The organism is Veillonella sp. LMAG:90, from assembly GCF_008679445.1.
GTDB lineage: Bacteria > Bacillota > Negativicutes > Veillonellales > Veillonellaceae > Veillonella_A.
Window position 1 is genome coordinate 875,001 of sequence record NZ_NAND01000001.1, and the last position, 57,671, is coordinate 932,671.

Consider the following 57,671-nt stretch of genomic DNA (forward strand, 5'->3'; position numbering starts at 1 on the left):
GTACTTGGCTGGAAGCGGCCTGGGAGGATAGGTAGTCGCTGATTGACTAAAAGGACACATCGAAAGGTGTGTCTTTTTTTGTTGTATTGACTACCTATCCGACCAGGCCTTGGCCTTGGGAAAAGTAGGGCAAACGATTTGAAGGAGCAAAGCGACGCACAAATCGTATTGCATCACTTTCTTTCGTACGCAGAGAGCATAATTTAAAGGAGTGAAACGACGCATAAATTATAGCGAATCGCGTAGTTCGGGGCGTAAGATTTTGCGTAGCAAAATCCACAGCATCCGAACGGGAAGCATATATAGCGTGACTGCGTACGAATGATAGGTAGTCGCTGATTAGAGCTGGACGTACTCAGGGTTACGAACTCCCTCCACCACAGCGAGCGAAGCAATGCGGTATGCCACTAAATCAATAGAGCATTAAGCCACTAGCCCCTAGCCCCCTAGCATCAAATGATAGTATTCCTACTACCGCAGCGAGCGAAGCAATGCGGTCACGCCCTAAATCAATAGAGCTTTCTTCCTCTAGCCTTCTTAGCACTAAAAAAGTCACTAAAATCAAGCAATGCGGCCACGCACTAAATCAATAGAGCATTAAGCCACTTCCGCCCTTAGCACCACATGATAGCCTATAACAGCCTCTATCGCTGCTATACGCCAACATCCTAAATCATATACAATCCCTTCAACACACCCTCCGGTGTGTTTTTTTATTTCCACTCATTGATTTATAGTATGCCATTTCACCTAATAAATACATCTGAAACTTCCGAAAATAAAAATAGATATCAATATACAGATGTGAGTTCAATCATTTTTACCAGTTCGTTAATATCCCCTTATTTTATGGGACTAACAACTACTTGCAATTTGTTAAAATTTAAATGTAAAAGAAATGTAAAATCTTATAAATTTATTTTATAAAACATTTACAAAACACATAATAATATGAACTTGTTAAATGTAATTATTTTTCATAATTGAAAAATATTATTCTTATCAAGTAGTAACTAAACCGCATAAAATATAAATTATTACAAAAATTCATCTAATTTCCATAAAAGTTATCTAATATATCCTACTTTTTCAATGCGTGTATATCAGAGATGATAGGTCTTCATTAAAAAATTAAAGTCTTGAAATTTAATCTAAATAGGACTATTATAGTTAAGAATTAAGGATTAATGAATTAATCATTAAAAAATGATTTTAGAATTTGCTTTGACTAAGTAGTACAATAGTAAGTTTATTAGGAGTGGTATTTATGTTACATCAAAAATTATGTATATCCAAAAAAGCAAAAAAAATTACGCCTAGGATTGCAGCTGCCGTTTTAGCGTTAATCAGTAGTTATTCCTTGGCATCAGCAGAAAGTCTTGATTTAACATCGGGCACAACTCACCCTAATAAATTTGCTACATCAGATGGTAAACTTACCACCACGATTGGGTTTGATAACTATGCTAGTAATGACGCAACTGTAATAGGCACAGGTAACAGAGCAACAACTTCCTCAGTATGGGATTCAGAAAATAATGTTGCCATAGTTGTTGGTGGTACGGCTGTTGGTAAACTAAACCAAGCTTTAGTGGGTGGCGTTGCCGTCGGTTATAATAACTATAGTAATTCAAAATCTACCGTAGTAGGTATTGATTCGCGTGCAGTAGGTGGTATTGCTATCGGTAATAATGCCAGCTCTTCCCGTTGGAATGTAAGTAATAAATTTGCTGATGTTACTCAGACGGAGTTTGCCATGGCCATCGGGAATGGAGCTTCGGCTATTGATGGTATAGCGATGGGGTACAATGCTCAGTCTTATCGAATTGGTACGGCTGTAGGTGATTTTTCTAATGCATTGTATGGTGGTACGGCTTTAGGTAGCGGTGCTACTACGGGTAGTGCAGCCTATGATCCCATTCGTGGTGGCGGTGTGGCGTTAGGACAATTTTCGAATGCAAATCGTGGGAATAGCTCTTATGGCTATGTTCCATTAAATGATGAATTGAACACAAAATTATCTACAAATCCTAATTCTATGGCTTCTGATATAGCCTTGGCAAACGCAACCGGTAATCAGACTGTTATTGATGGTGTAATTGCATTTTATGATAAATACAAGGATACATATACTGATTGGCAAAATTTACGTCAGGATTATGTTACAAAATTAAAGGCTTATGATGATCAAGTAGCTACAATGACAGCAAAAACCTATGCGACTGAAGCTGATCGTCAAGAGGATTTTAATACCCTTAAAAAATTAGAAAGTGCTAAAGACACAGCTATTACAGATTTACGAGCTTATGAAAAGGCAAATAACATTTCAGAATCTGATGTAACCGTCAAGGATTCTCTCTTATCCACCTATAAATCCACCTATAGTGCTGTTAGTGTAGGTTCAAATGGCAACACTCGTCAAATTATTAATGTTGCTGCCGGAACAGAAGACACAGATGCTGTTAACGTAGCACAGTTAAAAACTGTTGCCAATAAAGTAAGCACGATTGACACCGCAACTACAACTAATGGTGACAATATCACTAAATTACAAGCCGGTTTTAATGTGGCTGTAGGCGATAAGACTACTAAGATTGCACTTGGTGGTGATACCGCACCAACCATTACGTTTGCCGGTGATGCCAATGTTAATGCAACTATTGACGGTAATACAATCACGTACTCTCTCAACAAAGACGGCATTACTAATACATTAGGTGATACCTTTGTAAAAGTCGATGCCAGCAACTTGACAGGTGACACTAATATTAACAAATGGAAAACAGTATTAGGTATTACCGATGAAGATTTAAGCAAAGCCGGTGCTTGGGAACTAAAAGTTAATGGCAATAAAGCAAACGTTATCGGTAAAAATGGTATTGTAAACTTTGCCGATGGTACTAAAACTGCTGTTACCTACAATGCAGATAAAAATGCTGTAGTTGTAGATTTAAATAAAGATACAATTGTTCAAATCGATAATAATACTAAAAATATTGCTGAAAACACAACTAAGATTAATAATCTTAATACTCGTGTAGATAACATTGTTAACGGTAATGGCACTTTAAATATTGTCGGAGATGATACCACTGGTGTAGTAGTAGAACAAGTGGACCCTAAAGATGCAAGCAAAGGTCTTAAAGTAAGCCTCGGTGACACCATTAAGGCTGGTGATGTTTCCATTGGTACTAAAGACGGTGCCAGCACTATTACCGGTCTTACTAATACAACTTGGGATCCTACTAAAGTTCAAGCCGACCGTGCTGCTACCGAAGGTCAATTGAAAGACGCTTTAGGACAAGTTAACGGTTTAGTTACTCCAACTAAAATCACCGGCGATGGCAACATTCAAGTTAAAGAAAACGGTAAAAATGATTTCAGCCTTTCTTTGAACAAAGAGCTTAAAGTAGAAAACAGCATTTCCGTTGGTGGCAACACTTACATTACCAACGAAGGCATCAATGCCAATAATCAAGTTATTCAAAACGTTGGCGAATCTGATTTAGTTTCCGGTTCTCATAATGCAGCCACCGTTAATCAGGTTGTTACAGTTCGTGATGAATTACAAAAATCTATCGATAACGTGGCTTCTGAAACCATGAATAACAGCCAACAGATTTCCCGTTTGGGAACGGAAGTCAATAAAGTCGCTGCCGGTGCTGCTGCGTTAGCCGCTTTACATCCATTAGACTTTGATTCTAATGAAAAATTAACCTTTGCCGTTGGTATGGGTGCCTATAAGAGTGAAACAGCTGCGGCTATCGGTGCGTTCTATCGTCCGAACAACGACATCATGTTTAACTTTGCTACCGCTGTAGGTAACAACGACAACATGTATAATGCCGGTGTTTCCTTCAAATTCGGTGAATCTTCCCCATATAACAATATGAGCAAAACTGAAATGGCTAATAAATTAGAAGCGCAAGATAAGAATATTGCTTCTTTACAAGCCGACAACGACGAATTGAAAGCACGTTTGGCTAAATTGGAAGCAGCTATTGCTAAATAAGCTTAAGAATAATTGAATATATAACAGTTATATAATTTAGGACACGAGCGAATCTTGGCCGTGTCCTTTTTATATTTATAGAGTTATACCTTTTTACCCCAATTATCTCCCCATGTGCTATAATTGTTTATAACAAATTTGAGAAGAAGAGGTGTTTTACATGAAAGCAGAGATTACAGTTCGCCGTGGCGAACGTAAAGACATTCCGGAATTATTAGACATTTATAACTATGAAGTGGTACACGGCGTAGCAACCTTAGACCTTGAGCCTCGTACCATTGATGAATGGACTACTTGGTTTGAAAACCATAACATTAAAAACCATCCGCTTTTGGTGGCTGAAATTGACGGTAAGGTTTGCGGCTATGCAACACTGTCCGAATATCGCAGCAAAGAAGCTTATGCCAGCACGGTCGAATTATCTATCTACATCGACCCGAATTACCGCGGTAAAGGGGTAGCAAGTCGCTTGATGGGGGATATTTTGCAAATGGCCAAAGACGATGAATCCATACATCTCGTTGTATCCGTAATTACGGCGGGCAATGAGGCGAGTGTATCATTACATAATAAATTTAACTTTACTTTCTCCGGAACCGTGCCTGAAGTAGGCATCAAACAGGGCCGTTATCAAGATACGGAGACATATACATTACTGGTGTAATACTATAAGCGTTAAATGGAGGGCTTACGCATGAAAACTTACTCATTTCACTATGGCGATCAAATGATTGACTGCCGTTTGGATGAAAAACGTATTATTGGGGAATTACATATGGCGGAAACGCCGGTCATTGAAGATCCGGAAGCGGCCATCAAAGAGGCTTTGGCCCATCCCATTGATTCCAAACCGTTCAAAGAGCTTTTTAAAGCCGGTGAAACGGTGGCTATCATCGCCAATGATACGACCCGTATTGCCAATACCCATGTTTTCATGCCAATTATTCTGGATGAATTGAACGAAGTGGGGATTCCTGATGAAAATATTAAGATAGTTTTCGCTTTAGGGACACATCGTGATATGACAGAGGCTGAAATGATTAGTGAAGTGGGGATGGAAGCAGCCGGTCGTGTGGCTATGTACAACTCCAGCGCTAAGAAAAAGGAAGATTTCGTTCATGTTGGTACGACGTCTTTTGGTACCGACGTTTGGCTCAATCGTCATGTAGTCGAAGCAGACCATATTATCTGTACCGGTTCCGTGGTCCATCACTTCTTTGCCGGTTTCGGCGGCGGGCGTAAAGCCATTTTGCCGGGCGTAGCCTCTTATGAAACGATTCGTCAAAACCACAGCTTAATGCTCGATGATAAAGCAACACTTGGTCATTTGGAAGGGAACCCTATCTATGATGATCAAATGGAAGGCGTGGCCATGTGCCCACCTACCTTCTTACTGAACGTAGTATTGAATGGTGAAAAAGAATTTACCGGTGTATTTGCGGGGCACTATATTTCCGCTCATAAAGCAGCCTGTGACTTTGTGAATTCGCAAAACGGCGTTGTCATTGAACGTCAGGCGCCGATTGTTATTGCCTCAACCGGTGGTTATCCGAAGGATATTAATATTTATCAGTCCCAAAAGACCATGGATAATGCGGTTCGTGCCGTGGCACCGGGCGGTGTGGTAATCTTATTGGCTGAATGCCGCGAAGGTTCCGGTTCGCCGATTTTTGACCAAACCGTGAATGATTTTCATTCTATTCAGGCCATCGAAGATTCGGTGCGTCACGATTTCCAAATCGGTCGTCATAAAGCCTATGCCGTTACTCGTTTAATGAAAAAAGCCGACTTCTACCTGATGTCGAGCCTCGATGACGATTATGCTCGTAAAGCCTTTTTCACACCGGTTCACTCTTTAGAGGAAGCTTTGAAGCTCGCTGAGGCAAAGCTCGGTAACGATGCGGAAATCTTGCTTATGCCTCATGGCTCGTACACCGTGCCGATTTTAAAATAAGCAAAATCGACGCAGTATACGGATTTTTAAGAAAACTGAATACTCAATACAGCTGAATAAATAAGAGAAGCGCCCCTAAGTTTAAAAGATAGAAAAATTTAAATTTAGGGGTTGCATTTTTTCAGAACATGCTTTATACTAAACAAAGTAAATGCATGTGCATGCATTTAGAGGAGGTGAGTCGATGGCTTTCATGGATCAATGGTTAGCCGATATAAGACGAGTTAAAGATATAACCGATGCTTTGAGCAAAGAGTTGGAAGCGAGAACATCATTAACATTAAACGGGTATTACGTATTATACTTTTTGGCGCACAGCGAAGAAAAGAAAATGCGTTTGAATATATTGCAAGAATATATGGGGCTTAGCCAAAGTGCTATGTCGCGTATGATCGTTCGCATGGAAGGTAGCAATTGCGGCTCGATTCGACGAGTCGATTGCGATTGTGATAAACGAGGCGTTTATATTGCCATTACGGATTGTGGTTTGAAGAGACTGACAGAAGCGAAAACAGTGGTAGAAGAAGTACTGCAGCGTTATTATAAGTAAGGCTGTATGAGTACAACCGACCGATAAACGGCGGGCTATGAAGTTAAGTAGCTGTCAGTAATTCCAATCTAAGCAGTAATGAGACGTGATTACTGCTTAGGTTGTTTACATATATTTTTTTTACATAGATACATGCATGAGCATGCATATTGATAAAGGCATGCTTGTGGTGAAAATTCCAATAGGCAACACTATTGTTCAGATAGAGAAGAGATAATGACGTTTAAAAGCCGTCATAGTCAGCAAAAAGGAGATTGACCGATGAAACAGTTAACGGAACAAGTAAAATTAAGAAATGGTGTCGTATTAAAGAATCGTTTGGCGATTCCACCGATGACGACGCGTATGAGTTATTACGACGGCTCGGTAACGGGTGATGAAATTGCCTACTACGGCATGCGTACCGGTGGTGCGGGCCTATTCATTACGGGCGTAGCGAACATCCAAGAAAATGGTCTCGGCTGGACCGGTGAACTCGGTGTGTATGATGATAAATTCCTTCCGGGGCTTTCGAAATTAGCGGCTACCATGAAAGAAAACGGAACGAAAGCTATTCTTCAGATTTTCCATGCAGGCCGTATGTCTGATCATAAGACATTGGGCGGTGAACAACCGGTAGCGCCGAGTGCTTATGCGGCAGGCCGCGCAGGCTCCGAAGTGCCTCGTGAACTTACTAACGATGAAATTGAAGAAATCATTGAAAACTTCAAAGCCGCTACGGTTCGTGCCATGAAAGCCGGTTTTGACGGCGTTGAACTTCACGGGGCTAACCATTACTTGTTGCATCAGTTCTTTTCACCACATTCCAATCGTCGTACCGATAAATGGGGCGGCTCCATGGAAAAACGCTACACCTTCATTGAACGTGTTGTAGACGGTGTCCTTCAAGTGGTAAAAGAATCGGGTCATAAAGACTTCATCGTAGGCTATCGTTTCTCCCCGCGTGAAGAAACCGATCCGGGCTTCAACTTGGAAGAAACCTTGTGGCTCGTTGATAAATTGGCCGACAAAGAACTGGATTATCTCCACATTTCCTTAACGCGCTATGATCGTGCTACTGATATAGCAAAATATGCCGACAAATCTATGTTGCAGTATGTGTATGAAAAAATCAACGGTCGTTTACCGCTCATTTCCGTAGGCGATATTCACACTCGTGAAGACGTGGAAGCGGCCCTTAAATACTCCGACATTGCCGCCATCGGCACCGGCGTATTGATTGATCCTAAATGGTTCCACAAAATTTTGGCTAACCGTGACAGCGAAATTCGTCGCACCTTGAATCAACAAGATCGCGATTTGCTCATGATTGCTCCGGGGACTTATGCCTTCATGGAAATGAAGACCCCACATTTACTCATTAAATAAGACAATATAATTTATTGTCAAAACAGGCACAACGTTGCATTGAAAATAAAGACAGCCTTCGGCTTTTACATAGATAATCTGTTAATATAATATGGTACCTTCCCTGAGAGGGAAGTTTATATACATCAAAATCTGTTTACGATTTAATATTGCACAATACACCGTAAGACGGCGCGTATGGGTGAGAGGCCATGCGCGTCACTTGCGGTGTTTTTGTATTCCGGCGGCAGTAAGCCGGACCCTGTCTATTCGATTGTAAAAAATCTTTTTATGTATAAACAGATGATAAAACCTATCATATGGAGTATAATAAAAGGTAGATGTTTCGATATAGTAGCGGCATAGAAAAGGCTTTTTTTATCCGTCCATATTGTGACGAGCGGTCTTATTAATGCCTGGAAATAAAAGTACATTGATTATTTGATTCACAATAAAAGGAGTTTATATATGTTAAATTTTGTTGCCATTGACTTTGAAACAGCCAATAAATACGCCAACAGTGCCTGTTCGTTGGCTGTAGTGACTGTTGAAAATGGTCAGATTACTAAACGCGGCTACAGTCTTATCAAGCCGCCGTTCATGCAGTTTGATGAAGAATGTATTGCCATTCATGAGATTTTGCCAAAAGATGTAATGGATAAACCGACGTTTGATAAATTATGGCCTGCTATTTACGAAAATCACTTGAAAGGCAAATTAGTTATCGCTCATAATGCGAAGTTTGATATCGGTGTGTTACGTGCTACCCTCGATCACTATAATATTGAATGGCCGGAACTTGATTACACCTGTACGGTAAAAATCTCCAAACGGGTTTGGCCTGATTTGCAGAACCATAAATTGAATACGCTAGCTGCTTACTTAGGCTATGAATTCAAACATCACTATGCGTTGGATGATGCGGAAATTTGTGCGCAGGTAGCCATTGCAGCCGCTAAAAAGCGTGGGGTTCAATCTATGGACCAATTATTGGCGAACATCGGTCTCGCTAAGGAATCCTTTATTACGGATGATCGTCGTGAAAAAGTAAAAGAAGAAGCATCTGGCGAGCAGATGTCGTTCTTCTAAGAATAGTCAATTTTTTACAATATAAAGTTAATATGATGCGGGGTGGCGTATGAGCGGCAAAGCGGCAGTAATGAAATATACGGGACGAAAAATTTTAAAACATGTGGACCATACTTTATTGAAAGCGACGGCCGATTGGGCATCCATTCAGCAGTTAGTGGAAGAGGCAGTGGAGTTTGAAACTGCCTCCATTTGCATTCCTCCATCCTATGTGAAGCCCGTGTTTGAAAAATACGGCGAAGAAGTGACTATCTGCACGGTTATCGGGTTTCCTCTCGGTTACATGACAACCGCTGTCAAAGTGGCTGAAGCAAAAGCGGCCATAGCAGACGGTGCGTCCGAAGTGGATATGGTTATCAACCTTGGCATGGTTAAAAACGGTCATTACGCCAATGTAGTGGAAGAAATTAAGACCGTTAAAGAGGCCTGCGGCGACAAGGTGCTTAAGGTTATCATTGAAACCTGTTATTTGACGGAGGCTGAGAAAATCGCTCTTTGCCAAGCGGTAACGGATGGCGGTGCCGATTATATTAAAACCTCCACCGGTTTTGGCACAGCCGGGGCTACGCTTGATGACGTGCTGTTATTTAAAAAACATATCGGACCGAATGTTAAGATAAAAGCAGCCGGCGGCATTCGTTCCATCGAGGATATGATAGCCTATTTGGCGGCCGGTTGTGACCGTATTGGCGCCAGTGCGGCCGTAGGGCTTTTGGCCAATCGTTTAGACGAAACATTTTAAGCAGATGCAGCATTTCGGCATTAGTAGCTGCCATGTATAACAGTTGATAACATGAGACAGCTACTATGGTTTTCACGAAAACAGGTGATACTATGCATATGAATGAATTGATTATCAAAAAACGTAACGGCCTGGCTCATACAAAGGCAGAGTTGAAATATATTATCGATAATTATGTAAAAGGCGATATTCCCGATTATCAGATGAGTGCGTGGCTCATGGCGGTGTATTTCCAAGGCATGACCGATATGGAAACGGCGGATTTGACCATGATTATGGCTGAGTCGGGGGAACAGATTGACTTGAGTCCTATTCCGGGCATTAAGGTGGACAAGCACAGCACCGGCGGTGTGGGGGATAAAACGACGTTTATTATTGCCTCAATCGTGGCCGCTTGCGGTGTGCCCGTCGCTAAAATGTCGGGCCGTGGTCTCGGTCACACAGGCGGTACCATCGATAAATTGGAATCTATTCCGCACGTGAATGTGGCGCTAGATAAAGAAAACTTCTTTAATATTGTCAAAAAAGTAGGCGTAGCCGTTACGGGACAATCCGGTAATTTGGCGCCCGCCGATAAACTCATGTATGCCCTTCGTGATGTGACGGGCACGGTGGACAGCATACCCCTCATTGCATCGTCCGTGATGAGTAAGAAGCTAGCCGCCGGCAGCGACGCGATTCTCTTGGATGTTAAAGTGGGCAGTGGGGCTTTTATGAAAACGCTGGGTGATGCGGTGCGACTGGCGGAAACGATGGTGGCTATCGGTAATCATAACGGGCGTCAAACAGTGGCGCTGATTACCGACATGGATAGGCCTTTGGGTCAGGCCATCGGCAACGCCACCGAAATTGCGGAAGTGGTGGAAGTTCTGCGCGGTAAAGGTCCTGAAGATTTAATTCACGAGTCCATAACCCTCGCCGCCAATATGCTATATCTTGGGGGCAAAGGAACCTATGAAGACTGCGTAACTTTGGCGGAAGACACATTAAAGAGTGGTCGCGGTTTTGAAAAATTCGTCGAAATGGTTAAAGCTCAGGGTGGTGATGCATCGGTATTGACGGATGCGACGTTTGCGGAAGCGGCTTATAAAAAAGCGGTTATTGCGCCTAAATCGGGGTATATTACACACATGGATGCGGAAGCTTGCGGTCGAGCGGCCTTAGCCTTGGGGGCCGGCCGTTATACGAAGACGGATACACTCGATTACAAGGCGGGCATTTGGATGCTTAAAAAGACCGGTGATGCGGTTGAAGCGGGTGATACTATTGCGTATTTACAGAGCAGTTCTGAAAACACCTTGGTGGAAGGCGAAACGGGCTATTTAAACGCTTTGACGATTAAAGCCGCACCACCGGCCAAACGACCGTTGGTATTTGCCAGAGTTACAGCGGACGGTACGGAACGGTATGTATAGTTGGCTAATTCGGTGAATTATTGGTTTTGACATAATTTGCGAGTGAAATAATAATCGTCTGATTATAGGGGAGGCAATCATGGCCACTTGGCAACAAACATTAATTGAGGCGGCGAAAGAAGCGGCGCTCCATTCGTATAGTCCGTATTCCAATTTTGCGGTGGGGGCAGCTTTACTCAGTGAAGACGGGACCATTATAAGCGGCTGTAATGTAGAGAATGCGTCGTACGGCCTTACCATGTGCGCTGAACGAGGCGCCATTCAGACGGCAATTGCCAAAGGCTATACGACATTTAAGGCTATTGCCATTGTAGGTCTGAAAAGTAATCCGTGCATGCCTTGCGGCGCCTGTCGTCAGGTGATGTTAGAGTTCGATATTCCGCAGATTTTGCTGGAAGATGAAGCAGGACAGATTATAAGCTATACCATGGACGAAATGTTACCACATAGCTTCGGACCGAAAGATTTGGAGTGATGTGGTGAGCACTAAGTACTTTGTAAATGCGTCCTGTTCGGCGGCTGTGAATTTTACTTCGTAAAATTTTACGCCGCGAACTAAGAGATTCACACATGTTTATGCGTCGCTTACGCTCCTTTAAACATGGTTCACTACTTAAAAAAAGCCCGCTGAAGTGTTCAGATGAGAAGCACTTCAGCGGGCTTTTAGTTGTTAGTTGTATTTGTTGTTGTTTTTAAATTATCTTACGACTTAGAAAGCAGGTAAGATAGCGCCTTTGTATTTATCTTCGATGAATTTTTTAACTTCAGGAGATTGTAAGGCTTTCATTAATTTCTGGATTTCAGGACGATTTTCGTCGCCTTTACGTACCGCTACGATGTTAGCATATGGGGAATCTTTATCTTCTAAGTATAAAGCACCTTTAAGAGGATCAAGACCGGCTTCCAAAGCGTAGTTAGTGTTGATAACGGCAATAGCTACGTCATCCAAGCTGCGTGGCAATTGAGCGGCTTCGAGTTCTACGAATTCAAGATTCTTAGGGTTGGAAGCGATATCAGCTTTGGTAGCATAAATGTTGTTAGGATCTTTCAAAGTGATGAGACCGGCTTTTTGTAATAAGATAAGGGCACGGCCGCCATTACTTGGGTCATTCGGAATTGCTACTTTAGAGCCGTTAGGTAAAGCTGCATTTAAGTCTTTATCGGTAATCGTTTTGGAGTAAACGCCCATTGGTTCAACATGAACTTTACCGGCGGATACTAAATCCATTTTATGTTCGCTGATGAATTTTTCAAGATATGGCACGTGCTGGAAGAAGTTGGCATCCAACTCTTTGTCGTTAAGAGCCATATTAGGTTTTACATAATCGGTGAATTCTACAACTTTAAGTTCAATACCTTCTTTTTCCAATAACGGTTTAGCTTGTTCCAAAATTTCACCATGTGGAACCGGTGATGCACCAACCGTAATCACTGTTTTACCGGATGTACCGGCGGATGTGTTGTTGTCGCTGCCGCAACCGGCCAATAGTAAGGCACTCCCCAAAATAGCAGCGGCTGCTAACGAAAATAATTTTTTCATGTCTCTACCTCCTCAAAATAGAAAAACTGCACGAAATGTATCGGAATAAAAAAGGCGGCTCGGTAAAACCGAGTCGCCTACATTTACTTCGTATCTCTCGGTATATACCGCAGGATTTAGCACCATCGAATGGTTGCCGGATTTCACAGGGCCAGTCCCTCCATCACTCTCGATAACAGTCCGTATTTAATTCTTTCGTTAGTATACCATGAGGGGACAAAATTGTAAAGAGAAAAGAAGAACAAATTAGAATGCCGGTAAGATAGAGCCTTTGTATTTTTCTTCAATAAACTGTTTGGTGTCAGGAGAATGAAGAGCTTCTACCAATTTTTTAATTTCAGGGCGATTTTCATCACCGGGACGAACGGCAATTAAATTAGCATATGGCGAATCTTTGGAATCTAAGAACAACGCATCGGCTAATGGATTTAAATTAGCACCCAAGGCATAGTTGGCATTAATAGCGGCAATATCTACGTCATCAAGGGTTCTTGGTGTTTGAGCCGCTTCTACTTCAATAATGTCTAAGTTCTTAGGATTGGCAACAATATCCAATTTAGTGGAATAAATGTTATTAGGGTCTTTTAACGTAATGAGACCGGCTTGTTGTAATAACTGTAAAGCACGTCCTGTGTTGGTCGGGTCATTAGGAATCGCCACTTTACCACCGTTTGGCACGGCTTCTTGTAAGTTTTTGTCTTTGATTTTATTGGAGTATAAGCCCATCGGTTCGATATGCACGGCACCGGCAGACACAAATTTCATATTATGCTCTTCTTCAAACTTCTTCATGAACGGGATATGTTGATAGAAGTTCGCATCGATTTCTTTATCATTTAAGGCGAGGTTAGGTTTGATGTAGTCGCTAAATTCGATGATTTTAAGGTCTACCCCTTCTTTGGCCAATTTGTCTTTTACATGTTCCAGAATTTCAGCGTGTGGAACCGGTGAAGCACCTACGGTTAAGGTTACTTTTTTGTCAGAACCGGCCGCGGCATTGCCTTGATCAGTGCCACATCCCGCGAGTAGTAAGGCGCTGCCTAATACGAAGGTAGCAGCTACGGATAAAAATTTCTTCATGTTAAAACTCTCCTTTTGTCTCAAATACTATAATAAAAATAATATAACAATAATTGAAATTCATGGTTATCCTGTATCCCCAAATACAAAATAGTAAGCGATGGGTAATAAAAAAACGATGCCCTTGTATTCCCAAGTCATCGTTACTTTGTTGTTATCTCTCGGGACATGCCGCAGGATTTAGCACCATCGAATGGTTGCCGGATTTCATAGGGCCAGTCCCTCCATCACTCTTGATAATATCGCTATTGAATTTCTTGAGGCTGATTATAGCATGAGTAAATCACACTTGTAAAGTAGGAAATTTAAAATTTACTATTTTTTTGAAAAATACAGATGTTTTGTCATGCTGGCAAGGTTAATGAAAGCCCTGCCGTAAAGGCTTGAGTTAAGTCCCGCAGTTAAAATAACAGGGACAAACAAAAAGAGCAACAACGAGGAATTGTTGCTCTTTTTGCTTAAATTGTAGGTATTGAAAAGATTCTACGTACCAAAGCTTTTGAGGTTGATTGAGGTTAGGGTATTATAAAGCTTTTGGTAATGTGAAGAACCAAATCTGGCTTTGTTGTTCAGCCGGAGCGTTTTGTTTCAAGCTGATAGTTACATCATGAGGTGCTTTGTCTTCGTCATAAATCATAACTTGTTTGTCAGCATCGTAGGTGTAATCATCTACTTCAGCATCTGCTACCGCTTTGTCTTCTACGTTGATGTCTATACCGAAGTCGTTGTCGTTAACAACTACGATAGTTTTGCGGTCTGGCATGAGAGCTAGACCTTCGGCTTTTTCAATATCCCAGCCCTGAGCGCGTAAGTCGAGTACGAGCTCTTTCTTAGCCGGTACGATTTGACCGTCTAAAAGACCGAGTTCGAGGTTACCGTTGTTAGGAATGGCGGTAGCACCGTTAAGGTCTACTTTGTAGATAAGATTCTGCATTTTGCCGTTTTGTTTGCCTTGTTCGATCATGAGGAACTGGCCGTTGCCGATAGACGTAATATCGCCGATTTTGGCAGCGCCGGTGTTTTTATAACCGGTGTCTACAGGGTAAGCATACATAGTAGTAGCTTTCGTTGTAGGATCGAGTTCAACGATGCGGATATATTTAGCTGTTTTGGCTGTTTTGCCGTCGATGTTCATCGGGCTTTGGATAAAGGCGAATACATGGCCGTTTTCATCGACCGTAACGCCTTCACTGCCGCGATTTGGAACACGGTTAGCTAAAATGGTAGGAAGGCCCTGGCCGGGACCGTATTTTTCAAGGATATTGCCTTTTTTATCGACTTTGGCTACGAATGGACCGTATTCGTCACTAATCCAGAAGTTGCCGTCTTTGTCGAGGGAAATACCTTCCGTATCAAGACCGTTTACGTCAGTGCCCAAGTTATTCATGTTGAAGTCTAAAGCCACTTCGTTAGTGGAACCGGTGAGGCCGGATGGAACCGGTTTGCCGGAGATGGCTTTACCGTTTACTTTGAGCGGAATGGATTTGATGATGTCCGCACGATCTTTGGCGGGATCCACTTTGATGATACCGATGCTTGGTGTGAAATCAGGGGTAGGGAAGAACTTCCCGGACATTTTTTTACCGTTTTTCACATAGGTTGGAATGTCGCCGTTAGGACCGCGGTCGGTGATGGCATAGAATTCAATCGTGCCGTCTTTGTTGATGGATTTCAAAGCAAGGGCGGAGCCGTAACCGGGGTTGATTTTGTGGTTAAAAACAGTTTCGTTGCCGGCATAAGGCAACTGGAATTTGTCTGCGTTAACGATGTAGGACGTTGTTTGAACGCCGTCAGCCGCAAAGCCAAGGCCTCCCATAGTTGTAAGCGTCATACCTAGGGCGAGTAAGCATTTCCATTGTTTTTTCATTGTTATCATGCACCTCCAGAAAATTATGCAGTTCGCATATGTAAGCTGATTATATCAAGAGATTATCAATGAATGGTAATGGAAACGTAAGGAGTATGTAAAAAATAAGGAGTGGTTATATATAAAAAAGTTGATGTAAAGTAGAATGCGAGTAGACATAAAAAAAGCACTGCCTGACTAATCAGACAGCGCTTTTAGCTCTGGCGGAGAGAGAGGGATTTGAACCCTCGGTACGGTATCACCGCACACATGATTTCCAATCATGCTCCTTAAGCCGCTCGGACACCTCTCCACGTCGTGTAACGTACTTTAATAGTATAAGGGAAAGTAAATAACTTGTCAATCACGAAAATAAAAAATTACGAAGATTTTTGTACAGGGCTTAGGGTAGCATATTAGTTGTTAATGGAACATCCTATAAGAATTCACTCTGCTATGAGGAGTTAGGAATAGCTGTGAATTTTCAGTCGATAGTAAGCAAAGTAGACATCTTCTTTTGAAAAATCAAATAAATCTTTTAGTGTAACTTCCAGCACATTGGCGAGGGTAAGCAAGATATCAAGTGTTACACCTTCAATTTGATAGCCCCGTTCCAGTTTTGAAATATAACTGACACTGATTCCTGTTTCCTTGGCTAAATCTTTTTGCAACCAGCCTTTTTCTTCGCGCAAATAGGCAATTTTATACCCTAAACAATTGAATAGAGCATTGCCCCGCGGAATGCCATCGTCAGGCATTTCTACGTGCCTTGGCGAGACAAATAACGGTGCCAGAGCCAAGGCTTCCGCACGATTCTCCAAACCGAATCTCGCTTTGCGTGCCAATATTCTTCGCTCTGTTCGTCTTTGAAAGCGCATCACGCCTTCATCTTCGGCTATTTGTGAATTTGTAAATTCCGGTGTAACATACTTTTGTTCTTTATCTTTTGGACTCACCACATACGCCTCCCCGTTGTGGTATATTCTAAGCAGAACCCTATGGATAGTCGTTGCTACGCGGCTGATTCATAATTTAGTTTAAGGCTAGAATATAAACATCATTAAAAAATGTATAATTCATAATAATGTCTTTATCATACGCTTTAATTGTTTGTTTGTCTAACAGTTTTTGGTTCTAATGGCGGGATAATTATGCTTATTATGTCTATGTCAGTCGTGTTTTACCCTTAATACAATTCCGGACGTCTATCTCTAAACACATTAATCTTATTGCGAATTTCCTGAATCACACTCAAATCAATGGTGCCCACGGCAATTTCTTCATCCTTGCCGAGGTGGAGAATTTCTTCGCCCCACGGATCGAGGAGCAGGGAGTTACCGGCAGCTTCCACTTTGCCAATGAAGCCGGATGAGTTCACCGCACATAAAAACATCTGATTTTCAATGGCGCGGACGGTGTTCAAAAGCTCCCAATGATGAAGACGCAAGGTAGGCCATTCGGCAGGTACGAAGAATAGATCCACTCCTTCGAGGGTCGTTTTACGAATGATTTCCGGGAAGCGGATGTCATAGCAAATGACGCTGGAGCAAGGAATATCATCGAGGAAGAAGCGATGCGTATGGTCGCCGCCTTGGAAGTATTGATCTTCTTTGGCCGGCGAAAAGCCGTGGATTTTATCGAATTCGGAGATGACATTGCCCTTACGGTCTACCACATAGGTCGTGTTATACACCTTATCGTTGCGCAAGATGGCTACGGAGCCACCCACGATATTCACGTCATGTTTTTTTGCCAGTTCGCTGAGCATAGTTTGGGTGCGTTCCCCGTTTTTGTCGGCATCCTGAGGAAGCTTTTCGGTCATCTTAAACCCGGTGTTCCATGTTTCGGGGAGAACAATAATATCCGGCTTTTGCTGTGCGGCCGTTTCAATCAACTCCGTGGCGTGGGCGTAATTTTGTTCCACTTCGCCGGCGGCGATATTCATTTGCACAAGGGCAATTTTCTTTTTCACAAGAGAGGACTCCTTTCGTTTTTTCAAAAAATAAAACTTCATCTGAGTCTTTTGCTATAATGTTATATTTATTATTCGAATATACTTCAAGTATAGGAGTCGATTTGATTCGGTGTCAATAGGCATAGGACAATTCTTTATGATATAATATAGAGTGCATAAATGTTTTTAGAAGACAATTGAATAAGTAGGAGGCTTATAATGAAACGTTTCATAATAGTCTTGGGATTGATGTGGGGCCTTATGATGTTAATCGCCGGCTGTGCGGCGGATAGTAAAGAACCGGCTCCGGAAGCAGCTAAACCGGCTGCGGTTAAGACAGAAACGACGGTGGCTACAGCAGTGCCTAAAGGGATTCCGGTACTCATGTATCACAAAGTGGGACCCGATGAAGACAATGATGCGGTAATTCGCGAGGATTTATTCCGCGCCCAAATGAAATTATTGCACGATAAAGGGTTCAACCCGATTACGATGGAACAATTAAATGACTACGTCCGTAACGGTAAAGCGGTGCCGGTTAAACCGGTGGTACTCACCTTTGACGACGGCTATGCCGATACCTACAGCATCGTGTATCCGGTGCTCAAAGAATACGGCTTCGCCGCGACGGTATTTGTAAATCCCGGCGATGTGGGGACCCGTTTGACGTGGGAACAAATTAAAGAAATGCAAAAAGGCGGCGTTACCATTGCCAGTCACGGCTATGATCATGTGCGCATGAACGAACTTTCGAAGAGTGAACAGCTTGATAATATTGTCAAAGCTCAAAAAGCTCTTAAAGACCAATTGGGTATCGACAATAAGTGGTTCTGCTACCCTTATGGGCGCCAGGAAGAGTATACTCAAAAAGCGGCCGAAGATAACGGTATTTTGCTCGCTGTAACTATGAATCCGGGTTGGGTTCACCACGGTGATAATCCGTATGCCTTGCAGCGCATCTGGATAGGTAATGCAGTGGATTTGAAGCATTTTGAAGAGCGTATTACCACGGAGGATTACACCGATTTATAATAGATAGGAGTAAAGGATGAAACGATTTTTTAGCAGAGGGTGGGTAAAATTTATACTCGTCATGTTTATTTTTACCGCTGTCACATCACCGATTGTGGTGCTGTTTGGCCCTTTTGATAATCTGAAACGAACCGTTGTGGGGGCGATTATGCGTTCGCGTCATCCACAGTACATTACTTGGTTGTTTAATCAAGACGAAATCAACATGATTCTCGGGACGGTGGGCACCGTGCGGAGTCAGGATTTATTTAAATTTAAAGCACGTGAAGATACGACGCTCAAAATGCGCCGCATTGAGTCTACCCGTTATGTGGGTTACGTTCTTGAAATTCCGGATCCGCGTCGTGTTAAAGTAGCGACGGCTAAAAACATTCAGGAAAAAGGGGAAACCGTAAGTAATATTGCCAAGGATAATGATGCGGTAGCCGCTATTAATGCAGGCGGTTTCCACGATCCGAACGGTACCGGTACGGGCCGTTTGCCATATGGCTTTATTATGCAGGACGGCAATTATGTTATCGGTAAGGACGTAGGTCCCGATGAAGCGGTTGATTTTGTCGGTTTTACGAAGCAAGGCAACTTAATCGCCGGTACCTATACTAAGACGGAATTGGCTGACATGGATGCGGCTGAAGGGATTACCTTCGGACCGCCGCTTATTGTGGACGGCCAAAAGATGATTACCGACGGTGACGGCGGCTGGGGCATCGGCCCGCGTACGGCTATCGGTCAGAAAAAAGACGGCACGGTGATTTTCCTCGTTATCGACGGACGCCAACCGGGCTATTCCACGGGCGCCACTTTGCGTGACGTGCAGGATGTTCTTTACGAAGAAGGTTGCTATATTGCGGCGAACCTTGATGGCGGGTCCAGTACGACCTTGTATTATAACGGCAAAGTTGTTAATAAACCGGCCGATTTATTGGGCGAACGGATGATTCCGACGGCCTTTATTGTTGAATAGGAGGGGCTATGGCATCGTTTGGTAAAATAATGACAGCTTTTGCATTGGGCTTGGCCTTGCAGGGCGGCATCTATTACTACTTAGATCAAATTTACTTCGCCCCGACTACGGATTTTGAAGTAACGGCCAGTGATGGCCAAGAAAAAGACGGCAACTTCCCTGAAGTGGACGGGAATAAATATTATTCCGAAGGTCATAAGTATATGGCGGTAGTAACTCAGGATTCCGTTAAAGTGTACAAGTCCGGTGAAAAAACACCGACCAATATTGATTTAAAGGGCCGTTCGGTAAGCTATTTCGAATGGTTACCGGATCGCGATTTAGCGATTATGGGGCTTTACGGCGGGGCCTCCGATAATGTGGTGCTGGCCCGTTTTGACCCGGAAAGTCCGGAACATGAAGTGGATACCACCATGGAAGATTTGCCGGCAGACAGCAAAATCGTGGATGCTGCTTTCTCCACGGCTACCAACGTAGTATACATGAAGATTAAAGTGGCCGATAATGCGTACCGCATTTATCGTACCGACGCGAACTATGATACGCGCCGCGTTTACATGCAGGCGTCCAATATCGGGCGTATCGCCGTTTTCTATGACGAAGATATTTTCTTCTATGATAATGTGCGTACCGGTGACGTGTTTATGTTTGACGGCACGGAAGGGGGCTGGCGTGTTATTAATCCGCCGGGCCGCTATCGCTTGATCGGTGTGGATAAAGACAAAGATATTTACATTGCCAAGGTGGATGAGGATGATAAGGCCTTATCTGTCATGGAAGGACGCCTCGGCGTTGGATTTGAAACGGTAGATACTTTTGCTACGCAGCAGGATTTAAAAGATATTACGGTCGCATCGATTCAGAAGACGATTGAAGATAAACGGTCGTCCGGTACCGGTAGTGACAATAAAAAGTAATAAATAAGCATAAACAGACTTTTGGTGTTAATTATGAGGTTTATGCATAGGTAAGAGAAAAAGGTCTGCTACAGCAGGCCTTTTCTCGTTTTAATAGTGAAAGGAAGAGTATTATGGCTAAAAATAAAATTCAAAAAGGCTTGAGCGATGCTGATATGTTTAAGAATGTGAAGGAAGAAGAAACCTTTGAAACGGCTATGCTTAAAGGGGAAGCGGCGGCCCGTCGTCCGGCACCGCTTCGCAAATCGCCGGTCAATAGTCAGGAAGCCTTCTATCGTGAGTTTTTAACTGAGAAAGTGGAAACCCAAATCGGTAAGCTCTTATTAGATATTAAGATGGAATACTTTAAGGACGGTTATGGTAATTTCTTTATTCAAGTTAAAAAAGATGGCCGTAATATTGTGATTGAAACAGCTCCTAAAAAAAATAAATAATTAATATAAATATATATTTATGAGTAATCGGTATTGTAAATATGTTGACAAAGAAAGTCATTAGTAGTCTAATAGATATGTGAGACGAATACAGAGACTGCCCTGAGGTAGACAGCAGGTATTCGTCATAAGCGTAATTTTAGAGGATATGGATTGTTAACATCTGTAAAATGTGGAAGGTTTTATGGAGTGGCAGTGAACAATTCATCTCGACAGTGAAGGAGAAGGAGTTATGAAAGCGAAAAAAGTAAGAATCATGGAAACCGTCCTCCGCGATGGTCATCAGTCCATTTTGGCAACTCGTATGCGTACCAGCCAGATGTTGCCTGTATTGGAAAAATTGGATGCGGTAGGTTATGAAGCATTGGAATGTTGGGGCGGCGCAACATTTGACAGCTGCCTTCGTTTCTTGGACGAAGATCCATGGCAACGTCTTCGCACGTTAAAAGCTCATCTTAAAAATACTCCATTGCAGATGTTGTTACGTGGCCAGAACTTATTGGGCTACAAACACTATGCTGATGATGTAGTAGAAGCATTCGTTAAAAAAGCTAAAGAAAACGGTATCGATCGTATCCGTATTTTCGATGCTTTGAACGACCCTCGCAACATGGAAGCTGCTATTAAAGCAGGTAAAAAAGCAGGCGTTCATGTACAAGGTACTATGGTTTACACTATCAGCCCTGTACACACCAACCAGATGTTCGTTGATGTCGCCAAAGAATTGAAAGAAATGGGCATGGATTCTTTATGTATTAAAGATATGTCCGGTTTGTTGGCTCCATACGATGCACTATCCTTGATTCAGGATCTTAAAAAAGCATTGGGCGACGACATGATGATCGACTTACACAGTCACTTCACTTGCGGTCTTGCCAGCGCTACTTACTTAAAAGCAGTTGAAGCCGGTGTTGACGTAATCGATACAGCTTTAAGCCCATTCGGTCATGCAACTTCCCAGCCTGCAACTGAAAGTATCGTTGAAATGTTCCGCGGTACTGAATATGACACCGGTTTGGATTTAGCCGCTCTTCGTGAATTGGCTGAATACTTCCGTGGCGTTCGCAAAGAAATCGCTGATGAATTCGGTATTACTCCGGCTCATGAAGTATTACCTGAAGTTCGTCATTACCAGATTCCTGGCGGCATGTTGTCCAACACTCAGAACCAGCTTCGTGAAATGGGCATGGCTGACAAATTCTTTGATGTTATGAACGAAATGCCTAAAGTTCGTGCCGAACTCGGTTACCCTCCATTGGTAACTCCTACCAGCCAGATCGTTGGTACTATGGCTATGATGAACGTTAACTTTATGGCAAACGGAATGGAACGTTACACTATGACTCCTAGCGAAGTTAAAGACTTGGTACGCGGTAAATATGGTCGTTTACCGGCTCCTATCAGCGAAGATATTCGTAAGAAAATCATCGGCGACGAAGAACCTATTACTTGCCGTCCAGCTGACCTTATCCAACCTGAATTGGAAATGTATCGTCAGAAATTGGGTGAACTTGGTTACCAGAATTTCACTGATGAAGACGTATTGTCCTATGCTATGTTCCCAGAAGTAGCTTTACAGTTCTTCGAAAAACACAGCAAACAAGTTATTCTTAAAGAAATCGACCTTCCACGCGAATAATTTGTACCATTGAACTTAGCTGACTTTGGTCAGTAAAATAAATACCATGTTGCTTAAAGACCGTGCTGTTTGTACGGAACCTTGAGTAACAGAGTTATAGGACAAAAAGTGTGTGTAGAAAGTGCTACAAACCTAGATAGATACTGGGTTTGTAGCACTTTTATCTTTTTTTGACAAAGATAAAGGGTGGACAAATAGTGTGTGTAAAAACATGCGTGAACCCACATAACTACTGACTAAAATGGTATTATATCTTCCTAAATAAAAACATAAATAGGAGGATGATTAATATTAAACAAGTAGTTTGCCCTGATTGTGGTCGAAAATGTATAAAACACGGTATATTGAAATCCGGTTCTCAGCGATGGTTTTGTAAGCACTGTAAAGTCGCTTTCACTAATAAAATTAACACCGATAGTCATGATCTAAAGCTGTTTTTGAAATGGTTATTTAGTAAACAGTTGCAGCAGGATATGCCTGGAGGCGGGCGTACATTTAGACGTAAAACTGCTAAATTTTGGTCCATATGGTGCCTTCCTCCAAAGATTGAGGAAGTATATGATGTGCTTTACTTTGATGGCATATACCTAACGCGTAAGCTCTGTGTACTTATTTGTTGTAGTAAGGATCATGTGTTAGGCTGGTATGCATGTAGAGCTCCTCCGCGTGTTGTTATCTCAGATGGCGGTTCTGGATTTTCTAAGGCCTTAGCAAAGAGGTGGCCGACAAGTAACCATCAACGCTGCTTATTTCATGTTTTTGCACAAGTAAGAAGGTATACCACTTCTGCACCAAAAACAATAGCCGGCAAGGCTTTATATGAGCTAGCAAAGCGTTTATTTAAGATTCAATCGATAGATGATGCTTATACTTGGATTGATGGATTATTAGCTTGGAGAGAAGAGTTTGATGACTTCTTACGTGAAATGACAGTCGACGAAAATGGGAATAAAAGGGCTACTCATGAACGCCTCTTAAAAGCTGAGGCAGGACTTTTACGATTAATTAGAGATGACACTCTATTTACCTACCTGACATTTGTAGATATTACCGTACCTACAACGAACAATCGACTGGAAGGAGGCGTTAATGCGCAACTTAGGGGTATGTTACGAGATCATAGAGGGTTATCCTTAGAAAGACGATTAAAAGCGGTCTATTGGTGGTGTTACGAGCACTCACCTAGACCGCTTCCTGTTGCTGAAATATTAAAATGTATGCCTACAGATAAAACAATCGCTGCTACTTACCGTAGGATAATGCGGAATAACCGTGTTGATAATATCTTACCGCAATGGGGGGATGCCATTGTTTGGAATGAGTTCCATTTGTCCACGGAATTTCCAATTTATTGGGATTAACTAAAAAAGCCACACACACTTTTTGTCCTATAAGCCGAGTAACATGGTTATTTTAATTATGAAAACAGCTCTCCTTGTTGTGGTTAAGACCACGCCGGGAGAGCTGCTGTTATTTTACAACGCGCATCATGAAAATAGGAATTTCTTCGTATTGTAAACTCATATCTTGTTGTACATAGGGGCGTACATCGGGCACGAGACTGACTTCGTGAGCCCCCAGTTGTTTGCAGGTTTTTAGGTCCCACGCGGGGCGAGTCTCTTGACTGATGGTGAGACTGTTTTTAATGGCCGTACATTCATCGAGAATCTGACTGTCTACATTGGCATGAACGTGACCTTCATTGCGGGCAAAGGTAGTTTTGCCGTAGTCGGAATCGAAGTTGAGGATGACGCCCTTTGGTTTCAGGACGCGAAGCCATTCGGTGTAGGCTGCTTTCGGATCCGGTAAGGTCCAAGTGAGATTACGGCTTAAGACGGCATCAAAGGTACCGTTTTCATAACTGAGTTTAGTAGCGTCCATTTTTTCAAAGGTCGCCGTGCTGTGAAAGGTGGCGGCGTTTTGACGGGCGTGATTCACCATTTGCTGCGACATATCGATGCCCGTTACAGTATGACCGTGATGACAGAGCAAGAAAGTAAAAAAGCCGGTGCCTGTGCCTACATCAAGGATGCGAATCGGTCGCTCTAAGGGAATATGCTGAGCCAATAAGGCGTGCCACGCTTTGGCATTGGGGCTTTTTAGTTCCTGAAGGCGCAGCTCGTTAAAGGCATCGCTTCGTTTATCCCAGTAGGATTCAATTCGTTTTGTTATATCCATGACAGACTCCTGTTTATTAATCCTTATCGTGTTTCATAATGGCCGGAACTTAGGCCGGTCTTTACTATAGGCAAAAATATTTCTATAGAACAGTATAGAGGAAAATCAAGCGAGATATAAGCGGGGGTGGGGGTTATTTTTGAAAAAAGTATCCCCTAGGTGGGCTTTTCAAAGTGATGAATAGTAGGTACACTAATATGAAGAAGATGAATAATGGGTACTTTGGTACCGCTAAGTTCACTAGCTATGCTTTTAAAACCGACAGTATATTTTAACGCAGTAAAAAGAAGGATTCATGTAAGGAGGTGCCGTGATGTCAGAAGACAAAAAGAGGACTAAGCAATCTGGGCTTGCTTCACTTCATCGCCCCAATTCATCATGGCGCACAGGTATCAAATACGGTCAATCTATTTTGCAGGTAATCGGGGTGCTGTGGGTAGTAGCGACCCTTACCTTCGGCCTGATGCAACTCACTAACGATGATGTGGTAGATCAAGTTTTTTCGAGGCAGCAGAGCTTATCTATAGAGGCACAAGCTGAAAAAAGGGCTGAACTGGGCTTAACGGCGCCTATATGGTTGCAATATGGCCGCTGGCTTTGGGGCGTCTTACAGGGCGATTTCGGCCAATCTATGGTAACCGGGGAAGCGGTCAGTTCTTTGCTGTGGTCAAAACTGCCGGCTACGCTTCTTCTCATGGGAGCGGCTGTAGGGGTTACTCTGTTAATAGCTGTGCCGACAGGCCTTTGGACGGCACACCAAAAGGGCCGTATAGGCGATAAATTGGTGCGCAGCCTGACCTTATTCGGTAATACGATGCCTAATTTTTTTACCGCCTTATTATTGCTTTATGTGGTAGCCCTAAAACTAAACTGGTTACCGGTTATTGCCCGTCATAATGAACCAACGGCGCTTATTCTGCCGACAATCACCTTGGTTTGGTCCATGAGTGCCAAATATATTCAACAAATTCGGGCCCTAGCCTTAGATGAGCTGAGTAAACCCTATATTACGGGCCTTCGCACAAGCGGACTCAGTTGGTATATGATTTATTCACGTTATATTTTAAGGGCCATCGCCGGGCCAATAGTGGCGCTGGTGTCCTTATCCTGCGGTTCCTTGTTGGGCGGCGTAACCATTGTGGAGACTATTTTCATGTGGGATGGCGTCGGCAAAATGGCCTTTGATGCTATTACGGCCAGGGATTATCCGGTGCTACAGGCCTATGTGCTTTGGTTGGCAGCCCTTTATATTTTACTCAATTGGAGCGCGGATTTTTGGCAAACAAAGCTGAATCGCCATTATGCGAAGGAGCCCGATCATGAAATATAATTTGGACGGCAAGCAGGGCGTTAAGCAATTTGGTAAAATACAGTGGTTATTATGGGGCGGCCTTGGCGTGATGATTTTTATGTTTGTTGTGGCGCCGGTGTTATGGCCTTTTGACCCTTATGAGCAGGTTTTAAGCGAAGTATTGCAAGGGCCCGGCGCTTCCCACTGGTTGGGGACCGACCAATATGGACGGGATATGGTAGCCCGTATTCTGGCCGGAGGACGGGTTACGGTAGGGCTAACCCTTGTTATTACCGTGACGATTGCCGTAATGGGAACGTTGTTGGGCATTATGAGTGCGTATATGGGCGGTTTTATGAGCCGACTTATTACGCTTTTTATTAATGTGGCGCTGGCCGTGCCGTCACTTGTTTTTGCCTTAGCGATTGCCGCCGTATTGGGCGGCGGCATGGGCAATGCGGCGTTGGCCCTTATTTGTGTGGCCTGGCCGAAATATGCGCGGCTTGCGCGCAGTTTAACCCTACAGGTCAAAGCAGCACCGTATATCAAGATAGCGAGCTTGCAAGGGCAGACGAAGTGGGGTATTTTTTACTATCACATTATGCCGAAAATTGCGGGCCCTTTGGTGGTGACGGCAGTGCTCGATATCGGTGTGATTCTCATGGAACTGGCCGGGCTGTCCTTTTTGGGGTTAGGGGCTATGCCGCCTATGGCTGAATGGGGCAGTATGCTCAGTCTAAATCGGAGCTTATTGCAAACCGCGCCGTGGCTTCTTCTGGCGCCGGGTGGCGCTATCGTTGTGACGGTGGCGTATTTTCACTATGTCGGTGAAAACTTGCGGCAATATTTTGATAAAATATAAGGCTTAGGTGTATGATAGATTTTTGAGAAACATAAGGTTTGTGTGTTTAATCGTTTTTGACAAGCGGAAAGATTCCAGTTTGGTTATTAAACGGTACGGTGAGGTAATCGGGTATTTGTGCTTGGAGGTTTAGGATATGAATGAGAGCAGATGCGGTAAGCCGCATTTAAAAGGTTTAAGGCGCCTTATGGCGGTCATTGCCTGTGTCATTATGGCCGTGGTAATCAGTGGTTGCGGCAGTAGCAATACCGATGGGGGCGGTAAGGTGTTACATTACGGCACGACGGCCTATGGACCGGCTATGGAAAATGCCGGTTTAAATCCTCATGAGGCCTATCAAGGCTGGAGCGCCGTTCGATACGGTGTAGCGGAAACGTTGGTGCGTTTTAATGATGCCATGGAAGTAAAACCGTGGTTGGCCGATTCGTGGCAGTTTGTGGATGCGCATACGGTGAAGCTGCACATTCGGGATAAGGTGACTTTTTCCAACGGGAAGCCTTTAACGGCTGAGGCGGTGAAGGCTAATTTCGAAGAACTTCTAGCCGTGCATGACAGGGCGCCTAAGGATTTAGGCATTCAGTCGATGGTGGCTGACGGTCAAAATCTTACGATTCAATCGGCTAATCCGGCTACCGTGCTTTTGACCTATCTGGCGGATCCGTACAGTGCTATTATTGATGTGTCTGAAAAACCGAAAGACGGTTTATATGTGGGAACAGGTCCGTTTAAGGCAACGAATATTACGGAAAAATCGGTAAGCCTTGTGCGCAATGACTCGTATTGGGACGGTAAACCAAAGCTTGATGGTGTTGAAGTGGTACGTATCACGGAAGGCGATACCCTTACTATGGCGCTCCAAAAGGGCGATATTGATGCGGCTCAGGGATTACCTTATAACAGCTTGGAGTTATTTAAGGATGCTTCAGCTTATACTATCAGCTCGATGCCTACTTCGCGGGTTTATCAAGTGGCCTTTAATTTCAACAGCCCGGCTATGCAGGATAAAGCGGTCCGTGAAGCCATCGCCATGAGCATCGACAAAACACAGTTTGCTAAGGTGCTTTTGAAAGGGAATGGAGTAGCGGCAGTAGGTCCGTTCCCGGAAAATACGGCGCTCGGACATATGAAAGTAACGGCGCCAAACTTCAATATTGAAGCGGCTAAAAAAATACTGGCCGATGCCGGCTATCGTGATACGGACGGTGACGGTTATGTCGATAAAAACGGTCAGCCCTTGACCGTGCGCTGGCTTACGTATACGTCGCGCCAAGAGTTGCCGGTTTTGGCGGAAGCCGCGCAAGCTACGCTTAAACAGGTGGGCATTAAAGTCGAAGTCAATGCTACCGATGCGTATCGCAGTGTTTTAAAACAAGGGAATTTTGACGTATTTGCAAAGGCCTTTGTAACAGCGCCAACCGGTGAAGGCGCTTACTACTTTAAGACTAATGCCCTGGCCGGTGCGGTGGACAATGTGGGGGACTATAACAATCCTGCAATTCAGGATTTGATGGCACAACTGGATCAAACAACGGAGCCGGCTCAGCGCCAGGCGATTTTTCAAACAATGACACAGACCGTGCTTGATGATGCGGCGTTTATTTATGTGGCTCATCTTAAAATGAATCTTGTTATGAAGCATAAAGTAGTTAACTTTAAAGCGTCGCCGACCGATTATTATGAACTCAACAAAGATGTAGATATGTAAAAAATATAGACATGTAAGAAATGCAGATATGTAAAAAGGTGCAACTATAGAGATGACGGAAAGGGGGTGATGTGTTGACCGAGCCGATGATTTTATTAAAAAATTTACAAGTTGCCTATGGCGGCCAACCGGTCTTACAAGATGTAAATCTTACCGTAGCGGCCGGTGAAGCAACCGTTATTGTAGGCCCTTCGGGAGCAGGCAAAACGACTATATTGAAGACATTATTGGGTTTATTGCCAAAAAATGCCCGGATTACGTATGAAACGGCTTCTTTATGCGGCCTTTCTTGGCCTAAATCGGAACAAGCTTGGCACGATTTACGAGGCCGACGCATCACTTATGTAGCGCAAAGCGCCGTAAGCTCTTTTAGTCCTTTTTTTACAATTGAAGAGCAATGTCGTCATGTGGCAAAGGCGATTAATCTCGCTTGGGCCGAGGCCCTCAGTCGGATTGAAACCTTGAGCATCGCTCTTGATTTAGACCTCAACGTCTTATCTTTATATCCCGCTGAATTGTCCGGCGGTATGGCTCAACGGGTGGCGTTATTATTCGCCTTACTTCCCAAACCGGATATTCTAATTGCCGATGAGCCGGCTTCGAGCTTAGACATGGTTCGTCAACTGCAAGTAGTAGAGCTTTTGAAAAAAGTGCAGCAATCGGAAGGGTTGACTTTGGTGTTTGTTACCCACCAACAGGAATTGGCAAACTGTATCGGTGACAGCGTATATGAATTGAAGGAGGGGCGCCTGCAATGTTTGCAGGGCGGTCATTTGCCAAATTTGCAGGACGGTCGTTTGCCAAATTTGAAGGCTCCTGTGAACGATGGCTATCATTCAGCGTCTATTAGCGTGGAAGACATCACTACGACTGACAAAGCGCATCGTGCTGTGGCAGTAACAGACGTTGCGGCGGCGCCGCTTTTAGAAATTAAAAATCTCCAAGCCTGTTACGAGGCTGACAGTAACTCCGTATTACATGATGTGAGTTTAACGGTTCATCGTGGTGAATGGGTGGCCTTGGTTGGTCTCAGCGGGGCTGGCAAGAGCACTTTGTTTCGCTGCTTACTGGGCTGGCAGCCCACTTTAAACGGTGAGATTTTATATGATGAAAAGGAGCTCGCCAATTATTCGCCTGCTGAGTTGGGACAAATAGTCCAGCCGATTTGGCAAGATCCGCAAAGTTCTTTTAATCCGCGTCAAACAATCGGATGGAGCCTTGAAGAAGCTATCAAACATAAGCCGGTAAAGCCGGTGAAGCCGGAATCTTTGCAATCCTTAGGGGCACAAAATGTCAGGTTTTTATCGCAAGAATGCACTATTTTAGGCGCAGCCGACAGGGCCCGGTTTTCACCGGCCGCAAGTTCTGCTTCAGCCTGCGAAGATCAGGTGGCTACCCTCTTGGGCGCTGTGAATTTGCCAAGTTCATACAGCAAGCGCTATCCTCATATGTTAAGCGGCGGGGAATGTCAGCGAGCCACTTTGGCGCGGGCTATTGCCAATAATCCGTCCTTACTTTTGTGTGATGAAATGACATCTGCTTTGGATGGGCAAACACAAGCGGAAGTATTAGCCGTATTAAATGATTTAAAACAAAAAAATCAGCTCGCCGGTTTAGTCATTACCCATGACTTAACGGTAGCTGAATCTTTATGTGAACGCATATATTTATTGGCTGAAGGGGGCATTGTGGAATCGGGGACGGTGGCAGCTGTTTTAACCAATCCTCAATCCGAGTTGACCAAACAATTGGCAGAAGCGCGCACATTACTTAAACGGTAAATACTAAAGCTGCACTGCCATAATTAAAACTGCATTTCCATAGTTAAAACTGCAATACCATAGTTTTTACAATACCATAGTATTTTACAATAAGACATCTTGTGCAATATGTTATAATAAATCTATAACAGACGAAACAAGGTGGTGATTACGTGGCGCAAACGGAGCACGATAGATTACATGAATTAGGCATTGCCCACAGTCATGAGGCGATGTATGAACATATACACGGCCATGAACATTCTCATGAACACGCTCATACAGATGAAAACACTCATGGACATACGCATTCGCACACGCAGACTAAGGCGGTATTGAATCGTTTGTCACGTATTATCGGTCATTTGGAATCGGTAAAGCGGATGGTGGCGGATGGACGCGACTGCAGTGAAGTGTTGGTGCAACTGGCCGCGGTTGATTCGGCGGTGAAAAGTGTGAGCCGTGTTGTCATGAAGGACCACATTCAGCATTGTATCGTTGATGCGGTAAAAGATAATGATACGGAAACCCTTGATAAATTGAATGAAGCTATCGATCGGTTTATAAAGTAGCGAAAGCTATTTTTATAATAACTTTTGAATTTGATACTTGGCAGATTATTCACAAGGAGGTAGCAGTATGTCACGAGTTGTAATGCAGGCACATTTGAGAAATGAATTAACAAACGCTAAAAAGAGTCACACTGTATTTACTGATGTAGGCAAAGATGTGGGCGGTTTGGAAGAATCGTTTTCACCGGTTGAATTGTTAGCTGATACATTTGCTTCTTGTGCGCTATCCATTATGGGGCTTATCGGCGGTAAAATGGGCTATGATTTCGTTGGTGCCTATGCCGAAGTGGCCACCGAGGTGAGCTCCGAAGAATTTAGAGTTAAAGAAATTAAAATTGACTTCCATTTGCCGCAAGCGGTTAAAGAAGAAGACCGCAGTAAAATTGAAACCTTGCTTCATGAAAAATGTGTTGTTGGCCGTAGCTTGAATGATGATGTAATACAGACTGCTACGTTTAATTATGACGTGTAGGGTTGTTTGAACAGAATATTCGCTTAAGTTGTAGCTTGCCCTTGCTTGAAATTCAGGCAAGGGCTTTTTTTGTCCGCACGCCTTTGAAATCAAAAAATAAAAGACCGATAAGACTAGATAAACACTAATCCTATCGGTCTAAAGACCAACTCAAAATGTCCTATAAGTTTATAATCAATTATTTAATATGTTTGCTGCCGCGTTCAGTCATTGGCACATGATCTTTACAAAGTGGGCATTCTTCCGGCTGGTAGGTCGGTACGGTCAGGTTCAATAAAGCCTGCACTTTATCGTTTGGAATACCGAAGTCCGCTTTACCGCCGCTACGGTTAACCAAGAGGCCTACACCTACGATTTCGCCTTGAGAAGCTTTTACTACGTCTACAACTTCGCGAACGGAACCGCCGGTGGTTACGATATCTTCAACGATGAGTACGCGTGTGCCCGGTTCAATGCGGAACCCGCGACGTAAGGTCATAACGCCTTTTTCACGTTCGGTGAAAATAGCACGGGTGCCCAAAGCTTTACCTACTTCGTGAGCCAACAAGATACCACCCGTCATAGGTCCGATAACGAGTTCAACATTCTGAGCCTTGAAGCGTTCGGCCAATTCTTGGCAAAGACGTTCCGTATATTTCGGATGTTGCAATACGTTGAATTTTTCAACATACATAGGGCTGTGAAGTCCGGAGGTCAAAAGAAAATGGCCTTCTAAAATCGCTTTGGTGTCAATTAATAATTGTTTTACTTCTTGTTCTGTCATCATGGGTGAACAGCCTCCATTTCTTCAACAATTAAACGAACCGCTTCCTGCGGATTGTCGGCTTTGGTAATTGGTCGACCGATTACGAGTTTCGAGGCACCGTCGGTTAACGCACTCTTTGGCGTAGCGATGCGCTTCTGGTCGTTGGCGGCCGCAAAACTCGGACGAATGCCTGGCGTTACGATGAGGAAATCCTCGCCGCACACTTCGCGGATGGCCTTGGCTTCCAACGGGGAGGCTACGACGCCGTCCATGCCGGATTCCTTAGCAAGTTTGGCTAACCGGATTACCTGATCGCGAATCGGTAATTGACCGCCGATGGCAGTCCAAGCATCATCGTCAAAACTGGTGAGTACGGTTACGGCCAAGAGTTTAGGACGTTCTACCTGTAATTTCTCAGCTGCTTCGGTAGCTGCTTTGGCGGCTGCCGCCATCATAACGGGTCCGCCTTGGCTGTGCAAGGTGATGAGCTTGGCACCTAAGTGAGTAAGTGAAGTTACCCCCTGTGCTACTGTGTTTGGAATATCATGCAATTTCAAGTCGAGAAATACGGATTTTCCCTGTTCCTGCAAATACGTCACCGTTTCGGCACCGGCGGCATAAAATAATTCCATGCCCACTTTGTAATACGATACGGAGTCACCTAAGGTAGTCACCAAGTTTTTTAACTGTTCCATGGTGGCCACATCAAGGGCTACTATAAGTCTGTCGTCTGCCATCGTAAGCCTCCTTTGATAATATATTCAAATAATTTTTACACAAAAACGAGGTAAAGTCAATTCTAAATTATTTGTGCTTATCTATATTATACCTCTTTTTACTTGTAAAAAAGAGAGGATATCCAGTATTATAGATATATAAGGTAGTCATAGCAAAAAGTGATGATGTTTTCAAAAGAATGGAGTGATACTAGTGGCAGTAGGTAATCGAGTGTATTTAAAAAGACCGATGGTAAGTGATGAACTATTGAACGAATATCAGGGGATTCCGGCTGCGAATGTGGCGGATTGTATGGGGCGCCTCAGTGCATTGCATCCGCGTGTTTCTTTGAAATCTTCACCTAAACAACCGGTGACGGTAGGCCGTGCTTTGACGGTAAAAACGCGTGGCGGCGATAACTTAATGATTCATAAAGCTCTCAATATGGCGCAGCCCGGCGATGTTATTATGGTGTCCAATGACGGTGGCACGGAATATCGGGCGCTCATGGGTGAAGTCATGCTGGGCTATGCGATTTATAAACAAATTGCGGGCCTCGTAATTGACGGACCGATTCGCGACAGTGATGCGGTAGAGGCTATGAGCATGCCTGTTTACGCAAACGGTACCAATCCGGCAGGCCCTTACAAAGATGGCACCGGTGAAATCAACACGCCAATCGCTTGCGGCGGCATTTCCGTAAATCCGGGGGATATTGTCGTTATGGACCGCGACGGCGTTATCGTTGTGCCTTGGCAGGATGCGGAAGAGATTTTGGCAGGGGCTAAAAAAATACAAGCTAAAGATGCCGCTAATGTGCATGCAGCCTTGACCGGTGATGCGGACCGTCAATGGGTGGAAGACGCACTCAAAGAGCAGGGCACCGAAATTATTGACGACCAATATTAATTGTGGCTGAGAATAAAACTTGAAAAACTAAATAGTCATTAACCTTAGGGCGATGATTATAAAAAGCAACCGATGCTTACAGTGTTATGTAAGTTCGGTTGCTTTTTTGATTCAAGTTATATCAAGTTATACCAAGTTTTGAGGTTTGCCCGCTTCCCAGGCTTTGATATTTTCAATGACAATATCTGCTCTGGTTTCGAGTGCTTCTTTGCTGGCGAAAGCTACGTGCGGTGTGAGTACGGTATTTTTAGCATGACATAGCGGATGGTCGGCCGGAATAGGTGGTTCCGTTTCGAATACATCGATACCGGCGCCGGCGAGACGACCTTCGTTAAGGGCGGACGCTAAGGCTTCGCTATCTACCACGGGACCGCGGGCCGTGTTGATAAGCACGGCGGTTGGCTTCATGAGCTTAATCATGTCGGCATTTACAAGGCCTTTCGTTTCAGCTGTTAACGGTGTGTGCAAAGATACGAAATCGGCTTCGCGGAATAATTCTTCTTTGGTAACGAATTTAACGCCTTTATCGATGAGATCTTGTTTTTCACTGCGGTTATAGGCAATAACTTTGCAACCGAAAGCGAGGGCGATTTCAGCTACGCGGCGACCGATAGCACCGGTACCAACCACGCCGAAGGTTTTGCCAAAAAGTTCAAAACCTACCAAACCGGCTTTGGTGCCTTCGTGGCGTGCTTCGTGGTCACAAGGCACGATATTGCGAATTACAGAAATGGCAAGACCAAAAGCGAGCTCAGCTACGGCGTTGGTGGAGTAGCCGGCGGCGTTACATACGGTAATATTGCGTTCGCGGCAGGCGTCTAAATCTACATGATCCACGCCGGTGAAGGCGATAGAAATCATTTTAAGATTCGGGCATTGGCGAATGATGTCACCGGATAATTTCTGATTGGCCAAAATCAACACGTCCGCGTCTTTTACGCGATCCAATAATTTTGCTTGGTCTAATTCCTGCGTTTCAGGATAGAAGAACTCATGGCCGGCTGCTTTAAGTGGGGCACTGACTTCTTCGATTTTGGCGGCGGATACGCCTAATGGTTCCATTACGATGATTTTCATATTGTCACCTCGTTTAAATTAGTGAGTATGTATAGAGTTATCAGCTAACATATATTATTGTAGCTCTTATTAATTTTGATTATACGCCAAATAACCGGAGAATACAAACGTGCCGAAGCCATGGTGATTCACTCGGATATGAAAAATAATATTAAATTATGTTTGAGAATGCGTTGAAAAATGATGTATACCGGCAAATTCTCGTACATCATGTGAAATAAACTTGATATATTTTTTTTATAAAGAGAATTATTAACAATAATAAGAACCCTATTAACGCCATTTTGAACATTTTATATATAGTGGTACGCTAAATGTTTTTTTTGTTTGATTAATTGTAAAAAAAGCGTCAAATTTAAATAAAATATTTACAAATTATAAACATTTTATAAACTGCATATAATGATGTATGAACATTCTAAATAATGAAATTAATAATATATATATCATGTACGAAAAAGAGAACTCACAAGATATACGAAAAGTGAACTTACAAGCAGATACGGAGGTAATAGAGTGAAAATAATTAACAAAGTAAGCATAGTGCTGCTAATAGCCGTTTGGCCGTTAGCCTTACTTTTACCCGATTGGGCTTTTTGGGAAAATAATTGGATTGAAAATATAGAGGCGCTCATATTATTAGGGGGCTTTGTAATGACGGTTAAGTGGTCAATGTCAGGAGCTCGCTCTACGCGGTGGCTTTGGCTGAGTGCGGCGGTATTATTTTTAGTGGCACTGGGTCGTGAATTGAGTTGGGGTCGTGTTTTCTATCCGATGGCATGGACGGCCACCGGACCGGAATTTCCGGGAATACATGAAGTATGGTTTGGCGCCTACGTACCTTGGTTTTTAAGTGCCATGGCAATTTTGTTCTGTATTGCTGTGTGGCGAGGACGCTCTTTATTAGTTACTTTATATAAAGAGCATCTTAGTGATCGCACGCTTCTTAGCTACCTCGCTATTTTTATAGGGGGACTCGTATTAGGTGAAACATTATTTGAAAAAAATATGGTTTCCTTATGGTCTGCGTATCATCAAAACTTGGAAGAAATGGCGGAATTATGCAGCTATTGGTCGGCCATAGCGCTTGTTTTCAAGGTAAAAGAGTTGATTAGAACAGACGTAGAAGCTTGCGTGATTAAAGGCAAGACACTGTACTCATTGGCTCAGTTTACTTTGCATCGGTAAGACCGTTTCTTGCCTAAGGGGTTATTTGATGACATCGTATTGTAAATAGTTGAAAGTGCGTATCGAGTAGACACAAGTAGTAAACTAATGCAACAAAATTTATAAAAACAGCCTTTGTTCGAAGGCTGTTTTTTGATTTTTTAAATCCTCTAAAAAAGGCGGTATTATCATACTTTTTGCATAGTAATAATGCACAATGATAATCTAATTCCTATTTGAAAACAGGAGATTTAATTTGCTATACTACAAAGAGACATCACTCACAACCATACAATTTTGGTCGATGTCGGTTCCAACAGAGGTTGGATTATATTGAATACATAACTAGTATTATTTGTGTGAGGTGCAAAACTATGAGTTTCGAAAGTCGATTCCAACATATTGATCGTCGTGTTCCGATTTCAGAGAACAATCCTGCAATCATTCATGATTTAACTAAATGTAAAAACTGTACATTATGCCGTCGTGCTTGTGCTGACGTTATGGGTGTACTTGACTACTACGATTTAGAATCTACCGGTGATGAACCGATTTGTGTTCATTGCGGTCAGTGCGCAGCCGCTTGCCCATTCGATTCCATGAACGAACGTTCCGAACTGGACGAAGTAAAAGCAGCTATCGCCGATCCTGATAAAATCGTTGTTATCCAAACTGCACCGGCTGTACGTGTAGGTATCGGTGAAGAATTCGGTTATGAACCGGGTTCCGTTTTAGAAGGCAAAATGATTGGTGCATTGCGTCAACTTGGTGCCGACTATGTAGTAGATACCAACTTTGGTGCCGACTTAACTATTATGGAAGAAGCCAGCGAATTAATCGAACGCGTTGTAAACGGTCATGGTGAATTGCCACAGTTTACAAGCTGCTGCCCGGCATGGGTAAAATTCTGCGAAACTTACTATCCTGAATATTTACCAAACATTTCTACAACTCGCAGCTGTATCGCTATGGAAGCAGCTGTTATTAAAACATATTTCGCTAAGAAGATGAATATCGATCCTGAGAAAATCGTATCCGTGAGCGTGGCTCCTTGTACGGCTAAGAAATTCGAAATTCGTCGTCCTGAACAGAATAAATCCGCTGCATACTGGGAAAAAGAAGAGCTTCGTGATACCGATTACTGTATTACGACTCGTGAATTCGGTAAATGGATTCGTGAATCCGGTATCGACTTCACTCAGGTAGAAGAATCTCAGATGGATAAATACATCGGTGCTGAAACCGGTGGCTCCGTAATCTTCTGTAATACCGGCGGTGTTATGGAAGCAGCTGTTCGTAGTGCTTACAAATTCATTACCGGTGAAGAACCAACTCCTGAACGTTACACTAACTTGCAGGAAGTTCGCGGTATGGAAGGCGTTCGCGAAGCGGAAGTTGAAATTGGCGACAAAAAATTAAAATTAGCAGTTGTTCATGGTGGTAAAAATATCCGTACATTCTTGGACGACATGAAAGCTAATGGTAAAAAATACGATTTCGTTGAAATGATGGCTTGCCCTGGCGGTTGTATCGGTGGCGGCGGTCAGCCACGCGTTAAAATGCCGGTAGCTAACAAAGTTCGTGAAGCTCGTATCAAAGGTATCTATGATATGGATTCCAACATGAAACTTCGTTCCAGCTATGAAAACCCTGAAATCAAAGCAATTTACACTGAATTCTTTGATAAACCATTGGGCGAATTGTCCGAACAGTTGTTACACACTCATTTCACCGACCGCAGTAGCGATCTTGGTGTACGTAAAGATGTAACGCCTGAAACTTGCCCAACATCCCCTAAATTCAAGAAACCTGAATAAGAGGATAGGCTGAGAATTGAATAAACGTTTATTTCGATAACGAGATAAACGAATATTCCGATTAGCGAATCATAGAGCATCGAATGCTTGTGACAATCACAGTATTTGATGCTCTTTTTGTATAACTACAGTTGACATGTATCTCTGATTGAAGTATTATAATATACATCGAAAGGGTAATGTTTTACCCCCAGGTAGCTATAATTTTATAGAATCATCCAGAGCAGCTGAGGGATTTGGCCCGGTGATGCTGCGGCAACCTGCTTGATGCATATGCAAGAGGCAAGGTGCTAAGTCCAACGGGTAACCGGCAGATGATAAGACAGTAGGTCGTCATTTGTTGACGACTTTTTTTATTAGCTGCCACTTTTGAGAGGAGATTGAGAATATGAGTAATGCAAAGCAGACAATTGGGAAAGGTCCGTTCCGCTATGATGTTGTGGGGAGTTTTTTACGACCTGAATCTGTAAAAAAAGCGCGCCAAGAAGTAGAAGCGGGGACTCTTGGTAAAGCGGAACTTCGTAAGGTAGAAGATGAAGCCATTCGCGACTTAATCGATAAAGAAGTTAACGTAGGTCTTAAAGCTGTAACAGATGGTGAATTTCGCCGTGCGTACTGGCATTTAGATTTCTTGGAACAATTGGTGGGCGTTGAACGTATTAAAGCGGACCATTGGTCCGTAGCTTTTAAAGGCCATCAGCCTAAAGCGGCCACTCTTAAAATTGTAGGCGATATCGACTTCCCGGATAACCATCCGTTTTTGGAAGATTTTAAATTCGTAAAAGCCACGGCCGGTGATAGAGCGGTTGCTAAATTTACGATTCCGTCGCCATCCATGCTCCATTTGATTTGCTGTGTTCGCGAAGAACATTATGAACCTATTGCGCAGTATAAAAATGAAGAGGCTTTATTTGAAGCCATTGCCAAAGCCTATCGTAAGGCGATTAAGGCATTCTATGATGCCGGTTGTCGTTATCTTCAGTTGGATGACACTTCTTGGGGTGAATTCTGCGATGAAACAAAACGCAAAGAATATGCGGCCCGTGGTTTAGATTTAAATCATATTGCTAAAAAATATGTAGAAGTAATTAATTATGCCTTGGAAGGTAAACCGGACGATTTAGCTGTAACTATGCATATTTGCCGCGGTAACTTCCGTTCCACTTGGTTCTCATCGGGGGGCTATGAACCGGTGGCGGAAACACTGTTCGGTCATTGTAACATTGACGGTTTCTTCTTGGAATACGATTCCGACCGTGCCGGCGGGTTTTCACCGCTTCGTTTTATAAAAAATCAGAAGGTCGTATTAGGACTCGTTACTTCCAAGTTCCCTGAACTTGAAAAAGAAGAAGACCTATTGGCTCGTATTGAAGAAGCCAGCTTGTATGTGCCAAAAGACCAATTGGCTTTGAGCCCGCAATGTGGTTTTGCCTCTACGGAAGAAGGCAATAATTTAACCGAAGAAGAACAATTTGCTAAGTTGGCACTCATTAAACGAGTTGCTGAAAAGGCTTGGGGGCCCTATGAAGAATGATGAAAGTCGCAATGTAAATAATATTTCGACTGAAGCTGCCACTTCACCCGATGGTAGTAAGAAGAGCCATGACAAGAGTGCGGGGCGGGAGGCGTTTCGCTACGCTTTTCCCTTAACCGTGCCGATTTGTGCGGGCTTCTTATTTCTGGGCATCTCCTACGGCCTCTTTGCCGTAGGACAGGGCCTGCCTTGGTATTTGCCGATTATTATGAGCGCGACCATCTTTGCAGGCTCTATGGAGTTTGTGACCGTCGCCTTATTGACCGCTCCCTTTGATCCGTTGGGGGCGTTTATTCTGGCCTTTATGGTTAACGGACGTCACATTTTTTACGGGTTGACCATGTTAACCCGCTATACTTCACAGGGGTGGAAAAAATATCCCCTTATTTTCGGCATGTGTGATGAGTCGTTTGCCCTCAACGCGACCGTAAATTTGCCGGATAATGTGGATAGAGGCTGGTTTTATCTTCATGTGACGTGGCTGAACTTTGTCTATTGGGTGCTCGGCGTGGCCATGGGCTCCATAGGCAGTCAATTCATTACCTTAAACTTAAAAGGTATTGAGTTTGTTCTAGCGGCCTTGTTTGCGGTTATATTCCTGGATATCCTGTTAAAGGGCAAAAATTTACTGCCCGGCTGTATCGGTCTCGGCGTGTCGTTCTTGATGCGTATTGTCTTGGGGCCGGATGTATTTATGCTGCCGGCCATGGCCCTCATGGTAGTTATCTTCAGTTTACTGTATAAGTTTAAGGGTAAAAAAGAAACGGATTTAGCAGATGAAGGGGGGACGGCTTCATGACAGCTTGGGAAATGACGATTACCATTGGCGCCGTCGTCCTTGGTACGATGGCTACGCGTTTTATTTCGTTTGTCGTTTTTGCCAAGTCGGAAAAACCGCCGGCCATCGTGACGTACTTAGGCGATATGTTGCCGGCCGCCGTTATGGGGCTCTTGGTGGTGTATTCGTTAAAGGATGTATCGCTCTCGGTAGCGCCGAACGGCATTCCGGAGGCCATTGCTTTGGTAATATTGGCGGCCGTTCACTATTGGCGGCGCAATTTATTGCTTAGCATTGCCGTAGGCACCATTGTGTACATGTTCTTGGTGCAGGAGATATTTTAGGTTGATTATATAGTTTAGTATGTAAATCGGATATAGTCCGACTCTTTCTATAATTAAGGGAAGAGTCGGGCTTTTTGTACGCCGAATAGGCATGACAAAACCCCCAGTTAAACTGGGGGTCGGTAAAAAATTCTTATAGAAAAGGAAAGAACCTCCTAATGATACAATGAAGTTGGTCTGGCAACCACAACATTTCAACTTAGGAGGTTCAATGTCAATGAATGACGTAAAAAGCTTATCACATAGTAAATGGAGATGTAAATACCATATTGTCTTTGCACCTAAGTATAGACGACAAGTTATATATGGGCGAATAAAAGTTGATATAGGGAAAATATTAAGAGATTTATGTACAAGAAAGAATGTGGAGATTATAGAGGCGGAGTGCTGCCCCGATCATATACATATGCTCGTTACTATACCTCCACATTTAAGTGTATCAAGTTTTATGGGGTATTTAAAGAGTAAAAGTAGCCTCATGATATTCGATAAACATGCTAATTTAAAATATAAGTATGGGAATCGACATTTTTGGTGTAGAGGATATTATGTGGATACGGTAGGCAGATACGAAGGAGCGATAAAGGAGTATATTCGCAATCAATTACAAGAAGATATAGCTCAAGATACGTTAAATTTTAAAGAATATATGGACCCGTTCACGGGTGAGCAGGTAAAGTAGGCAAAAATAAAAGCCCCCGAGTAGGGGGCAGCCAGTGGTAATAGAGTGGTTGTCAGATTACTCAAAGCCCTCTTTAGAGGGCAACCACTAGAGAAAGACCCTTATAGGGTCAGAGCAAACCACCCGTTCTACGGGTGGTTATGATTTGTTGTGAAAAATATAAATAGGCTACATATTGCGACAGTTCTATGACTATAAAGTATTGTTAAAGGGTTTTACAAACGATTTCTGATGATGTATTATGAGTATAACAAGTTTAGAAATCGATTTCGTAAATCGATTTCGTGAAATAAAAACAAAGTAGACTGTTAATTAAAGCATAAATTAGAACGTGATTGAATACATAGCTTAGAACGAGACTTAAAAAATTGATTTTAGCGTAGGGAGGTGCTGTATGGGAAAGGTAACAATCGCTGATGTGGCAGCTCGAACAGGTTTTTCAAAAACCACAATTTCACGCTTTTTAAACGGGAAATATGAATTCATGTCCGAAGAAACACGTAAACGTATCAGTGAAGTCATCAAGGATATTGAATATAAACCGAATCGCATGGCTCGCAGTTTGCGGTTGCAACAAAGTCATATGATTGGTGTTATCGTATCAGATATTTCAAACCCGTTCTCGGCCATCCTTTACACCGGTATTTCGGAGTATTGCGAACAACATGGCTTTACCGTGCTATTGGCTGATGCCGGTGATGATCCGGATAAGGAAAAACGCTATATTCAGTCGATGATTGCGCAAGGTGTGGACGGTCTTGTTATCAATGCAACCGGCGCGAATGTTTCATATTTGAACGAAGTGAATCGTACCATGGTGCCCATTGTGTTGGCAGATAGACCGGTTGAAGGCTGTGAATGTGACATAGTGTCTGTCGATACGAAGCAGGTGACGAAGGATAGTTTGGACTTATTGTTAAGTAAGGGGTATGAACGCATTCTTTTTGCTACGCGGCAAATTGGAACCAATGGAATTCGGCGTGAACGATTTGATGAGTTTTCGACACAGTATGAAGCCTTAACAAATCGCCAAGCTATGACGTTGGAATATACTAAGGCAGATAAAGAGTCTCTCAAAACGGCGATTCTTTCTGCCTTGGCAGCGGCCCGTGATGCCGGTGAAAAGCTGGCTTTATTTGCCGGTAATGGTGTTGTACTTAGTGATATGGCCTATTTATTAAGGCGCAATAAATTACGGAGCCCTGATGATGTGGGACTTTTCAGTTATGATAATTGGCCGTGGATGGATAGTATCGGACCGGGCATATCGGTAATAGAATTACCGTCGCATCAAATAGGCAGTGAATGTGCACGTCTATTGCTGCTGAGGGTTTCGGCTAGTCTTAAAGCGTCTGAGGATTTAGTGACATCGGAGGCTTCAGGTAGTACGTCTATGGCGAAGCAACATATTATTTTGTCGGGCAAAATTGTGGAGCGCGACTCCCTGTAAGAGATATTGGCATTTTAAAAATATATTTAGGAGGTATGGAGGGTGGCAAGAGTTTTAACATTTGGTGAGCCTATGGGGCTCATGGTGGCAACGGAGCCGAAGGCACTTAAAGATGTAACCACGTTTCACCGCTATGTGTGCGGTGCGGAGGTGAATTTTTCAGTCGGTATGAGTCGCTTAGGACATGATATGTCGTATATCAGCCGTGTCGGCAATGATCCGTTTGGTCAACATATTTTGGACTTTTTAAAAGAACAGCATATTAATACGGACTATGTTACGCTCGATGAGGTGAATCGAACGGGCATGCAACTTAAAGCAAAAACGTTGGAAGGCGATCCGGAGGTTGTTAATTTCCGGCGTTTCACAGCGTTCTCGTATATGGAACCGGCTATCGTTGATACAGTTGCTTGGGATAAATATGATCATTTACATGTTACCGGTATTCCGGCGGCGTTGTCGGATAGTTGCCGCGAAACATCCATAGCCATGATGAAAGCTGCTAAAGCACATGGGGGTCAGGTTTCCTTTGATACCAACCTTCGTCCTGCTTTATGGCCTTCCGAAGAAGCTATGCGTGAAACAATCAACTACTTGGCATCGTTAGCGGATATTGTGTTACCCGGCTTTGGTGAAGGGAAAATTTTGACTGGTTTTGATACACCGGAAGCCATTGCGGACTTCTATCTCAAACAAGGAGCCAAAGCAGTAGTTATTAAATTGGGAACTAAAGGTTCTTTTGTTAAAACAGAAGCGGAAGCCTTCTATGCACCGGCGTATGTGGTGGAACAGGTAGTCGATACGGTTGGAGCCGGTGACGGTTTTGCGGTGGGCACTATCAGCGGCCGCTTGGAAGGACTCAGTTGGGCGGATTCGGTTCGCCGCGGAGCAGCGATTGGTGCACTTCAGGTGCAGGTGGAAGGAGATAATGAAGGATTGCCTACACCGGAACAATTGGCGACGTATCAAAAGAGTGCTAAGTTAAGTGAATAAAATGTAGTTTATATACCTAACCTATAACTTAAAAAGTAAGCGCTTACACGCATTGCACGGTGTTTAATATTAGGTATAGTGACATAAAAAATAAAGTAATGGATATATTAGGAGGATTTTATCATGGACAAATTACAAGTTATTGAAACAGTAAAAAAAATAGGCGTTGTTGCCGTTATTCGCGGTAATACGCCGGATGAAGCAGTTCAGATTTCTGAAGCCTGCATTGCCGGTGGTGTAACGGCTATCGAAGTAGCTTTCACCACGCCACGTGCGCATGAAGCCATTTTGACTTTGTCTGAAAAATACAAAGATAATGCACAAGTTGTTATTGGTGCCGGTACCGTGCTTGATGCGGAAACAGCTCGCATGGCTATTTTAAATGGGGCTGCTTTTGTTGTTTCCCCTGCATTTGATGAAGCTACCATCAAATTATGTAATCGTTATCGTGTAGCTTGCATGCCGGGTACTACAACTATTCAAGGTGTAATCCAAGCCTTGGAATTGGGTGCCGATATTGTTAAAGTATTCCCTGGCGAAGTTGTGGGCAGCAAATTCATTAAAGCTGTAAAAGGCCCATTGCCACAAGCTCAAATGATGCCTACCGGCGGCGTAAGCATTGATAATGTAGCCGAATGGTTTAAAGCCGGTGCTGTTGCTGTCGGGGCAGGCGGCGCGTTGACCGGTGGCGGAAAATCTTTGACTGAAATTACCGAAACAGCTAAAAAATTCGTTGTTGCGGTGGCAGAAGCCAGAAAATAAGCTAGATAAGGTTTGAAGAATATAAAGAAATCCTCGAAGTGAATTGAGAATTAGTTCATAAACTTATTGGTTGTGACATTCTCCGGTAAACTTCGAGGATTTTTTTGTATTAAATTATTTAACGTAATACCATAGTTGCCGGTGGCAATATTAGTCATTTCGGCAAATATAGTATCTAATGTGTTGGCTGATTTAGTATTGGTATCATTAATTAATAACATAATATTGGAACCTAGTTTTTTAGTAGCACTACGGAAGTTTGTACCGGGCATAGCAGGTATTTTTGTTAAAATAACACCTGAGTTTAATAAGGTGTCATCAATATTATCGTAATAATCAGCGTATTCCTTCTTTAAAAGATTGAAATTTAATTTATTATCCGCGTACAAAATATCTACAAAGTTAATAGACTTCTTGAATTTAGTTTTGTTAAAATTAACAGCTTCAATTTGTAATGCCTGATTTATACCTACTTGTAACATTGCATTAGCCATAATCACTTGATTCAGGGGCAAGTTATCAGTCGAATCTCTAAATTTGCTTATTAGATCCTTTTTTGTAAGTAGTAATAGGGTAGAAAGTTGAAGAAAATTACGTAATGTTTTAATTTGCAGATCTATATTTTTTGAATTTTGGGGTAAATCAAAGTATTTTACAAAATATTTGTAATTAATGAATTTAAATATTTGACGCTCTTTTTCAAGTTCTTCGGATGATTTTATTTCAGCTAAGGCAGCATCATAAGTTGCTTGTAAATTTAGCCAAAACTCAATGCTGTTGTTGAACAGCCGAGCTAATTTTACAGCAATATCTATAGATAAATTTTGTTCGCCTCTGATTAAAAGACTAAGGTTCTTAGGTGTCGTATCCAAGCGTTTGGCAAAATCTTCTTGGGTAAGACCACTATCCTCAACTAATTCTTGTATATAGTAGCCCGGATGGAAGGCCATTTTATTATTGTACTCTATGTAATTATTCATAATGTTTGCTGACCTCTTTAAAAACAAATTACCTAACTAGTATTTTAATTTTAATTCTATATAACACAAATGTCAATGTTTTTTAAATATATAGGTGATTGTTTAAATGAAAAAGCTCATCTAAGTAAGCACTTAGATGAGCTAGTTTTAAATGTTATACTGCTTTCTAATTTCCGCCAACAACGCCTCGCAGCCTTTACTGATGTCATCATAGGTTTCGTCAAAGTTGCCGGTGTACCATGGATCTTTAACATCTCGTGATTCGCCGACGAAAGAAAGCATTTTCTTTACTTTACCGTCCGCGTCCGGGCCGATTACGCGACTCAAATTGCGACGATTGTTTTCGTCCATGATGATAAGATAATCTGCCGAATTGTAATCTGCTTTGGTCACTTGTCGAGCGGCTCGTGGTGTAAAGGGGATATTGAGGGCACGGAGTTTACTTTTTGTTCCGTGATGAGTGTCGTTCCCGATTTCTTCGCGGCTGGTGGCAGTGGAGTCGATTTTAAAATACTCGTTCAGATTTGCCTTTGTGACTAAATCTTTGAAAACAAATTCAGCCATTGGTGAACGACAAATATTGCCGTGGCAGACGAACTGCACGTGGATTGGTTTTTTCAGTGTTTTCATAAGCGCCCTTTTTACAATAAATACTATAAACAAAGTGGCGTGCTACATAGGCACTAAATCGTTTTAGACGAACTGGAGAATCATAGCAAACAAACTTAGAATCATTTGTTGCAGCGGAATCAACACCCAGGTCAGGAACGGCGTGTAAATGAGCAAGATTAGCATCAAAAAGCCGTAACGGGCCCATTGCCAATATTTCATCTGCCAGTATGGAGAGAGCATGTTGGAAACAATGTGCGCTCCATCAAGAGGCGGAATGGGAATCAAATTGAACAAGGCAAAGTTGATGTTAATGATTACCATGAGCGAGATTACCGTGTAAAGTCCGGAAGATACGTCGATGCCGTGGTTATTGATGAAAAACAGCACGAACGCGGATATAAAGGCAATGACTAGGTTGGCTGCCGGACCGGCGAGCGAAACGAGGGTGTCATCGCGTTTTTTATTTTTAAAATTAGCCGGGTTGATCATAACCGGTTTTGCCCAACCGAAATGCAAGAGCAAAAGCATCAACATGCCGAGTAAATCGATATGAGCGAAGGGATTCATGGTGAGTCGTCCCGTACGGCGCGGCGTATCATCGCCCAACGCGTCGGCTACTTTGGCATGCGCATACTCGTGCATGGCCATGGCAATGATGATAGCCGGTAAAGCGGCTACAATACTTAATAGATTAAAGTTAAACATAGTCAGCTCCTTTGTATGATGTAATGTAATTTATAGTATACCGTAAATTATCGATGTAAGCAAAAAAATCACCCATAATTTCTTAAATTGGTGGGTTCGAAAGAGAAGGGGCTTGTAAAAAGATAGGGACGTTTTCATAGGATGCACATTATTGGTATGAGCTTCATACTGACGATGCGCACCAATGGTGTGAGTCTCATACTGACAGTGCGGATGCGCACCAATGGTATGAGTCGATGGCTTGCTCCTTGCCGTCGTGGTTTTTATAATGGAGGTAGTGTTAAAAGATGAATGAGGCTTTGGGAGAACGCGCTTGAATTATCTGGATAAAAATAGGGGACAGACGGAAAAGTTAGTGTATTTTATAGGGGAGATGGATCTATGGCAAAAGTCGTAATTCCAATGAAATTGTTAAACCGTTTATATACGGAAGAAAAGTTGTCGACTTGGGAAATAGCCAAGCAATTGGGGTGTAGTCAAGATACGGTGGTTCGTCGTTTGCATGTGTATCAAATTCCGGTGCGGACGCGACGCAAGCAATTGCCGGAAGCGGAATTGGCTCACTTATATCAAAACGTCGGCCTTGGGGTTAAGCAATTGGCAGTTCGCTATCAATGTTCCCATACAACCGTAGCGGCCCGTTTACATGAAATGGGACTGTTAATGAACAAGAAGTCGGATTTTAGAGAGCCTACACCTTCTGTGAAACGCCAAATTATCAGTTTGTATAACAGCGGGCAAAGCGCCGGCTGGATAGCACAGCACCTTCGCATGTCTCGTTGGACCGTTTTGAAAACGCTGCGTAATAGCGGCATTGAGATTCGCCACAGCAATAAACGAGTGTATTTAAATGTTAAGGAATTGGCCTACTTATATGAGCAACGCCATATGTCGACGACGGAATTGGCGGCCCTGTATGACGTGAAACCGGCTACCGTAGCGGAACGGTTAAAAGAAGAAGGCGTTCGCTTGCGGGGAAATAATTTGGCCCTAGACATGTTTGAGGTGTGCAGGCGCTATCAGGAAGGGCATAGTCCGATGCAGATTGCAGACCAATTGGGATGTTCCTATTCGGCGGTGCGACGGCGATTGGACGCATGGCAAGGGTATAAGAAAAGGTCGTAAGCAAGTTGGTAAGAAAAGGCCGAAAGAAAATAATGTAAGTCGGTTCGTAAGAAAAGTCTGAAAGAAAAAACGTAAGAAAGGGCTGTAAGCTATCAAATAATTGTAAGAATAATAGGTGGGATTAATAGGGCGAAGTGTTGCATTATAAGGCCTGAATTCGTTATACTAGAGTGTATGAAAGAAACGTTTTTTCAATTAAACTTAGTAGAATGGAGTTAATCATGGAGATTGTTCTTGCACTGTTGCCTTATTTGACCGCCGGATTTTGTGCGGCTGTTGTTTCACGTTTCACCGGTGTGGCCTTATCGTTTATCGTAGTACCGACATTATTAATTTGGGGTGCTACACCGGCAGAATTAGTATCATTTATGCTTACTTTTGCGGTGTATAACGGGTTTACCTCGGAGACTCAGGATTTTCGCTTGAATATAAAAAACCTCGTATTGTTTAAAGGTTGGCGTTTGGCGATTCCCCTCGTAGGTTCCGTTGTGTTGTCCTTTATTATGCCACCGGCTGCCATTGCTTTCTTTATTTTCTGCTTTATTGCCGAATTGGCCATGAGCATGTACAACCGTTTACCGGCCAATGAAAAGCCGGAGCTCAAAGGCGTAATTCTCAGTGTTGTGACTGCCGCCGTATGGTGCTTGGTCGGTGTATTCGCCGTTCGCTTATTACCGGTTGATTACTACTTTATCTTAGTAGGTCTTGGTATTTTGGGCTTAACCGCTTTCACTTGGTATGCAAGTAAACATCGCGATGCGTTCCGTGGCACGTGGTCGGTTATTTGGAATTTCCTATTGTTGTTCTTAGGCTTGTTCGGTTTGGATATTTCCATATATGCCAAAGCATTGCGTCGATCCTTCCCAAGCAAACAGGACGTAATGATTCCGGTAATTTATTTTGTAGCTGCCTTCGTAGGTGTATTGGCACTTTTCGCATCCGACTTCTTATTCTCTATGGAAGCCTTGGTGGCAGCTGTTGGTGCCGCTATCGGCATGCGTTTGTTCGGCATGTATGAATTTAGCCAACGCGGCACATTCTCTTATGCAGCTATTGCCGTTACAATCTTGGCAGTAGTCAGCTTGTACTTGGTAAGTCCGGCGCCACACGGTTTAGTTAACATGGAAGAGTTGTTTAACGTGTATACCGGTCAATAATTAAATAATATTTAGTAACTAAAAGGCGGTTATGCAATTTCGAAATTGCATAACCGCCTTGTTTGTTTTAAACTGCTTTGTTGCTGATTCGCACTACTGTTAAGTAGGTCGCAGCGTTATTTTACTTATTTGAAAAATTTACCGGCAATGGCATTCAAACCGGCTTTGACAGATTCGTTAGCATTAAGTTCGCCATAGGCATCTTTAAGACTGGCAAACAAAGTTTGTAACTGGTCGGAGTTGAGGTTTTTAATATCATCAACACTGTTGATGTTCATGCCGTCAATATTATTTACTACATTTTTGAATTTTTCTTCGTCGAGTTTGAAGTATGAGCTAATCATTTCAATTAAGTTTTCTTGGATCATAGTGATACCTCCTTATGTGTTGATTATAACATAGGGAGAGGCCTCAATGCAGTAAATAAATTCAAAAAAATCGATTTATTTTTCGTTTTGTAAAAACAAGCGTATTTACTGACATATTTCAGCTCTATCGGTTAATTTATTGCAGAGATATTAGCTGCCTTACTTATCTAATTGCCATAAATTTAAATCAGCGTCCTTGTCGTAGCCACGGTGAATATCTTCAGGAAGCAAAGTTAGAATCATTTCAGCAGTTACACTAATTACGGCACTGGTCAAATGACCACCATGAGAATTACCTTCTTGGTCGGCGATTGTGATATGTAAGTGTGCATAGTAATCATCGTTAAGCTGATCGATAGTGCCGGTGATGGAGGTGATTTCAAAATCACCGGTTAAGCGATGGTGATAATACTTCTTTTCATCAGCATGATAGGTTTCGAGTACGATATCGTTGGTGGCACCTAAGCCTTGAATCATAGCTGAAGTGACACCTTCCTTGCGGGCAATAGTTTCGATTGAACTGACTAATTCTTCGCCCGGATTAAGGCGGAAGGCGATGTGAGTGTTGCCAAGACGTTTGTATTGCATTGTAAAGACTCCTTTTTCTCGAATAAAGATAAAAATTAATGTAATTTTGAAATATCAAATTGTATTCTAATGAAAGACGGTTTATAATCAAATTAGTAATGCTTAATATGTGTAAATAGAAATATAATTCCGAATATAAGTTAAAATTATTCTTTGAGTAAGTGCAGTATTGGAGATGAGACAGTATGAATGAATCAAAAAGGGTAATAAAAAACTCGACTCCGAGGAGTCGAGTAAGGTTCATATAAATGGCTCACGCCGAGCCGCCCGAAGGCAATGTCGATAAATCTTTATTTGAACTCGTAGTGTAAAACTAGTTTGGTCTCAACTAGTACATCTTTATAATAAGTGTAAAAATAAAATTTGTCAATTATAAAATTAAAAATTGAATAGAGTGACTGGTAATATGTAATTTTAAATAGTGTAAAAATTTTAGGAGGAGTATTATGAGGTTTCAAAACAAAAAAACAGGGGATTATTTTGTAGGTTTAGATATTGGAACAAATTCAGTGGGATGGGCAGTTACCAATGAAAAGTATGAGATATTACGCGCAAAAAATCATCGAATGTGGGGGAGTCGTTTATTTGAAGAAGGAAAAACGGCAGAGGAACGTCGGGTTCATCGTGCAGGGCGTCGTCGATTGAATCGACGTAATGATCGGTTGATGATTTTGGAAGACTTGTTTGCTGAAGAAATCTCAAAAGTTGATAAAGCCTTTTATCAACGCTTACACGAAAGTCAGTACCGACAAGAGCATAAAACCGTTTCAGGCCCATATTTTTTATTTAATGATAAAGAGTTTACCGATGAAGATTATCATATAGACTATCCAACAATTTATCATCTGAGAGTAGCTTTAATGAAAGCACCCGCTAAAGATGTTCGTTTATTATTTTTAGCAATTCATCATATCATAAAATATCGTGGTAATTTCTTACATGAAGGTGAAACATTTAAAACCACAGGTGGTCTTACTGATATATTACAACGAGTATTAGCTTGTAATGAATTTAGCGGTCTAAAACAACATATTGATGATACAGCATTAGTAAAACTATTAACCAATAAAGGGATTACACGTAGTGATATTGCCAAACAAATTAGTGAATTGGCAACAGATAAACTATATAGAAAACAGGCTAAAGCATTTGCGAGCTTAGTATTGGGGCTAAAAGCTAATTTAGACGATTTATTTAATGAACCTGAATATAAAGAATTAGATTCAGAAATTAGAACGGTAGAATTTTCAGGAAAAGAATATTGGGAAGAACGAGATAAATATGAACCTTATTTAGGGGAGAGTCTATTTGCTTTAGATGGTTGTAAGACTTTATATGATACATTGTTGTTATCAAATATTAAGCCGGATGGAAAGTACTTATCTGAAGCAAAAGTTGAAACATTTGAAAAACATCATGAACACTTAGAAAGTTTAAAAGACTTACTAAAAAGTAATAAGGCTTTATATAACCGGGTTTTACGTGATGATGAGAAGAACTTAAACAACTACATTACCTATATAGGTAAAAGTGAATTCAATAAACGTTGTTCCCGTGATGAGTTCTATAAATTTTTAAAACAAACAATAAAAGATATTTCGGATAATGAAAATAAAGCAGAAATTGTACAATTAATGGAGTTAGACAGCTTTTTGCCTTTGTTACGTGTTCGTGAAAATGGGGTTATTCCGTATCAGATTCATGAAGAAGAATTAGAACAGATTTTGAATGTATCAAGTGAAAAATATCCATTTTTGAACAAAGCTGATGGCTCGGGCTTTACAATAGCACAAAAAATATTAAAATTATTGACATTCCGTATTCCTTACTTTGTAGGACCTTTAAATCCTGCACATAAGGATAGAGACAATGGGTTCGCTTGGGTTGTTCGAAAGGCCCCGGGGAAAGTATACCCTTGGAACTTTGAAGATAAAGTAGATATTAGTGCTTCGGCTACCGCTTTTATTGAGAATTTAACTAATAAATGTACCTATTTAATCGGTGAAGATGTTTTGCCTAAATACTCCTTGGCGTATTCGAAATTTTCTTTGCTTAATGAGCTTAATAATTTACGCTATGACGGTAAACCATTGTCTTATGAAACGAAGCAATCATTTATAAAAGATTGTTTTGAAAAAGAACACAGAAAAATGACTGAAAAGCGTATTAGGGAATTTTTGAAACATTTGGGTGGAACAGATGGAAAAGGTGCCCTTACAGGCTTAGATGTAGATATTAAGAGCGATTTAAAATCGTATCGCGATATGGTTCGCATACTAGGTGATGGTTTTGATGAAACAATGGCGGAACGGATTATTCGGTATGTGACTTTATTTGGTGAAGCTAAAAAAGTATTATTAAGTACCTTAGAAATAGAATTTGGTGATGATTTAAGTGATACTCAGAAAAAGCAGATTCTAAAACTTCAGTATCGTGACTGGGGTCGTTTATCAGCCACGCTTTTAAAAGGTATTAAAGGCGTAGCGGGTGATAATCCTGAGTGCAGTATTTTGGAATGCATGGAACAACAACCATTGAATTTGATGGAAGTTTTAAGTTCGCATAATACATATTTAGCTGCGATAGAAGAGTTTAACAAAGAACGTACGGAGCCAACAGATATAGTAGACTATAAGCTAGTTGATGATTTATACATTTCACCGGCAGTAAAGCGTTCTGTTTGGCAGACATTACGCATTTTAGATGAAATTACAAAATTACGCGGTAGTGTACCTAAGAAAGTATTTGTGGAAGTTGCCCGAACAAATCGAGCAGAAAAGAAAAAAACTGATTCAAGAAAAGAACGCTTATTACAATTATATAAAACAATTAAGGATGAAGGACGTAATTGGACAGAAGAAATTAAACAGCGTGATGCAGGCGACTTTAATTCTAAAAAGTTATTTTTGTACTACACTCAACAAGGTCGCTGTATGTATTCGGGCGAAAAAATAACAAGTATCGGTGACTTGTTTACGTCTAAATACGATATTGATCATATTTATCCTCGTAGTGTAACTAAGGATAATAGTTGGGATAATTTGGTATTAGTTAAAGCAGAGCTTAATCGTGAAAAGAAAGATATCTACCCGATTGAAAAAGATACACAAGATAGATGTATTAGCCTATGGAAGCAATTATTAGAACAAGGTTTAATCAGCGAACGAAAATATGAAAGACTGGTTCGCACGACTCCGTTGACAGCTGATGAATTGGCAGATTTTGTTAATCGCCAATTAGTAGAAACTAATCAATCGGTTAAAGCGGTTACTAATTTGTTGAAACGTTTATATCCGGATACAACCATCTGCTATGTTAAAGCTGAAAATGTATCAGATTTTCGCCAAGAAAGAGAATTTGTTAAATTACGCAGTTTAAATGCTCATCATCATGCAAAAGATGCTTACCTAAACATTGTGGTAGGTAATGTTTACCATGAAAAGTTTACAAATAATCCTCGTAACTTTATTAAAAATGCAAGATCTGATAAAAAACGTCCATATAGTTTGAACCATATGTTTGATTATCTATTGCAAGTAGGCAATAAAGAGATTTGGAATCCTAAAACCGATAATAATTTGGTTAAAAAAATGATGCGCAATAATGATGTACAAGTAACTAGGATGCTAGTTGAACAAACAGGAGCTCTATATGATGCTACTATTTATAAAGCAAGTGTAACTAAATCCGAAAGCTATGTGCCGTTAAAATCAAGTGATGCAATTTTAAGTGATGTTAAAAAATACGGTGGGTTTACAAGTATAAAAATTGCTTACTACAGTATTTTCCGTTTCTATAAGAAGAACTCTGAAGAATTTGAAACTCACATTATTTCTATTCCTGTATTAAAAGCAGGTACGTTAAACTCTAAGGAAGATTATGTTGCTTATGGCGAAGAAATTATGAATAAGCAAAAGTTTGATAGGGTAGAGTTGGTTTATAAAAAGCTATGTATGAATTCTTTGGTTCGAATTAATGGTGTTATGTATTATTTAGGTGGCAAAACCAATAATAGTTTATATATTGATTCAGCTATATCTTTAGTACTGCCAGACAATATTGCAAAAAAAATAAAAGCTGTTGAAAAATATATTGCCAGAGTGGCAGAGAACGGAAATTATAAGCCTCAACCTGATCAGGTGAGTCCTGAGTTTAATATGATTATTTATAAAGCGTTAACAGAAAAAATGAAACAGCCTGCATTTGTTGGATTAAAAACTAATAGAGAGAATGAGTTAGAAAAAGAGACTACAATTACAGCATTTATTGCGATGACATTAATAGAACAGTGCAAAATGCTGATGGAAATCTTAAACTTGTTGACTCAACAAAAAACGACCTATGCACTTAAACCTATTGGTGTATCGGCTTCAAGAAGTACATTAGGAATGAATATAACCGGTTTAAGTGAATTTACAATTATAACTCAATCTGTAACAGGTCTGCAAGAAAAAGAAATACGAATTATTTAGCCATTATTGAGCAAGTAAGGAGTTAATATATGGGGTGGCGCATTGTTGTAGTAGATAGTCGTGCGAAATTAGATTTTAAAATGAATTACATGGTAATTCGTAAAGATGTTGGTTGTGAGCGAGTCTATGTAAGTGAAATGCAAGTATTGATAATAGCTTCAACGGCGGTCAGTTTGACCGCCGCCTTGCTCAACCAATTGACTAAGGCTAAAGTGAAAGTGGTATTTTGTGATGAGAAATTTAATCCGGCCAGTGAACTAGTCGCTTTATATGGTAGTCACAATACAAGTAAATGCTGTCGAGATCAAATTGCTTGGGATGAAAGAACAAAGCAAGCTGTTTGGACTGTATTGGTACGTGAAAGAATAAATAATCAGGCTAAACTACTAAAGAGGTTAAAAAAAGAAGAATATAGTCTCATAGAATCGTATGTGTCCGATATGATGTTTAATGATGAATCTCACAGAGAAGGTCATGCGGCAAAAGTATATTTTAACAGCCTATTTGGCAAGCTTTTTACGCGAGATGATGCCTCTAATATTAATGCGGCCTTGGATTATGGCTATACTATTTTGTTATCTGCTATTAATCGGGAAATCGTAGCCATGGGATATTTGACTCAATTTGGTATAAATCATTGTAATCAATATAACCCGTTCAATTTAAGCTGTGATGTAATAGAACCGCTCAGGGGGATTGTAGATAAATATGTTGTGGGATTAAAACATAGCAATTTCACACGTAAAGAGCGATTAGAATTAATTGACTTATTAAATAAACAAGTTAAAATTGATGGAAATCGCCAATACTTAAGTGCTGCGATAAAAATATATTGTAAGAGTATATTTGATGCATTGAATGAAAATGATGTTAATTTAATAAGGTTAGTGGAGTATGAGCTATAGATATATGAGAGTACTAGTTATGTTTGATTTGCCGGTGGCAACGTCAGCAGATAGAAAGGCATACAGAACATTTCGGAAGTTTCTGCTCTCCACCGGCTTTTATATGATGCAAGAGTCGATTTATGCAAAATTAGTTTTAAACCAAACTGAAGCTAACAAAGTTATGACTTATGTGCGATGGCAAAAACCGCCTGAAGGTTTAGTACAAATGCTTGTTATAACGGAAAAACAGTTTTCTAAAATGGAAACACTCGTTGGTGAAGTGACTACGGAAGTTGTAAATTCAACAGATAGGTTATTGATATTATGAAGCTAACTTATTTATCTTTAGACGTAGAGCTGGATTTTTCTGCCAATTCTATTACTACATTAGTTATAGAAAACCGAAAATTATTTCGCTCACTTGCATGTGAATTTATTAAGGCCACTAAAGGGGAAGATACGCAGTGGACCTTATCAGAATCCAATAAATTATTGGACATCAAGAAAGATTGTTATATCATTAGTGATTTCTTTGATTTAGATGTAAATAATAAAACGTTGTTAACTAAGTTAAATCAACGATTAACTTCTATTGCGACGGAAGATGTAGGACTTTTATTTGAAATCAATCAAAAGATTCAAGAACTGTTTATGGCTTTAGAGGGGAGTTTAAGCCTTGATGTAACCTATAATAATCTCATAACTGCACAGGATATTGTAAAGTTGGGGAATTTTATGATTTGCGATGATGAATTTGATGATATTGGTAAAGTGATTAGTTTTATTGAAGTAGTCGTGGATTTGATCCGGCCAAAGTTATTAGTTATGCTCAATCTGCGTAAATTTATGACAAATAGTGAATTGGAATTATTTTTTGAGACAATTTTGTGTAAAAAAATACCTGTTTTTTGTATAGAAGGTAGTGATGCGGAAGAGATTTCAGTTGTTCAAGAATTAGAAGTATTATATACTTTAGATAAGGATTTATGCGTGTTTTAACTGACTGACTAGAATTACACCTGCCTCGTAAGCTGAAAAATCTCTCAAATCTTTAAATTCAGCATTTTGGGTAAAAATGCAATTTGGGGTTTGAGAGTAGTGTAAAACTAGTTTGGTCTCCAATTTGAATTAGATAACATTTCAGATGAGTACCGTTTGAGAGTAGTGTAAAACTAGTTTGGTCTCCAATGTAATTTACTCAGGAAATAAAAGGGTTGTAGTTTGAGAGTAGTGTAAAACTAGTTTGGTCTCCAATATGATGTAATAAATGCACATTATGAAGGTGGTTTGAGAGTAGTGTAAAACTAGTTTGGTCTCCAATGCAGCTACGGTTAAGCGGTAAATTAGCAAGGTTTGAGAGTAGTGTAAAACTAGTTTGGTCTCCAATTGTTTGTCTTAACACTATTATTTGAAATTAGTTTGAGAGTAGTGTAAAACTAGTTTGGTCTCCAATTATGATTAGACAAAGGAGAATATAAATGGAGTTTGAGAGTAGTGTAAAACTAGTTTGGTCTCCAATGTATGTAGCTCGTAAAATTACGGACACTCTGTTTGAGAGTAGTGTAAAACTAGTTTGGTCTCCAATTATACTACCTTTAGTAATACCTTAATGCTAGTTTGAGAGTAGTGTAAAACTAGTTTGGTCTCCAATCTTAATAGAACATGTTAGGCAACACCTGGAGTTTGAGAGTAGTGTAAAACTAGTTTGGTCTCCAATTTGTTGGTGGGATGCATCGGAAGACCTTACGTTTGAGAGTAGTGTAAAACTAGTTTGGTCTCCAATCCTTAATTGTAATTTTATGTTATATCCGTAGTTTGAGAGTAGTGTAAAACTAGTTTGGTCTCCAATACGTTATATCATGTATCAACTCAGCGGTAGGTTTGAGAGTAGTGTAAAACTAGTTTGGTCTCCAATATGTGGCCATGAATGGAAGATTTAATTAAAGTTTGAGAGTAGTGTAAAACTAGTTTGGTCTCCAATACCACTCGGAGATACTGAAAAGAAATCCACGTTTGAGAGTAGTGTAAAACTAGTTTGGTCTCCAATTATCGATTATTGTTAAATGGGACACCCATTAGTTTGAGAGTAGTGTAAAACTAGTTTGGTCTCCAATCCACATTGCCAGGTGTTCTCGTGCCTCTTCGTTTGAGAGTAGTGTAAAACTAGTTTGGTCTCCAATGCGCTCGCAAGCACTGAATAGGACTACCTAGTTTGAGAGTAGTGTAAAACTAGTTTGGTCTCCAATTAGTTTCATCATGTTCTTTGATATAGACAGGTTTGAGAGTAGTGTAAAACTAGTTTGGTCTCCAATTGAGCGAATTTTAGAAGAAACCAGAGTGACGTTTGAGAGTAGTGTAAAACTAGTTTGGTCTCCAATTAATTTACTCAGGAAATAAAAAGGGGCGTAGTTTGAGAGTAGTGTAAAACTAGTTTGGTCTCCAATGAA

Annotated in this window: 51 protein-coding genes, 1 tRNA gene, 1 rRNA gene, 1 CRISPR repeat array and 3 riboswitches (2 of these 57 cut by a window edge); of the genes, 38 read left to right on the forward strand and 15 right to left on the reverse strand. The window is 41.7% G+C overall.

Annotated features, from left to right (window positions below; translation table 11 throughout):
- From rrf to CCC71_RS03855, 10 genes are all read left to right on the forward strand, one after another.
- Window positions 1-44 (forward strand): 5S ribosomal RNA (gene rrf / locus CCC71_RS03810) (it extends 73 nt beyond the left edge of the window).
- 1,223 nt (window positions 45-1,267) lie between these two features.
- A complete protein-coding gene (locus CCC71_RS03815; RefSeq protein ID WP_021840191.1) occupies window positions 1,268-4,012 on the forward strand; it encodes a YadA-like family protein in 2,745 nt (914 codons plus the stop codon).
- A gap of 160 nt (window positions 4,013-4,172) precedes the next feature.
- The gene (locus CCC71_RS03820; RefSeq protein ID WP_021840192.1) at window positions 4,173-4,676 is read left to right on the forward strand and encodes a GNAT family N-acetyltransferase; all 504 of its coding nucleotides are present in this window, start codon (window positions 4,173-4,175) and stop codon (window positions 4,674-4,676) included.
- Between the two features lie 30 nt (window positions 4,677-4,706).
- Complete coding sequence (locus CCC71_RS03825) at window positions 4,707-5,966, forward strand: nickel-dependent lactate racemase family protein (protein WP_021840193.1); 1,260 nt, start codon at window positions 4,707-4,709, stop codon at window positions 5,964-5,966.
- A gap of 184 nt (window positions 5,967-6,150) precedes the next feature.
- On the forward strand, window positions 6,151-6,516 hold the full coding sequence (locus tag CCC71_RS03830; RefSeq protein ID WP_021840194.1) for a MarR family winged helix-turn-helix transcriptional regulator: 366 nt from the start codon (window positions 6,151-6,153) through the stop codon (window positions 6,514-6,516).
- A gap of 261 nt (window positions 6,517-6,777) precedes the next feature.
- A complete protein-coding gene (locus CCC71_RS03835; RefSeq protein ID WP_296333011.1) occupies window positions 6,778-7,884 on the forward strand; it encodes an NADH-dependent flavin oxidoreductase in 1,107 nt (368 codons plus the stop codon).
- A gap of 447 nt (window positions 7,885-8,331) precedes the next feature.
- Complete coding sequence (locus CCC71_RS03840) at window positions 8,332-8,952, forward strand: 3'-5' exonuclease (protein WP_021840196.1); 621 nt, start codon at window positions 8,332-8,334, stop codon at window positions 8,950-8,952.
- Window positions 8,953-9,001: 49 nt separating this feature from the next.
- A complete protein-coding gene (deoC, locus tag CCC71_RS03845; protein WP_296333014.1) occupies window positions 9,002-9,694 on the forward strand; it encodes a deoxyribose-phosphate aldolase in 693 nt (230 codons plus the stop codon).
- A 65-nt stretch (window positions 9,695-9,759) separates the two neighbouring features.
- Window positions 9,760-11,109 (forward strand): pyrimidine-nucleoside phosphorylase, encoded by a 1,350-nt coding sequence (locus CCC71_RS03850; protein WP_296333015.1) that lies wholly within the window; start codon window positions 9,760-9,762, stop codon window positions 11,107-11,109.
- A 79-nt stretch (window positions 11,110-11,188) separates the two neighbouring features.
- Window positions 11,189-11,584 carry a cytidine deaminase gene (locus CCC71_RS03855; protein ID WP_296333017.1) on the forward strand — a complete coding sequence of 132 codons (396 nt, stop codon included), beginning with the start codon at window positions 11,189-11,191 and terminating at the stop codon, window positions 11,582-11,584.
- A gap of 234 nt (window positions 11,585-11,818) precedes the next feature.
- On the opposite strand, the gene CCC71_RS03860 is transcribed toward CCC71_RS03855, so the two are convergent.
- The 6 genes from CCC71_RS03860 to CCC71_RS03885 form a co-directional block, all read right to left on the reverse strand.
- Window positions 11,819-12,649: a MetQ/NlpA family ABC transporter substrate-binding protein gene (locus CCC71_RS03860; protein ID WP_295827805.1), complete on the reverse strand. Its 831-nt coding sequence runs from the start codon at window positions 12,647-12,649 to the stop codon at window positions 11,819-11,821.
- A gap of 87 nt (window positions 12,650-12,736) precedes the next feature.
- A riboswitch (SAM riboswitch) is annotated at window positions 12,737-12,828 on the reverse strand.
- 67 nt (window positions 12,829-12,895) lie between these two features.
- Window positions 12,896-13,729 carry a MetQ/NlpA family ABC transporter substrate-binding protein gene (locus CCC71_RS03865; protein ID WP_021841098.1) on the reverse strand — a complete coding sequence of 278 codons (834 nt, stop codon included), beginning with the start codon at window positions 13,727-13,729 and terminating at the stop codon, window positions 12,896-12,898.
- Window positions 13,730-13,880: 151 nt separating this feature from the next.
- Window positions 13,881-13,972, reverse strand: a riboswitch (SAM riboswitch).
- A gap of 280 nt (window positions 13,973-14,252) precedes the next feature.
- Window positions 14,253-15,596 (reverse strand): esterase-like activity of phytase family protein, encoded by a 1,344-nt coding sequence (locus CCC71_RS03870; RefSeq protein WP_296333019.1) that lies wholly within the window; start codon window positions 15,594-15,596, stop codon window positions 14,253-14,255.
- Window positions 15,597-15,797: 201 nt separating this feature from the next.
- Window positions 15,798-15,888 (reverse strand) — tRNA-Ser (locus CCC71_RS03875).
- A 151-nt stretch (window positions 15,889-16,039) separates the two neighbouring features.
- On the reverse strand, window positions 16,040-16,531 hold the full coding sequence (locus CCC71_RS03880; protein WP_296333021.1) for a helix-turn-helix domain-containing protein: 492 nt from the start codon (window positions 16,529-16,531) through the stop codon (window positions 16,040-16,042).
- Window positions 16,532-16,761: 230 nt separating this feature from the next.
- Window positions 16,762-17,547 carry a carbon-nitrogen family hydrolase gene (locus tag CCC71_RS03885; RefSeq protein ID WP_296333023.1) on the reverse strand — a complete coding sequence of 262 codons (786 nt, stop codon included), beginning with the start codon at window positions 17,545-17,547 and terminating at the stop codon, window positions 16,762-16,764.
- A gap of 201 nt (window positions 17,548-17,748) precedes the next feature.
- Here CCC71_RS03885 and CCC71_RS03890 point away from each other — a divergent pair, with 201 nt between their 5' ends.
- The 6 genes from CCC71_RS03890 to CCC71_RS03915 all read left to right on the forward strand — a co-directional run bounded on the left by CCC71_RS03890 (window position 17,749) and on the right by CCC71_RS03915 (window position 23,876).
- Window positions 17,749-18,561, forward strand: a complete 813-nt coding sequence (locus tag CCC71_RS03890; protein WP_296333026.1) for a polysaccharide deacetylase family protein — start codon at window positions 17,749-17,751, stop codon at window positions 18,559-18,561.
- A 16-nt stretch (window positions 18,562-18,577) separates the two neighbouring features.
- Entirely contained in the window at window positions 18,578-19,525 is a 948-nt protein-coding gene (locus CCC71_RS03895; RefSeq protein ID WP_156705236.1) for a phosphodiester glycosidase family protein, read from the forward strand.
- Window positions 19,526-19,533: 8 nt separating this feature from the next.
- On the forward strand, window positions 19,534-20,442 hold the full coding sequence (locus CCC71_RS03900; protein WP_156705234.1) for a hypothetical protein: 909 nt from the start codon (window positions 19,534-19,536) through the stop codon (window positions 20,440-20,442).
- Window positions 20,443-20,555: 113 nt separating this feature from the next.
- On the forward strand, window positions 20,556-20,876 hold the full coding sequence (locus CCC71_RS03905) for a hypothetical protein (RefSeq protein ID WP_296333031.1): 321 nt from the start codon (window positions 20,556-20,558) through the stop codon (window positions 20,874-20,876).
- Window positions 20,877-21,108: 232 nt separating this feature from the next.
- Entirely contained in the window at window positions 21,109-22,515 is a 1,407-nt protein-coding gene (locus CCC71_RS03910) for a pyruvate carboxylase subunit B (protein WP_156705230.1), read from the forward strand.
- A 290-nt stretch (window positions 22,516-22,805) separates the two neighbouring features.
- Window positions 22,806-23,876, forward strand: a complete 1,071-nt coding sequence (locus CCC71_RS03915) for an IS1249 family transposase (RefSeq protein WP_296333604.1) — start codon at window positions 22,806-22,808, stop codon at window positions 23,874-23,876.
- 109 nt (window positions 23,877-23,985) lie between these two features.
- On the opposite strand, the gene CCC71_RS03920 is transcribed toward CCC71_RS03915, so the two are convergent.
- Window positions 23,986-24,693, reverse strand: a complete 708-nt coding sequence (locus CCC71_RS03920) for a class I SAM-dependent methyltransferase (protein WP_156703973.1) — start codon at window positions 24,691-24,693, stop codon at window positions 23,986-23,988.
- Between the two features lie 313 nt (window positions 24,694-25,006).
- Between CCC71_RS03920 and CCC71_RS03925 the strand changes: the two genes are divergently transcribed.
- The 6 genes from CCC71_RS03925 (at window position 25,007) to CCC71_RS03950 (ending at window position 31,355) form a co-directional block, all read left to right on the forward strand.
- The gene (locus CCC71_RS03925) at window positions 25,007-26,023 is read left to right on the forward strand and encodes an ABC transporter permease (protein WP_156703975.1); all 1,017 of its coding nucleotides are present in this window, start codon (window positions 25,007-25,009) and stop codon (window positions 26,021-26,023) included.
- Entirely contained in the window at window positions 26,013-26,846 is an 834-nt protein-coding gene (locus CCC71_RS03930) for an ABC transporter permease (protein WP_296333036.1), read from the forward strand. Before CCC71_RS03925 ends, CCC71_RS03930 begins: the two co-directional genes overlap by 11 nt.
- A gap of 136 nt (window positions 26,847-26,982) precedes the next feature.
- Window positions 26,983-28,551, forward strand: coding sequence for an ABC transporter substrate-binding protein (locus CCC71_RS03935; protein WP_296333039.1), 1,569 nt, complete (start codon window positions 26,983-26,985; stop codon window positions 28,549-28,551).
- 86 nt (window positions 28,552-28,637) lie between these two features.
- Window positions 28,638-30,332, forward strand: a complete 1,695-nt coding sequence (locus tag CCC71_RS03940) for an ABC transporter ATP-binding protein (RefSeq protein ID WP_156703981.1) — start codon at window positions 28,638-28,640, stop codon at window positions 30,330-30,332.
- Window positions 30,333-30,484: 152 nt separating this feature from the next.
- A complete protein-coding gene (locus CCC71_RS03945; RefSeq protein WP_156703983.1) occupies window positions 30,485-30,883 on the forward strand; it encodes a metal-sensing transcriptional repressor in 399 nt (132 codons plus the stop codon).
- A gap of 67 nt (window positions 30,884-30,950) precedes the next feature.
- Window positions 30,951-31,355 carry an OsmC family protein gene (locus CCC71_RS03950; protein WP_156703985.1) on the forward strand — a complete coding sequence of 135 codons (405 nt, stop codon included), beginning with the start codon at window positions 30,951-30,953 and terminating at the stop codon, window positions 31,353-31,355.
- A 178-nt stretch (window positions 31,356-31,533) separates the two neighbouring features.
- Here the strand turns inward: CCC71_RS03950 and pyrE are convergent, their stop codons facing one another.
- Together pyrE and pyrF are read right to left on the reverse strand one after the other, a co-directional pair.
- The gene (gene pyrE / locus CCC71_RS03955; protein WP_156703987.1) at window positions 31,534-32,121 is read right to left on the reverse strand and encodes an orotate phosphoribosyltransferase; all 588 of its coding nucleotides are present in this window, start codon (window positions 32,119-32,121) and stop codon (window positions 31,534-31,536) included.
- Complete coding sequence (pyrF, locus tag CCC71_RS03960; RefSeq protein WP_156703989.1) at window positions 32,118-32,837, reverse strand: orotidine-5'-phosphate decarboxylase; 720 nt, start codon at window positions 32,835-32,837, stop codon at window positions 32,118-32,120. Before pyrF ends, pyrE begins: the two co-directional genes overlap by 4 nt.
- A gap of 193 nt (window positions 32,838-33,030) precedes the next feature.
- Here pyrF and CCC71_RS03965 point away from each other — a divergent pair, with 193 nt between their 5' ends.
- On the forward strand, window positions 33,031-33,726 hold the full coding sequence (locus CCC71_RS03965; protein ID WP_295828144.1) for an RraA family protein: 696 nt from the start codon (window positions 33,031-33,033) through the stop codon (window positions 33,724-33,726).
- Window positions 33,727-33,852: 126 nt separating this feature from the next.
- Here the strand turns inward: CCC71_RS03965 and CCC71_RS03970 are convergent, their stop codons facing one another.
- Window positions 33,853-34,803, reverse strand: coding sequence for a 2-hydroxyacid dehydrogenase (locus CCC71_RS03970; RefSeq protein WP_295828141.1), 951 nt, complete (start codon window positions 34,801-34,803; stop codon window positions 33,853-33,855).
- Window positions 34,804-35,319: 516 nt separating this feature from the next.
- On the opposite strand from CCC71_RS03970, the gene CCC71_RS03975 reads away from it, so the two are divergent.
- The 9 genes from CCC71_RS03975 to CCC71_RS04015 all read left to right on the forward strand — a co-directional run bounded on the left by CCC71_RS03975 (window position 35,320) and on the right by CCC71_RS04015 (window position 44,330).
- Window positions 35,320-35,991, forward strand: a complete 672-nt coding sequence (locus CCC71_RS03975; protein ID WP_156703995.1) for a hypothetical protein — start codon at window positions 35,320-35,322, stop codon at window positions 35,989-35,991.
- A 353-nt stretch (window positions 35,992-36,344) separates the two neighbouring features.
- The gene (locus tag CCC71_RS03980; RefSeq protein ID WP_156703997.1) at window positions 36,345-37,787 is read left to right on the forward strand and encodes a [FeFe] hydrogenase, group A; all 1,443 of its coding nucleotides are present in this window, start codon (window positions 36,345-36,347) and stop codon (window positions 37,785-37,787) included.
- A gap of 211 nt (window positions 37,788-37,998) precedes the next feature.
- Window positions 37,999-38,108: riboswitch (SAM riboswitch) on the forward strand.
- 67 nt (window positions 38,109-38,175) lie between these two features.
- Window positions 38,176-39,321, forward strand: coding sequence for a 5-methyltetrahydropteroyltriglutamate--homocysteine S-methyltransferase (locus tag CCC71_RS03985; RefSeq protein ID WP_021841104.1), 1,146 nt, complete (start codon window positions 38,176-38,178; stop codon window positions 39,319-39,321).
- A complete protein-coding gene (locus tag CCC71_RS03990; protein WP_296333048.1) occupies window positions 39,311-40,120 on the forward strand; it encodes an AzlC family ABC transporter permease in 810 nt (269 codons plus the stop codon). The genes CCC71_RS03985 and CCC71_RS03990 overlap by 11 nt, the downstream gene beginning before the upstream one ends.
- Entirely contained in the window at window positions 40,117-40,443 is a 327-nt protein-coding gene (locus CCC71_RS03995; protein WP_021841106.1) for a branched-chain amino acid transporter permease, read from the forward strand. The genes CCC71_RS03990 and CCC71_RS03995 overlap by 4 nt, the downstream gene beginning before the upstream one ends.
- A gap of 217 nt (window positions 40,444-40,660) precedes the next feature.
- Window positions 40,661-41,125, forward strand: a complete 465-nt coding sequence (tnpA, locus tag CCC71_RS04000; RefSeq protein ID WP_156703932.1) for an IS200/IS605 family transposase — start codon at window positions 40,661-40,663, stop codon at window positions 41,123-41,125.
- 394 nt (window positions 41,126-41,519) lie between these two features.
- The gene (locus tag CCC71_RS04005; RefSeq protein ID WP_156704002.1) at window positions 41,520-42,575 is read left to right on the forward strand and encodes a LacI family DNA-binding transcriptional regulator; all 1,056 of its coding nucleotides are present in this window, start codon (window positions 41,520-41,522) and stop codon (window positions 42,573-42,575) included.
- Window positions 42,576-42,617: 42 nt separating this feature from the next.
- Window positions 42,618-43,568: a sugar kinase gene (locus CCC71_RS04010; RefSeq protein ID WP_156704004.1), complete on the forward strand. Its 951-nt coding sequence runs from the start codon at window positions 42,618-42,620 to the stop codon at window positions 43,566-43,568.
- A gap of 123 nt (window positions 43,569-43,691) precedes the next feature.
- Window positions 43,692-44,330 carry a bifunctional 2-keto-4-hydroxyglutarate aldolase/2-keto-3-deoxy-6-phosphogluconate aldolase gene (locus tag CCC71_RS04015; RefSeq protein ID WP_021841109.1) on the forward strand — a complete coding sequence of 213 codons (639 nt, stop codon included), beginning with the start codon at window positions 43,692-43,694 and terminating at the stop codon, window positions 44,328-44,330.
- Between the two features lie 50 nt (window positions 44,331-44,380).
- Here the strand turns inward: CCC71_RS04015 and CCC71_RS04020 are convergent, their stop codons facing one another.
- The 3 genes from CCC71_RS04020 to CCC71_RS04030 all read right to left on the reverse strand — a co-directional run bounded on the left by CCC71_RS04020 (window position 44,381) and on the right by CCC71_RS04030 (window position 46,627).
- Window positions 44,381-45,310 (reverse strand): HigA family addiction module antitoxin, encoded by a 930-nt coding sequence (locus CCC71_RS04020; protein ID WP_296333051.1) that lies wholly within the window; start codon window positions 45,308-45,310, stop codon window positions 44,381-44,383.
- A 147-nt stretch (window positions 45,311-45,457) separates the two neighbouring features.
- On the reverse strand, window positions 45,458-45,940 hold the full coding sequence (locus tag CCC71_RS04025) for a low molecular weight protein-tyrosine-phosphatase (protein ID WP_021841111.1): 483 nt from the start codon (window positions 45,938-45,940) through the stop codon (window positions 45,458-45,460).
- A gap of 63 nt (window positions 45,941-46,003) precedes the next feature.
- Window positions 46,004-46,627, reverse strand: a complete 624-nt coding sequence (locus tag CCC71_RS04030; RefSeq protein ID WP_021841112.1) for a site-2 protease family protein — start codon at window positions 46,625-46,627, stop codon at window positions 46,004-46,006.
- A gap of 381 nt (window positions 46,628-47,008) precedes the next feature.
- On the opposite strand from CCC71_RS04030, the gene CCC71_RS04035 reads away from it, so the two are divergent.
- Together CCC71_RS04035 and CCC71_RS04040 are read left to right on the forward strand one after the other, a co-directional pair.
- On the forward strand, window positions 47,009-47,752 hold the full coding sequence (locus CCC71_RS04035; RefSeq protein ID WP_021841113.1) for a helix-turn-helix domain-containing protein: 744 nt from the start codon (window positions 47,009-47,011) through the stop codon (window positions 47,750-47,752).
- A 221-nt stretch (window positions 47,753-47,973) separates the two neighbouring features.
- Entirely contained in the window at window positions 47,974-48,909 is a 936-nt protein-coding gene (locus tag CCC71_RS04040; protein ID WP_021841114.1) for a hypothetical protein, read from the forward strand.
- Window positions 48,910-49,034: 125 nt separating this feature from the next.
- Here the strand turns inward: CCC71_RS04040 and CCC71_RS04045 are convergent, their stop codons facing one another.
- Together CCC71_RS04045 and CCC71_RS04050 are read right to left on the reverse strand one after the other, a co-directional pair.
- Window positions 49,035-49,277, reverse strand: coding sequence for a hypothetical protein (locus CCC71_RS04045; protein WP_021841115.1), 243 nt, complete (start codon window positions 49,275-49,277; stop codon window positions 49,035-49,037).
- A 159-nt stretch (window positions 49,278-49,436) separates the two neighbouring features.
- Window positions 49,437-49,865, reverse strand: coding sequence for a PPC domain-containing DNA-binding protein (locus CCC71_RS04050; RefSeq protein WP_021841116.1), 429 nt, complete (start codon window positions 49,863-49,865; stop codon window positions 49,437-49,439).
- Between the two features lie 446 nt (window positions 49,866-50,311).
- On the opposite strand from CCC71_RS04050, the gene cas9 reads away from it, so the two are divergent.
- From cas9 to csn2, 4 genes are read left to right on the forward strand one after another with little or no spacing between them, the layout of a single operon-like run.
- The gene (gene cas9 / locus CCC71_RS04055) at window positions 50,312-54,337 is read left to right on the forward strand and encodes a type II CRISPR RNA-guided endonuclease Cas9 (RefSeq protein ID WP_021841192.1); all 4,026 of its coding nucleotides are present in this window, start codon (window positions 50,312-50,314) and stop codon (window positions 54,335-54,337) included.
- Window positions 54,338-54,366: 29 nt separating this feature from the next.
- On the forward strand, window positions 54,367-55,242 hold the full coding sequence (gene cas1, locus CCC71_RS04060) for a type II CRISPR-associated endonuclease Cas1 (RefSeq protein WP_296333055.1): 876 nt from the start codon (window positions 54,367-54,369) through the stop codon (window positions 55,240-55,242).
- 4 nt (window positions 55,243-55,246) lie between these two features.
- On the forward strand, window positions 55,247-55,552 hold the full coding sequence (cas2, locus tag CCC71_RS04065; RefSeq protein WP_021841194.1) for a CRISPR-associated endonuclease Cas2: 306 nt from the start codon (window positions 55,247-55,249) through the stop codon (window positions 55,550-55,552).
- On the forward strand, window positions 55,549-56,223 hold the full coding sequence (csn2, locus tag CCC71_RS04070; protein ID WP_021841195.1) for a type II-A CRISPR-associated protein Csn2: 675 nt from the start codon (window positions 55,549-55,551) through the stop codon (window positions 56,221-56,223). The genes cas2 and csn2 overlap by 4 nt, the downstream gene beginning before the upstream one ends.
- An 88-nt stretch (window positions 56,224-56,311) precedes the next feature.
- A CRISPR array of direct repeats spans window positions 56,312-57,671; the repeat unit is 36 nt; unit sequence GTTTGAGAGTAGTGTAAAACTAGTTTGGTCTCCAAT (it continues 921 nt past the right edge of the window).

Excerpts from the sequence above, each read along its gene's own strand:
- CCC71_RS03815 (WP_021840191.1), top strand. The coding sequence starts at position 1,268 with ATGTTACATCAAAAATTATGTATATCCAAAAAAGCAAAAAAAATTACG.
- CCC71_RS03820 (WP_021840192.1), top strand. The coding sequence starts at position 4,173 with ATGAAAGCAGAGATTACAGTTCGCCGTGGCGAACGTAAAGACATTCCG.
- CCC71_RS03825 (WP_021840193.1), top strand. The coding sequence starts at position 4,707 with ATGAAAACTTACTCATTTCACTATGGCGATCAAATGATTGACTGCCGT.
- CCC71_RS03830 (WP_021840194.1), top strand. The coding sequence starts at position 6,151 with ATGGCTTTCATGGATCAATGGTTAGCCGATATAAGACGAGTTAAAGAT.
- CCC71_RS03835 (WP_296333011.1), top strand. The coding sequence starts at position 6,778 with ATGAAACAGTTAACGGAACAAGTAAAATTAAGAAATGGTGTCGTATTA.
- CCC71_RS03840 (WP_021840196.1), top strand. The coding sequence starts at position 8,332 with ATGTTAAATTTTGTTGCCATTGACTTTGAAACAGCCAATAAATACGCC.
- deoC (WP_296333014.1), top strand. The coding sequence starts at position 9,002 with ATGAGCGGCAAAGCGGCAGTAATGAAATATACGGGACGAAAAATTTTA.
- CCC71_RS03850 (WP_296333015.1), top strand. The coding sequence starts at position 9,760 with ATGGTTTTCACGAAAACAGGTGATACTATGCATATGAATGAATTGATT.
- CCC71_RS03855 (WP_296333017.1), top strand. The coding sequence starts at position 11,189 with ATGGCCACTTGGCAACAAACATTAATTGAGGCGGCGAAAGAAGCGGCG.
- CCC71_RS03860 (WP_295827805.1), bottom strand. The coding sequence starts at position 12,649 with ATGAAAAAATTATTTTCGTTAGCAGCCGCTGCTATTTTGGGGAGTGCC.
- CCC71_RS03865 (WP_021841098.1), bottom strand. The coding sequence starts at position 13,729 with ATGAAGAAATTTTTATCCGTAGCTGCTACCTTCGTATTAGGCAGCGCC.
- CCC71_RS03870 (WP_296333019.1), bottom strand. The coding sequence starts at position 15,596 with ATGAAAAAACAATGGAAATGCTTACTCGCCCTAGGTATGACGCTTACA.
- CCC71_RS03890 (WP_296333026.1), top strand. The coding sequence starts at position 17,749 with ATGAAACGTTTCATAATAGTCTTGGGATTGATGTGGGGCCTTATGATG.
- CCC71_RS03895 (WP_156705236.1), top strand. The coding sequence starts at position 18,578 with ATGAAACGATTTTTTAGCAGAGGGTGGGTAAAATTTATACTCGTCATG.
- CCC71_RS03900 (WP_156705234.1), top strand. The coding sequence starts at position 19,534 with ATGGCATCGTTTGGTAAAATAATGACAGCTTTTGCATTGGGCTTGGCC.
- CCC71_RS03905 (WP_296333031.1), top strand. The coding sequence starts at position 20,556 with ATGGCTAAAAATAAAATTCAAAAAGGCTTGAGCGATGCTGATATGTTT.
- CCC71_RS03910 (WP_156705230.1), top strand. The coding sequence starts at position 21,109 with ATGAAAGCGAAAAAAGTAAGAATCATGGAAACCGTCCTCCGCGATGGT.
- CCC71_RS03920 (WP_156703973.1), bottom strand. The coding sequence starts at position 24,693 with ATGGATATAACAAAACGAATTGAATCCTACTGGGATAAACGAAGCGAT.
- CCC71_RS03925 (WP_156703975.1), top strand. The coding sequence starts at position 25,007 with ATGTCAGAAGACAAAAAGAGGACTAAGCAATCTGGGCTTGCTTCACTT.
- CCC71_RS03930 (WP_296333036.1), top strand. The coding sequence starts at position 26,013 with ATGAAATATAATTTGGACGGCAAGCAGGGCGTTAAGCAATTTGGTAAA.
- CCC71_RS03935 (WP_296333039.1), top strand. The coding sequence starts at position 26,983 with ATGAATGAGAGCAGATGCGGTAAGCCGCATTTAAAAGGTTTAAGGCGC.
- CCC71_RS03940 (WP_156703981.1), top strand. The coding sequence starts at position 28,638 with ATGATTTTATTAAAAAATTTACAAGTTGCCTATGGCGGCCAACCGGTC.
- CCC71_RS03950 (WP_156703985.1), top strand. The coding sequence starts at position 30,951 with ATGTCACGAGTTGTAATGCAGGCACATTTGAGAAATGAATTAACAAAC.
- pyrE (WP_156703987.1), bottom strand. The coding sequence starts at position 32,121 with ATGATGACAGAACAAGAAGTAAAACAATTATTAATTGACACCAAAGCG.
- pyrF (WP_156703989.1), bottom strand. The coding sequence starts at position 32,837 with ATGGCAGACGACAGACTTATAGTAGCCCTTGATGTGGCCACCATGGAA.
- CCC71_RS03970 (WP_295828141.1), bottom strand. The coding sequence starts at position 34,803 with ATGAAAATCATCGTAATGGAACCATTAGGCGTATCCGCCGCCAAAATC.
- CCC71_RS03980 (WP_156703997.1), top strand. The coding sequence starts at position 36,345 with ATGAGTTTCGAAAGTCGATTCCAACATATTGATCGTCGTGTTCCGATT.
- CCC71_RS03985 (WP_021841104.1), top strand. The coding sequence starts at position 38,176 with ATGAGTAATGCAAAGCAGACAATTGGGAAAGGTCCGTTCCGCTATGAT.
- CCC71_RS03990 (WP_296333048.1), top strand. The coding sequence starts at position 39,311 with ATGAAGAATGATGAAAGTCGCAATGTAAATAATATTTCGACTGAAGCT.
- CCC71_RS03995 (WP_021841106.1), top strand. The coding sequence starts at position 40,117 with ATGACAGCTTGGGAAATGACGATTACCATTGGCGCCGTCGTCCTTGGT.
- tnpA (WP_156703932.1), top strand. The coding sequence starts at position 40,661 with ATGAATGACGTAAAAAGCTTATCACATAGTAAATGGAGATGTAAATAC.
- CCC71_RS04005 (WP_156704002.1), top strand. The coding sequence starts at position 41,520 with ATGGGAAAGGTAACAATCGCTGATGTGGCAGCTCGAACAGGTTTTTCA.
- CCC71_RS04015 (WP_021841109.1), top strand. The coding sequence starts at position 43,692 with ATGGACAAATTACAAGTTATTGAAACAGTAAAAAAAATAGGCGTTGTT.
- CCC71_RS04020 (WP_296333051.1), bottom strand. The coding sequence starts at position 45,310 with ATGAATAATTACATAGAGTACAATAATAAAATGGCCTTCCATCCGGGC.
- CCC71_RS04025 (WP_021841111.1), bottom strand. The coding sequence starts at position 45,940 with ATGAAAACACTGAAAAAACCAATCCACGTGCAGTTCGTCTGCCACGGC.
- CCC71_RS04030 (WP_021841112.1), bottom strand. The coding sequence starts at position 46,627 with ATGTTTAACTTTAATCTATTAAGTATTGTAGCCGCTTTACCGGCTATC.
- CCC71_RS04035 (WP_021841113.1), top strand. The coding sequence starts at position 47,009 with ATGGCAAAAGTCGTAATTCCAATGAAATTGTTAAACCGTTTATATACG.
- CCC71_RS04040 (WP_021841114.1), top strand. The coding sequence starts at position 47,974 with ATGGAGATTGTTCTTGCACTGTTGCCTTATTTGACCGCCGGATTTTGT.
- CCC71_RS04045 (WP_021841115.1), bottom strand. The coding sequence starts at position 49,277 with ATGATCCAAGAAAACTTAATTGAAATGATTAGCTCATACTTCAAACTC.
- CCC71_RS04050 (WP_021841116.1), bottom strand. The coding sequence starts at position 49,865 with ATGCAATACAAACGTCTTGGCAACACTCACATCGCCTTCCGCCTTAAT.
- cas9 (WP_021841192.1), top strand. The coding sequence starts at position 50,312 with ATGAGGTTTCAAAACAAAAAAACAGGGGATTATTTTGTAGGTTTAGAT.
- cas1 (WP_296333055.1), top strand. The coding sequence starts at position 54,367 with ATGGGGTGGCGCATTGTTGTAGTAGATAGTCGTGCGAAATTAGATTTT.
- cas2 (WP_021841194.1), top strand. The coding sequence starts at position 55,247 with ATGAGAGTACTAGTTATGTTTGATTTGCCGGTGGCAACGTCAGCAGAT.
- csn2 (WP_021841195.1), top strand. The coding sequence starts at position 55,549 with ATGAAGCTAACTTATTTATCTTTAGACGTAGAGCTGGATTTTTCTGCC.